69 protein-coding genes and 1 pseudogene are annotated in these 45,105 nt (G+C 67.0%); 28 read left to right on the top strand and 42 right to left on the bottom strand.

From position 1 onward, the window contains the following. The 5 genes from ACFWUY_RS33770 to ACFWUY_RS33750 form a co-directional block, all read right to left on the bottom strand. The coding region (locus tag ACFWUY_RS33770) for a recombinase family protein (protein WP_384118858.1) at window positions 1–1,933 on the bottom strand (1,933 nt) is incomplete at its 3' end. A 68-nt stretch (window positions 1,934–2,001) separates the two neighbouring features. Further along, window positions 2,002–2,187: a hypothetical protein gene (locus ACFWUY_RS33765; RefSeq protein ID WP_384118855.1), complete on the bottom strand. Its 186-nt coding sequence runs from the start codon at window positions 2,185–2,187 to the stop codon at window positions 2,002–2,004. A 31-nt stretch (window positions 2,188–2,218) separates the two neighbouring features. Next, a complete protein-coding gene (locus ACFWUY_RS33760; protein ID WP_384118852.1) occupies window positions 2,219–2,779 on the bottom strand; it encodes a hypothetical protein in 561 nt (186 codons plus the stop codon). Next, window positions 2,724–2,963 carry a helix-turn-helix domain-containing protein gene (locus ACFWUY_RS33755; protein WP_384118850.1) on the bottom strand — a complete coding sequence of 80 codons (240 nt, stop codon included), beginning with the start codon at window positions 2,961–2,963 and terminating at the stop codon, window positions 2,724–2,726. Before ACFWUY_RS33755 ends, ACFWUY_RS33760 begins: the two co-directional genes overlap by 56 nt. A gap of 857 nt (window positions 2,964–3,820) precedes the next feature. Next, window positions 3,821–4,546, bottom strand: a complete 726-nt coding sequence (locus ACFWUY_RS33750) for an XRE family transcriptional regulator (RefSeq protein WP_384118848.1) — start codon at window positions 4,544–4,546, stop codon at window positions 3,821–3,823. Window positions 4,547–5,221: 675 nt separating this feature from the next. Between ACFWUY_RS33750 and ACFWUY_RS33745 the strand changes: the two genes are divergently transcribed. Continuing rightward, complete coding sequence (locus tag ACFWUY_RS33745; protein WP_384118846.1) at window positions 5,222–5,401, top strand: hypothetical protein; 180 nt, start codon at window positions 5,222–5,224, stop codon at window positions 5,399–5,401. 249 nt (window positions 5,402–5,650) lie between these two features. Here ACFWUY_RS33745 and ACFWUY_RS33740 read toward each other — a convergent pair whose 3' ends face one another. Genes ACFWUY_RS33740 through ACFWUY_RS33730 form a run of 3 tightly spaced genes read right to left on the bottom strand, consistent with a single transcriptional unit; the run spans window position 5,651 to window position 6,294 of the window. Next, window positions 5,651–5,812: a hypothetical protein gene (locus tag ACFWUY_RS33740; RefSeq protein ID WP_384118842.1), complete on the bottom strand. Its 162-nt coding sequence runs from the start codon at window positions 5,810–5,812 to the stop codon at window positions 5,651–5,653. Further along, complete coding sequence (locus ACFWUY_RS33735; RefSeq protein ID WP_384118838.1) at window positions 5,809–6,024, bottom strand: hypothetical protein; 216 nt, start codon at window positions 6,022–6,024, stop codon at window positions 5,809–5,811. The genes ACFWUY_RS33740 and ACFWUY_RS33735 overlap by 4 nt, the downstream gene beginning before the upstream one ends. Window positions 6,025–6,033: 9 nt before the next feature. Further along, entirely contained in the window at window positions 6,034–6,294 is a 261-nt protein-coding gene (locus tag ACFWUY_RS33730; RefSeq protein ID WP_384118836.1) for a hypothetical protein, read from the bottom strand. Window positions 6,295–8,196: 1,902 nt separating this feature from the next. On the opposite strand from ACFWUY_RS33730, the gene ACFWUY_RS33725 reads away from it, so the two are divergent. From ACFWUY_RS33725 to ACFWUY_RS33595, 27 genes are all read left to right on the top strand, one after another. After that, the gene (locus ACFWUY_RS33725) at window positions 8,197–8,496 is read left to right on the top strand and encodes a hypothetical protein (protein ID WP_384118834.1); all 300 of its coding nucleotides are present in this window, start codon (window positions 8,197–8,199) and stop codon (window positions 8,494–8,496) included. Then, on the top strand, window positions 8,496–10,439 hold the full coding sequence (locus ACFWUY_RS33720; RefSeq protein WP_384118832.1) for a hypothetical protein: 1,944 nt from the start codon (window positions 8,496–8,498) through the stop codon (window positions 10,437–10,439). The genes ACFWUY_RS33725 and ACFWUY_RS33720 overlap by 1 nt, the downstream gene beginning before the upstream one ends. Before the next feature lie 10 nt (window positions 10,440–10,449). Continuing rightward, window positions 10,450–10,659, top strand: a complete 210-nt coding sequence (locus ACFWUY_RS33715) for a hypothetical protein (RefSeq protein WP_384118831.1) — start codon at window positions 10,450–10,452, stop codon at window positions 10,657–10,659. Between the two features lie 26 nt (window positions 10,660–10,685). Beyond that, window positions 10,686–11,450 carry an N-acetylmuramoyl-L-alanine amidase gene (locus tag ACFWUY_RS33710; protein WP_384118829.1) on the top strand — a complete coding sequence of 255 codons (765 nt, stop codon included), beginning with the start codon at window positions 10,686–10,688 and terminating at the stop codon, window positions 11,448–11,450. 52 nt (window positions 11,451–11,502) lie between these two features. Beyond that, window positions 11,503–13,317, top strand: coding sequence for a hypothetical protein (locus tag ACFWUY_RS33705; protein ID WP_384118827.1), 1,815 nt, complete (start codon window positions 11,503–11,505; stop codon window positions 13,315–13,317). Then, window positions 13,314–13,586: a hypothetical protein gene (locus tag ACFWUY_RS33700; protein WP_384118825.1), complete on the top strand. Its 273-nt coding sequence runs from the start codon at window positions 13,314–13,316 to the stop codon at window positions 13,584–13,586. Before ACFWUY_RS33705 ends, ACFWUY_RS33700 begins: the two co-directional genes overlap by 4 nt. Further along, window positions 13,586–13,798, top strand: a complete 213-nt coding sequence (locus ACFWUY_RS33695) for a hypothetical protein (RefSeq protein ID WP_384118823.1) — start codon at window positions 13,586–13,588, stop codon at window positions 13,796–13,798. The genes ACFWUY_RS33700 and ACFWUY_RS33695 overlap by 1 nt, the downstream gene beginning before the upstream one ends. A 46-nt stretch (window positions 13,799–13,844) precedes the next feature. Next, window positions 13,845–14,288, top strand: a complete 444-nt coding sequence (locus ACFWUY_RS33690; RefSeq protein WP_384118821.1) for a hypothetical protein — start codon at window positions 13,845–13,847, stop codon at window positions 14,286–14,288. Beyond that, window positions 14,288–14,476, top strand: a complete 189-nt coding sequence (locus ACFWUY_RS33685) for a hypothetical protein (RefSeq protein WP_384118819.1) — start codon at window positions 14,288–14,290, stop codon at window positions 14,474–14,476. Before ACFWUY_RS33690 ends, ACFWUY_RS33685 begins: the two co-directional genes overlap by 1 nt. Window positions 14,477–14,503: 27 nt before the next feature. Next, the gene (locus tag ACFWUY_RS33680; RefSeq protein WP_384118816.1) at window positions 14,504–19,447 is read left to right on the top strand and encodes a hypothetical protein; all 4,944 of its coding nucleotides are present in this window, start codon (window positions 14,504–14,506) and stop codon (window positions 19,445–19,447) included. Window positions 19,448–19,450: 3 nt separating this feature from the next. Then, window positions 19,451–20,335 (top strand): hypothetical protein, encoded by an 885-nt coding sequence (locus tag ACFWUY_RS33675; protein ID WP_384118813.1) that lies wholly within the window; start codon window positions 19,451–19,453, stop codon window positions 20,333–20,335. 2 nt (window positions 20,336–20,337) lie between these two features. Next, window positions 20,338–21,630 carry a C40 family peptidase gene (locus ACFWUY_RS33670; protein ID WP_384118809.1) on the top strand — a complete coding sequence of 431 codons (1,293 nt, stop codon included), beginning with the start codon at window positions 20,338–20,340 and terminating at the stop codon, window positions 21,628–21,630. 1 nt (window position 21,631) lies between these two features. Beyond that, complete coding sequence (locus tag ACFWUY_RS33665; RefSeq protein WP_384118806.1) at window positions 21,632–22,945, top strand: hypothetical protein; 1,314 nt, start codon at window positions 21,632–21,634, stop codon at window positions 22,943–22,945. Beyond that, a complete protein-coding gene (locus ACFWUY_RS33660) occupies window positions 22,945–23,877 on the top strand; it encodes a hypothetical protein (RefSeq protein ID WP_384118802.1) in 933 nt (310 codons plus the stop codon). Before ACFWUY_RS33665 ends, ACFWUY_RS33660 begins: the two co-directional genes overlap by 1 nt. Before the next feature lie 353 nt (window positions 23,878–24,230). Then, complete coding sequence (locus ACFWUY_RS33655) at window positions 24,231–24,755, top strand: hypothetical protein (protein ID WP_384118800.1); 525 nt, start codon at window positions 24,231–24,233, stop codon at window positions 24,753–24,755. Between the two features lie 47 nt (window positions 24,756–24,802). Further along, window positions 24,803–25,777, top strand: coding sequence for a N4-gp56 family major capsid protein (locus tag ACFWUY_RS33650; protein WP_384118798.1), 975 nt, complete (start codon window positions 24,803–24,805; stop codon window positions 25,775–25,777). A gap of 1 nt (window position 25,778) precedes the next feature. Then, window positions 25,779–26,048, top strand: coding sequence for a hypothetical protein (locus ACFWUY_RS33645; RefSeq protein WP_384118795.1), 270 nt, complete (start codon window positions 25,779–25,781; stop codon window positions 26,046–26,048). An 8-nt stretch (window positions 26,049–26,056) separates the two neighbouring features. Next, complete coding sequence (locus ACFWUY_RS33640; protein ID WP_384118791.1) at window positions 26,057–26,191, top strand: hypothetical protein; 135 nt, start codon at window positions 26,057–26,059, stop codon at window positions 26,189–26,191. 116 nt (window positions 26,192–26,307) lie between these two features. Continuing rightward, window positions 26,308–26,598: a hypothetical protein gene (locus ACFWUY_RS33635; RefSeq protein ID WP_384118788.1), complete on the top strand. Its 291-nt coding sequence runs from the start codon at window positions 26,308–26,310 to the stop codon at window positions 26,596–26,598. 1 nt (window position 26,599) lies between these two features. Then, window positions 26,600–26,977: a hypothetical protein gene (locus ACFWUY_RS33630; RefSeq protein ID WP_384118785.1), complete on the top strand. Its 378-nt coding sequence runs from the start codon at window positions 26,600–26,602 to the stop codon at window positions 26,975–26,977. A gap of 1 nt (window position 26,978) precedes the next feature. Beyond that, window positions 26,979–27,887 (top strand): hypothetical protein, encoded by a 909-nt coding sequence (locus ACFWUY_RS33625; RefSeq protein WP_384118781.1) that lies wholly within the window; start codon window positions 26,979–26,981, stop codon window positions 27,885–27,887. Window positions 27,888–27,890: 3 nt separating this feature from the next. Further along, the gene (locus ACFWUY_RS33620; protein ID WP_384118776.1) at window positions 27,891–29,042 is read left to right on the top strand and encodes a hypothetical protein; all 1,152 of its coding nucleotides are present in this window, start codon (window positions 27,891–27,893) and stop codon (window positions 29,040–29,042) included. A 12-nt stretch (window positions 29,043–29,054) separates the two neighbouring features. Beyond that, window positions 29,055–30,971 carry a hypothetical protein gene (locus ACFWUY_RS33615; RefSeq protein ID WP_384118772.1) on the top strand — a complete coding sequence of 639 codons (1,917 nt, stop codon included), beginning with the start codon at window positions 29,055–29,057 and terminating at the stop codon, window positions 30,969–30,971. 9 nt (window positions 30,972–30,980) lie between these two features. Then, window positions 30,981–31,274 carry a hypothetical protein gene (locus ACFWUY_RS33610; protein ID WP_384118768.1) on the top strand — a complete coding sequence of 98 codons (294 nt, stop codon included), beginning with the start codon at window positions 30,981–30,983 and terminating at the stop codon, window positions 31,272–31,274. Next, window positions 31,274–31,504: a peptidoglycan-binding protein gene (locus ACFWUY_RS33605; RefSeq protein WP_384118763.1), complete on the top strand. Its 231-nt coding sequence runs from the start codon at window positions 31,274–31,276 to the stop codon at window positions 31,502–31,504. Before ACFWUY_RS33610 ends, ACFWUY_RS33605 begins: the two co-directional genes overlap by 1 nt. A 2-nt stretch (window positions 31,505–31,506) precedes the next feature. Beyond that, window positions 31,507–31,683 carry a hypothetical protein gene (locus tag ACFWUY_RS33600; RefSeq protein WP_384118760.1) on the top strand — a complete coding sequence of 59 codons (177 nt, stop codon included), beginning with the start codon at window positions 31,507–31,509 and terminating at the stop codon, window positions 31,681–31,683. Then, entirely contained in the window at window positions 31,680–31,931 is a 252-nt protein-coding gene (locus ACFWUY_RS33595) for a hypothetical protein (RefSeq protein WP_384118756.1), read from the top strand. Before ACFWUY_RS33600 ends, ACFWUY_RS33595 begins: the two co-directional genes overlap by 4 nt. Window positions 31,932–32,069: 138 nt before the next feature. Here ACFWUY_RS33595 and ACFWUY_RS33590 read toward each other — a convergent pair whose 3' ends face one another. The 34 genes and pseudogenes from ACFWUY_RS33590 to ACFWUY_RS33425 form a co-directional block, all read right to left on the bottom strand. Beyond that, window positions 32,070–32,267 carry a hypothetical protein gene (locus tag ACFWUY_RS33590; protein ID WP_384118752.1) on the bottom strand — a complete coding sequence of 66 codons (198 nt, stop codon included), beginning with the start codon at window positions 32,265–32,267 and terminating at the stop codon, window positions 32,070–32,072. Further along, window positions 32,260–32,424 (bottom strand): hypothetical protein, encoded by a 165-nt coding sequence (locus ACFWUY_RS33585; protein ID WP_384118748.1) that lies wholly within the window; start codon window positions 32,422–32,424, stop codon window positions 32,260–32,262. The genes ACFWUY_RS33590 and ACFWUY_RS33585 overlap by 8 nt, the downstream gene beginning before the upstream one ends. A 71-nt stretch (window positions 32,425–32,495) precedes the next feature. Further along, window positions 32,496–32,819: a hypothetical protein gene (locus tag ACFWUY_RS33580; protein WP_384118745.1), complete on the bottom strand. Its 324-nt coding sequence runs from the start codon at window positions 32,817–32,819 to the stop codon at window positions 32,496–32,498. Next, a complete protein-coding gene (locus ACFWUY_RS33575) occupies window positions 32,816–33,109 on the bottom strand; it encodes a hypothetical protein (protein ID WP_384118742.1) in 294 nt (97 codons plus the stop codon). Before ACFWUY_RS33575 ends, ACFWUY_RS33580 begins: the two co-directional genes overlap by 4 nt. Then, on the bottom strand, window positions 33,106–33,300 hold the full coding sequence (locus ACFWUY_RS33570; RefSeq protein ID WP_384118740.1) for a hypothetical protein: 195 nt from the start codon (window positions 33,298–33,300) through the stop codon (window positions 33,106–33,108). The genes ACFWUY_RS33575 and ACFWUY_RS33570 overlap by 4 nt, the downstream gene beginning before the upstream one ends. After that, on the bottom strand, window positions 33,301–33,456 hold the full coding sequence (locus ACFWUY_RS33565) for a hypothetical protein (protein WP_384118737.1): 156 nt from the start codon (window positions 33,454–33,456) through the stop codon (window positions 33,301–33,303). Then, window positions 33,456–33,626 carry a hypothetical protein gene (locus ACFWUY_RS33560; protein ID WP_384118733.1) on the bottom strand — a complete coding sequence of 57 codons (171 nt, stop codon included), beginning with the start codon at window positions 33,624–33,626 and terminating at the stop codon, window positions 33,456–33,458. Before ACFWUY_RS33560 ends, ACFWUY_RS33565 begins: the two co-directional genes overlap by 1 nt. Next, window positions 33,623–34,555 carry a hypothetical protein gene (locus ACFWUY_RS33555; protein ID WP_384118730.1) on the bottom strand — a complete coding sequence of 311 codons (933 nt, stop codon included), beginning with the start codon at window positions 34,553–34,555 and terminating at the stop codon, window positions 33,623–33,625. The genes ACFWUY_RS33560 and ACFWUY_RS33555 overlap by 4 nt, the downstream gene beginning before the upstream one ends. After that, the gene (locus tag ACFWUY_RS33550; protein WP_384118860.1) at window positions 34,527–35,171 is read right to left on the bottom strand and encodes a hypothetical protein; all 645 of its coding nucleotides are present in this window, start codon (window positions 35,169–35,171) and stop codon (window positions 34,527–34,529) included. Before ACFWUY_RS33550 ends, ACFWUY_RS33555 begins: the two co-directional genes overlap by 29 nt. A 34-nt stretch (window positions 35,172–35,205) precedes the next feature. Next, window positions 35,206–35,268, bottom strand: a pseudogene (locus tag ACFWUY_RS33545) (hypothetical protein); the annotation flags it as partial. 104 nt (window positions 35,269–35,372) lie between these two features. After that, complete coding sequence (locus tag ACFWUY_RS33540; RefSeq protein WP_384118726.1) at window positions 35,373–35,780, bottom strand: hypothetical protein; 408 nt, start codon at window positions 35,778–35,780, stop codon at window positions 35,373–35,375. After that, window positions 35,777–36,637: a hypothetical protein gene (locus ACFWUY_RS33535; RefSeq protein WP_384118723.1), complete on the bottom strand. Its 861-nt coding sequence runs from the start codon at window positions 36,635–36,637 to the stop codon at window positions 35,777–35,779. The genes ACFWUY_RS33540 and ACFWUY_RS33535 overlap by 4 nt, the downstream gene beginning before the upstream one ends. Next, window positions 36,634–37,158 carry a VUT family protein gene (locus ACFWUY_RS33530; protein ID WP_384118719.1) on the bottom strand — a complete coding sequence of 175 codons (525 nt, stop codon included), beginning with the start codon at window positions 37,156–37,158 and terminating at the stop codon, window positions 36,634–36,636. The genes ACFWUY_RS33535 and ACFWUY_RS33530 overlap by 4 nt, the downstream gene beginning before the upstream one ends. Further along, window positions 37,155–37,478: a hypothetical protein gene (locus ACFWUY_RS33525; RefSeq protein WP_384118715.1), complete on the bottom strand. Its 324-nt coding sequence runs from the start codon at window positions 37,476–37,478 to the stop codon at window positions 37,155–37,157. Before ACFWUY_RS33525 ends, ACFWUY_RS33530 begins: the two co-directional genes overlap by 4 nt. Next, window positions 37,475–37,801: a hypothetical protein gene (locus ACFWUY_RS33520; RefSeq protein ID WP_384118712.1), complete on the bottom strand. Its 327-nt coding sequence runs from the start codon at window positions 37,799–37,801 to the stop codon at window positions 37,475–37,477. The genes ACFWUY_RS33525 and ACFWUY_RS33520 overlap by 4 nt, the downstream gene beginning before the upstream one ends. Continuing rightward, window positions 37,798–38,001: a hypothetical protein gene (locus ACFWUY_RS33515; RefSeq protein WP_384118709.1), complete on the bottom strand. Its 204-nt coding sequence runs from the start codon at window positions 37,999–38,001 to the stop codon at window positions 37,798–37,800. The genes ACFWUY_RS33520 and ACFWUY_RS33515 overlap by 4 nt, the downstream gene beginning before the upstream one ends. Beyond that, the gene (locus ACFWUY_RS33510; protein ID WP_384118705.1) at window positions 37,994–38,425 is read right to left on the bottom strand and encodes a hypothetical protein; all 432 of its coding nucleotides are present in this window, start codon (window positions 38,423–38,425) and stop codon (window positions 37,994–37,996) included. The genes ACFWUY_RS33515 and ACFWUY_RS33510 overlap by 8 nt, the downstream gene beginning before the upstream one ends. Then, window positions 38,418–38,783, bottom strand: a complete 366-nt coding sequence (locus ACFWUY_RS33505; RefSeq protein ID WP_384118702.1) for an SLOG family protein — start codon at window positions 38,781–38,783, stop codon at window positions 38,418–38,420. Before ACFWUY_RS33505 ends, ACFWUY_RS33510 begins: the two co-directional genes overlap by 8 nt. Continuing rightward, entirely contained in the window at window positions 38,774–38,929 is a 156-nt protein-coding gene (locus ACFWUY_RS33500; RefSeq protein WP_384118700.1) for a hypothetical protein, read from the bottom strand. Before ACFWUY_RS33500 ends, ACFWUY_RS33505 begins: the two co-directional genes overlap by 10 nt. Further along, entirely contained in the window at window positions 38,926–39,225 is a 300-nt protein-coding gene (locus tag ACFWUY_RS33495) for a hypothetical protein (protein ID WP_384118698.1), read from the bottom strand. The genes ACFWUY_RS33500 and ACFWUY_RS33495 overlap by 4 nt, the downstream gene beginning before the upstream one ends. Further along, on the bottom strand, window positions 39,222–39,434 hold the full coding sequence (locus ACFWUY_RS33490) for a hypothetical protein (protein ID WP_384118697.1): 213 nt from the start codon (window positions 39,432–39,434) through the stop codon (window positions 39,222–39,224). Before ACFWUY_RS33490 ends, ACFWUY_RS33495 begins: the two co-directional genes overlap by 4 nt. Further along, window positions 39,431–39,628: a hypothetical protein gene (locus ACFWUY_RS33485; RefSeq protein ID WP_384118695.1), complete on the bottom strand. Its 198-nt coding sequence runs from the start codon at window positions 39,626–39,628 to the stop codon at window positions 39,431–39,433. The genes ACFWUY_RS33490 and ACFWUY_RS33485 overlap by 4 nt, the downstream gene beginning before the upstream one ends. Then, on the bottom strand, window positions 39,625–39,993 hold the full coding sequence (locus ACFWUY_RS33480; RefSeq protein ID WP_384118693.1) for a VVA0879 family protein: 369 nt from the start codon (window positions 39,991–39,993) through the stop codon (window positions 39,625–39,627). Before ACFWUY_RS33480 ends, ACFWUY_RS33485 begins: the two co-directional genes overlap by 4 nt. After that, on the bottom strand, window positions 39,993–40,667 hold the full coding sequence (locus tag ACFWUY_RS33475) for a hypothetical protein (protein ID WP_384118691.1): 675 nt from the start codon (window positions 40,665–40,667) through the stop codon (window positions 39,993–39,995). Before ACFWUY_RS33475 ends, ACFWUY_RS33480 begins: the two co-directional genes overlap by 1 nt. A gap of 153 nt (window positions 40,668–40,820) precedes the next feature. Then, entirely contained in the window at window positions 40,821–41,078 is a 258-nt protein-coding gene (locus ACFWUY_RS33470) for a hypothetical protein (RefSeq protein WP_384118689.1), read from the bottom strand. Between the two features lie 69 nt (window positions 41,079–41,147). Continuing rightward, on the bottom strand, window positions 41,148–41,810 hold the full coding sequence (locus tag ACFWUY_RS33465; protein WP_384118687.1) for a hypothetical protein: 663 nt from the start codon (window positions 41,808–41,810) through the stop codon (window positions 41,148–41,150). 88 nt (window positions 41,811–41,898) lie between these two features. Further along, window positions 41,899–42,084, bottom strand: a complete 186-nt coding sequence (locus ACFWUY_RS33460) for a hypothetical protein (protein ID WP_384118683.1) — start codon at window positions 42,082–42,084, stop codon at window positions 41,899–41,901. Continuing rightward, window positions 42,081–42,335 (bottom strand): HNH endonuclease, encoded by a 255-nt coding sequence (locus ACFWUY_RS33455; protein ID WP_384118680.1) that lies wholly within the window; start codon window positions 42,333–42,335, stop codon window positions 42,081–42,083. Before ACFWUY_RS33455 ends, ACFWUY_RS33460 begins: the two co-directional genes overlap by 4 nt. A gap of 133 nt (window positions 42,336–42,468) precedes the next feature. Further along, on the bottom strand, window positions 42,469–43,308 hold the full coding sequence (locus ACFWUY_RS33450; protein WP_384118678.1) for a RecB family exonuclease: 840 nt from the start codon (window positions 43,306–43,308) through the stop codon (window positions 42,469–42,471). Then, a complete protein-coding gene (locus ACFWUY_RS33445) occupies window positions 43,305–43,556 on the bottom strand; it encodes a hypothetical protein (RefSeq protein ID WP_384118676.1) in 252 nt (83 codons plus the stop codon). Before ACFWUY_RS33445 ends, ACFWUY_RS33450 begins: the two co-directional genes overlap by 4 nt. Further along, window positions 43,546–44,295 (bottom strand): WhiB family transcriptional regulator, encoded by a 750-nt coding sequence (locus ACFWUY_RS33440; RefSeq protein ID WP_384118674.1) that lies wholly within the window; start codon window positions 44,293–44,295, stop codon window positions 43,546–43,548. The genes ACFWUY_RS33445 and ACFWUY_RS33440 overlap by 11 nt, the downstream gene beginning before the upstream one ends. An 8-nt stretch (window positions 44,296–44,303) precedes the next feature. Beyond that, on the bottom strand, window positions 44,304–44,468 hold the full coding sequence (locus ACFWUY_RS33435) for a hypothetical protein (RefSeq protein WP_384118672.1): 165 nt from the start codon (window positions 44,466–44,468) through the stop codon (window positions 44,304–44,306). Next, window positions 44,465–44,722 carry a hypothetical protein gene (locus ACFWUY_RS33430; protein ID WP_384118670.1) on the bottom strand — a complete coding sequence of 86 codons (258 nt, stop codon included), beginning with the start codon at window positions 44,720–44,722 and terminating at the stop codon, window positions 44,465–44,467. Before ACFWUY_RS33430 ends, ACFWUY_RS33435 begins: the two co-directional genes overlap by 4 nt. A 55-nt stretch (window positions 44,723–44,777) precedes the next feature. Further along, window positions 44,778–44,984 (bottom strand): hypothetical protein, encoded by a 207-nt coding sequence (locus ACFWUY_RS33425; protein ID WP_384118668.1) that lies wholly within the window; start codon window positions 44,982–44,984, stop codon window positions 44,778–44,780. Window positions 44,985–45,105 lie beyond the last annotated feature (121 nt).

The following is a 45,105-nucleotide window of genomic DNA, read 5'->3' as shown; positions in this document are numbered from 1 at the left end:
GCGGTTCGACGGGGACACTGTCCCCGGGTGCCGCCATGTGACCAATGAGCGCCCTGGGGTCAAGCCGACCCCGCATCTCGATCGGAGGCAGAAGCGGAGGCACGTCCCCCGGAGCGTCCTTCAGGGGCGCCATGATCTGCGCCCATGCTCCGGACTTGGACCAGCGGTTCCACCGCTGGCGGATGCTGGCGGGCTTGCCGTATCGCTCGGGCAGGTCCTCCCACCGCATTCCGGTGCGGGCCTTCAGGAGGATGGCCTCCAGAACATCCCGCTTCGGGAGCTGCTTCGGGCCACGGCCCGAATCGAGTGCCATCAGTACGGGCTCGACAGCCGCCCATTCCATGTCGGTGAGGGCGGGAATCCGTACCCGGTTCTCCAGGAACCAGGCTCCGGGGGAGCCTGTCGGCGGGGCCTTGGGTGTAGGGCCCGTCACCTCCAGCTCCGCGCCGAGGAGCGCCAGGACCTCCGCCTGATGGGTCGGGGACAGCTCGGCCAGGTGCAGCCTTGCGACCGAGGCGAGACGCTGGAGGTCCATGAGCTGCTGCTCGCTGGCGTCCGCCTCCGCCTGCCATTCGGCCACCTGTGACAGCTCCTTTCGGAGCCGCTCCAGCTCGGCTTCGAGCGGCTTTACCGCCCGCTCCGCGGCGGCCTTGGCCTCCGCTTTGGAGAGACCTTGGCGCAGGGCCCGGCTGACCTTCATCGACGCGGTGACGTCGATCAGGTCGTCCTGCTCCGCAATCTGTTCCTTCAGCTCCTTGATCCGGTCGCCGAAGTTGACCCGGTTCCGGGCCGCAAGCTGACTCCAGTCCTTCGCCATCGCGTTGAGCTGCTGGGGGTCACCCAGCAGAGCGCACACCCGACGCCATACGGCTTTCTCGATCAGGTCGGCGTCGATCTGCGAGCAGTCGCAGCCGCGACCGTTACAGCGGTACATCCGGTAGTCGTTCCGGCTCTTGCGGCGGTAGCCGGTGTAGCTGCCCCCGCAGAGGCTCTTGAGCCGTCCGGAGACCGGGTACACAGCCGATTCCCGCTGTACCGACTGGGAGCCGGCGAGGAACTTCTGTGCTGACTCCAGCTCCTCGATCTCCTCGGGGGAGAACAGCTCGGGGAGCTGGATGACGACGCTCGTTCCGTGTAGGGGATTGCCGTCCTCGTCCAGCTTGGCGGTCCGCTGCTTACGGGTAACCACAGTATTGGTGAGCAGGGCGGCGGAGGTGAGGATCCAGCGAACATTCCGCTCGTCCCATGTACCCCCGTCGCGCCTCACCCGGTGTTCGGCGTTGAGTACGGCAGCGATCTGGCTGTAGCTCTTGCGCCTGACACGCAGTTCCCGCATGCGCCGGGCGGTGTCGGCCTCAGCCTCCAGGACCGCAGCCCTGGACTCGCCCTTGCGGCCCTGGCTCTCGATGTACCAGCCGTACGGCGGCACGCCGCCGGGCCAGCCGCCGGCCTGAGCCTTCTTCTGGATACCCCGCTGGGTCCGAGTGCGAATGCGCGTGTACTCCTTGAAGGCGTAGTTCGCCTCTTCGCGCATGGACGCCTTGCCGTCTTCGGTGGTGTTGTCGATGCCCTTGTCGGCCACCGCAACGAAGACGCCGAGGTCTTCCATCTCCCACACCCAGCGCCAGAAGACGCGCTCCTCGCGGCCGATGGCCCGGGTCTCCGGGACGACGACCACATCGAAGGGGCGTGGACTCTGGCGGGCCATCGACATCAGCCGGGGGAGTACATCCCGCTCCTGCCAGGGCAGGGCGCCTGGGACACCTTCGTCCTTGAAGGTGTCAACGTGCTCCCAGCCCTCGTCTTCGATGTAGTCAAGGGCCACCTCTTCGCCGGCTGCGATGCCGTACCCCTTGAGCTGCTCCTCGGTGGAGACGCGTACGTACGCGACAGCGCGCAGCGTCCGTGTGGCTGCTGTGAGAGTCTTGCTCATGTCAGTCCCTTCGCGACTGGCCGGACCCCGGAACGTGGCTGCGTTGCCGGGGTCACCCATGCGGCGGATTATGCCGCGAGATCGCCCGGCCTGGGCGTGAAGAGGATTTCCAACAGCCGTTCGTAGGCGCCCCGGTCGGGCGCCGCGGAGGCGTCCCAGGCGAAGCTGATACTGATCTCCGGCGCCGGGTCATCGGCGAAGTGCTCCCTGAGCCAGGCGCTCGCCTCTTCGCCGCCTATGGATCCGTCCTGCATGGTTCCTCCGTTCCGCGCCCCGCCGGCGCGGTCAGGCCGCTCTTTTGCAGCGGTGGATCTCCGCCTCCGGCTCATGCAGGGGGCAGTGATGCTCGTACGCCCTGCTGCAGAAGCGGCAGGCCGGGATGTGCTTGAGTCCGCACAGGCACGCTGGAGTGATGCTCCGGGGCAGCGCCGCTACGGCGGCCACAACCTCTTCGGCCACGGTGTCGCCGCGGTAGAAGTCCCAGGCATCGCGAGCCTTGCTGAACATGGGCGCCAGCATGAAGCGGCCCTGACCGACCTTCCTGGTCGGGTCCCATGCGAGCCCCCGGCCCTGCTCCCGGGTGTCCGTGCAGGGCTTCTCGAGGACGGCCCGGAGCTTGTCCGGGGTATCCAGGAGTAGGGGGGACGAGAAAGGCCCCAGGATGACCGTGTGGGTCTCCTCCTGGGGCCCGTACCGGATCTGGCCAACTACGGCCAAGCGGTGCGTCCGTGACCGGATGTCATCCAGCGCCTGTATGCACAGGGCGGCCACTTCCTCGGCCGTCCGGCCTTCATTCTCCGGGTCGGCCAGCACCGCTTCCAAGACGGCGATTTCTCGCTTCTTCACCCTGTTGCCTCCACTTGCTCACCACCGACTGGGAGACGCCCAGCCGGGTGGCGATCTCGGATGTAGTGAGGCCCTGGTCGACGGCAAGCGCGATGCGGATCTTCTCTCGCTCCTCGGCGTCGATGGCCTCGCGGTGGACGAGCAGCAGGTCGTCCAGGACTGCGCTTCTCACGTGGTCGGGCAAGTCAACTCTCCTGCGCGGTGGCACGGGCATCCCCTCAGTAGGCATGGTCGGTGGCAGCATGGACAGTGTGGTGCAGGCGCTGTGGTGCGTCGGCGTTCAGGGGCTGTCTTGCCGAAAACTTAACCGAACGTGTCCGAGAGACGGAACCGTGGATCAGTACTGGTCACCGCAGGTCACCGCGCCTGTACCCCGTATCACGGGATGGTCTTTCGGCGGTGCCTGCCACGCGGACGCTGGGTGACCAGCGCCCTTGGCATCGTGCACATGCTCCCTCGCTGACGGCCACCGCTGTTTGCGGTGACCACGAGTCGTACGGTGTGGGGGGTGGGGGTCTTAACGACCCTGGCGTAGGTCGGGCTACTCCAGCCCTTGCGGGCCGGCAGTAACACGAGCGCGCCGCGCTTCGGTCTCACGGCCGATGTCGCTCCTTATCCACTGTGCTCCCTCTCCTGGATATGGGAGCGGCCCCCCTGGGTAGGCGGGGGCCGCGTGGCCACTTGGTTTGGGTTCAGGCTGACCAAGCCCTTACGGCTGCTCCTGAGGTGCGGTTGCAGCGAAACTCACCAGCCCCTGTTTCCGTCTCCGAGTAGTACGCGTGTGACCGCGACGAATCTCGGCTGGACGTCCCTCATGAAGGCTGTGGACGAGAGGGGGTTCGAACCCCGGCGGAGGCCCGTCGCCGAAGGGTTGCGCCCCTTCAGGTCCAGACACCCCCGTCCTTCCTCCTGTCTCGCCCTGGCGGCATCGTTTCGCGTCACCGGCGATGCCAGACCGGTTGCTCGTCCCCTGCGGCAACAGGGCGACGCAAGAAAGCCCCTACCGCCGGGAACCCGGTAGGGGCTGTGATCCGTGCTGGGCTATATGGCCGGGCGGCCACGCTCCCAGAGCTCTTCGGCGTGCTCCGCGAAGCGGTCGAACATGCCGTGATCGGCACGCTTGCGCAGGTGCATCATCGGCGAATCGTGCCCCACTCCTGTTGCCAGGTGAGGCGTCACCAGAGCATCGCCGTCCATGCGGAAGACGGACAAGCCGACATGATTCATGGCGTCCGAGGGGGCGCTGAAACGCGCCTCCAGGCCCGGCACATCGCCCAGGCGGGCGAGGTTCTCCAGCGTGATGTGGATGCGCGCGGAGAGCTTGAACGTCGTGTCCTCGATCTCCTCGCGCTGACGCGTGACGTCGCCCTCCGGGTCGCCCAGGAGAAAGCGGACCTTCACGCCGGAGGCGGTGAGGGTCTTCAGGGTCCGATCGAAGCCGGGCTGCTGGGTCCAGAAGAAGTAGTTGGTGTAGCCGGCAAGGATGACGTCCCTTTTCGCCTGAGTGACCAGCTGGCCCCACACGTTGGTGGGGCACGCCGACCTGTACGGGTACACCGCAAGGACCTCTCGGTCCGGGCCGGTCTTGATGACGCTTGCGGAACTGGGCCACAGCATGTCTTCGGGCACCCCCAGATGATTCGCGACCTTCTCTCGCGTCCGAGCATGCGGCACGCGGGAGGCGTCGGCCAGCCATCTCTCCACCGTCGGGTGCGAGACGTTCACGACATTCGCAAGGTGGGCAGCCTTCAGCCCCTTGGTCGCCATAGCATCTCGTAACGCCCTGTTCAAGTGCTCCCCCTAAGACGTTTTAAACGTTTGGAACGTAGCGCGGAAGTGTGCGAGGTGTCTCGCAAACGTGGGTTGTTGCAGGTCGGAGTCAGTCCGATGCTCTCCGTATGACACACATCACGGAGAGGGAGTGTGCCGAATGTCTGAGACTGAAGCGGGAAGCCGCGAAAGCGGTGGAGGAGTACGACCGGAGTCGAGAAGTCGATGCTCGTGTGCTTCTCCGGAGGCACATGCGCCAGGCGCACGGTCAGGACCTGCCGCTCAGGTGGTGAGCGAGGAGCCCGACTACTCGGCCATGCGAGTGCCTAAGCCCTACGGGCTCGCCGGCATGACCCCCTGATCGCCCGTCCCGGTCGGGTCACCCCTCAACAAGGTGGCAGCAGCCCGATCGGGGCGGGTCCCCGTCCCCCGTTCGAGTGGGACGAGCAAGTTCGCACCACGCACCACGGCCACCAGTGCCATGTTGAGCGTGATCCCAAGGAGAAGACATGGTGCTCAGGCCTCCGTCATGCCCTCAGTGCTCCGACAAGCCGATGCTCTGGAAAGACACCACGCGCATGACTCCGGCCAGGCCGGACTCGTGGAACTGGTACTGCACCGGCTGTTCCGGAACCTGGCGGCCCACCACACAGCATGTGGAGGAGTACCCCTATGGGACACCAGCAGGATCACCGCATACCGTGCGGCCGGCAGATGCCGGCGCCGCTCCCCGGTAACCCGAACAACACCCAGACGTGCTCGGGCACGAAAAGCGTCATCTACGTCTACGACGACAACGGCAACTGCGTCTCGCAGACCGCATGGCCGTGCAACAGCTGCGGTAACGGCTGACCGCTGACCAGAGAAGCCCCCGGTGTGAACCGGGGGCTTCTTGCTGTCTGCCCCAGCCCACCGGCCCGGATAGTGCCGCGGACCGGCAGGGGGGAGCGTTGGTGGCCATGCCACCGCAGGCCCGTACGTCCAGGGGAGAGGTCCCAGACGTACGGACTTGTGGCTGCACGGACAGAGTGGAGAGAGGCCCCCCGTGGGGGTTCGAGGGGCCTCTCAGACCCGGCCGTCCCCACGGCCGGGGGTCTTGGATCAGGCGCTCTTCGCGGGAAGGATCGCCACGATCGCGTCGGGGAACTCCTCGCGGAGTTCATGCGCGAACAGTTCGGCGCCTCGCGGGTCGAGCCCGACGCCGATGGTGGCGACCTCGCACAGCGTGCGACCGTCCTGGAATGCCTTGACGACGTACCTCACGCGCTCTCCTCCATCTCTTCCGCCGCCACATGCAGCAGCCACTTCATGTGCGCGATGGCGCTGCGCACGCCGTAGACGACGTGGTCGTCGCTGAAGTGGTACGCGCCGGGGCCGCTGTCCGTCTGGTCGACATAGAGGAACGCGTTGTGTCCCGTGATCTGCTCGTACTGCATGTCCAGTTCGATCAGGTCGAGCCTCAGCCTGTCTTGCATCACGACTCCTCACCGCCCCATGACCGCGTCGAAATCCACCGGGAGTTCGCCGTGGCGACTGAGCGCCTTGTCTCGGACGACGCCGAACACGAGACGAGCGCTGAACTCGTCCTCGTACTCGACCAGCTGCGGCATGGCGCTGAACGGCCGCGCATAGGAGTGGAAGACGGCCGCGCGGCCGTCCGGGGACACCAGGAGCGACGTGCGGTCACCTCCCGGCATGTCGATGTGCGCGGCAACGCGCCACTCGACACCGAGCTTCATGTTCATGATCAGTTCCTCTCCGTTGACTGATCGGCTGCTCACCAGGCCGGCAGGGCCTCTCTGGGGATCAATCCGGTTACCTCCCTGCCGACTTGACGAGTGACAGCCACGCCTTCCCGGCGCTGGGTGGTCAGTTCGGTCCTGACCGGGATACCGCGGGCCCCTTGTGCCCGTCCCGCGTTATCGCCCAGCAGAGGGGGCTGGGCGTCCCTTTGTGCGCCATAAGGCGCGGCTGTCGTCGCCATGCATTGCTTCTGTGTGGCCCGTACGGCCACGTGCGCAGCATCTCGGTTGCTGCGGTACCGCTCACCCTTATTCCAGGTCAGGGGAGTCCACCTATGCGGCCCTGAGGGCCCTTGAAAGGCCCTCGCGGGGCGTAGCCCTCGCGTCCGCATCACTCGCTATCGGCACGATCGCCTGAGGCTCGAAACGAGCCTTGGAGTGGATCAACTGTTCAGTTTTCAAGCTACGGGCGCTCTCTTCGTACTGACCCTTGCGGGGGTTCCTCCACGGCGCTGTGAGGACTGTGAACTACCCGTGAAATTGGGCGCGTTCGAGTCGCTCGAACGTCGCCGGTTCTTCCCGTTTGGGCTTCCCCGGTGGCGATGAGCAAACTCTCCTCCTCAACCACGACCGTGGTCAAGCCGTTCGGTGGAACTTTCTTCAAGATTTTCTGTTCACCTAGTCTGACCTGCACTGATGAGGGTTGCCTCACCCGGACGGACTTTCTGTTGAACCCTGGATAGCACTACGAACGTGGTACCGGAATGGTGGACCACCGCGTGTGAGGGATGTGTGTACCCGCTTTGATGTGCGGCCGAAACGTACGGGCGTACGGGGGCGCACACGGGGTGTGAACCAGGGAGTGCGCTGGTCAGGCATGGCGCGCACGGCATATGCCATCGACGTGCACACGTCACGAATGGATAACGCGCGTGCCTGATGGTGCGCTTGAACGTGGACGTGCGTTCGGCGCGTCGCCCGGAAGTGGAATGCCGACGGGGCGTCAGCGCATCGCTAAGGCGCAATACAGCTGGTCAGGCACGGTGCGCCCAGCACGTGCGGCGCCAGCTCGAGCGCATAGGCGGTGTCGCACCGTCGACACCGCACCGTCCACCGGACGGCCTGAGACAGGCTCACACGGCCGCCTGAAGGCGGCCTGTGAGATAGCGGCGAGGCAGGAGCGTGCGTTCTCGCACGCGTACACACATAGGTGCTGCCGCACCGCCGGCAGCACACACGGGTGCACCGCACCCGTGCACGTGGCCATCGGCCGCGTGTGTGGTCACCGACCACCACTGGTCCACACCGAAGGGTGTGGACACATGGGCCCTTGCATATAAGGGGTGTCGCCGACACCCCTATGTGATGGGGGACATGGAGCCTGAGGCGTAGCTCGGGCGGAGTGTCCGCCTCCGTAGCTCGCGCTCGGCCCCCTTGTGGGGCCTCGTAGCGCCCTGTGTGCCTCCACCGGAGGCACTATGTGTCACTTGACCCCCCGGTGTTAAACCGGGGGCCGAGCGCGAGCGATGGTGTACACCCATCGCTTCGCGGAAAACCCCCTAGTGGGCCGTCCGGAGGGCCGGCCCCTATATATGGGGCCTAGCTATGCAGAAGGCCCGACCGTGTAGGCCGGGCCTCAAGTATGGCCGCTACCAGCGGCGTTGTGCGGCCGGTGGCCGCATGCTACGAGACCGGAGGTGCTTTTCCTTCGGTCGAGCTTCGCTGGGTCGAGCTTAGCTGACGGAACCCCAGAAAAGTCAAGAGGGTGCCCTTTTTGTCGGGTAAAGACTTGGCAAAGAAAGGTAAAGGGAGGGTCAAGTCCCGCTGGCAGCGGAATTTCATTGCCGGATGTACCTTTCGCCCCTGGTCGGGCCCCTGACGGGCCCCCAGGACTGGGGAGCTGGGATGGAGCACGAGGACGAGGGGAGCGGCTCTTACGAGCCGGTCATGGCCATCGTGCTGGCGAAGTCCAACGGTGGCCCCTTCGAGGATGCCGCCGTGGTGGCCGGCATGACCTGCGGGGCCCTGGACCAGGAGTTGGCCGTTCTCGCCGCCCTGCACACGCTTCCGCGGGAGCGGTACATCGACGGGCCTCTCCTGCCGCAGGCGGACCTGCTCGCCATGAAGCACGGCTACATCCTGATTCAAGGCGAGTTGGACGAGCCCTCGGGCTACCGCAAGGTCGCCTTCGACTGGACCGCCTGATGGTCAAACTCATCGCCGACCCTGCCAAGCTGCCGCCCCTGAAGCCCAGGGACCGCCGCAACTCCACGCTCAGCTCCGCCGAGAAGAAGCAGACCATCATCGCGACCGTCCGCATGGGCGGCACGATCGAGGAGGGCTGCCGCCAGGCCGGCTGCTCGCGCAAAACCCACGAATACTACAGAAAAAGCGATCCGGACTACCGGGACCTGATCGACCGGGCCTTGCAGGCCAAGGCCGAGGGGGCGGAGGCCGCCCGCAAGGACGTGCCGGACTTCCCGGAGTTCTGCGCGAAGTACCTGGACACGCAGCTGGCCGCGCACCACCTCCAGTGGTACGACCTCCTCGAAGGCCGCGAGCCGCGGGATCTGCACCCCGCGCAGCGGTACATCAAGGGCGACCCAGACACGATCCTGGTCAACACTCCCCCGGAGCACGCCAAGTCGACGGTCATCACCACGAACTACGTGTGCTGGAGAATCTGCCAGGATCCCTCGATCCGCATTCTGATCATCTCCAAGACGCAGGCCCTGGCCGCGAAGTTCCTCTTCGCCATCAAGCAGCGCCTCGCCGAGTCGAAGGCGTACGCCGACCTCCAGCGGGACTTCGGGCCGCCCGGCGGCTGGGCCGAGGGCGCCAGCACCTGGACGAACACGCAGATCCGTGTGGCCGGGGTGGACTCCGGCGAGAAGGACTACACCGTGGAGGCTGTGGGCCTCGGGGGCCAGATCTACGGCACCCGTACCGACCTGGTCATCATGGACGACTGCGTCGACAACACGAACCACCAGCAGTTCGAGGCGCAGATCGACTGGATCCAGAACATCGTGGGATCCCGCGTTGCCGACATGGGCGGCCGGATGCTGCTCGTCGGCACCCGCATGGCGACGGTGGACCTGTACTCCGAGATCCTCCAGCCGAAGTACTACTCCGACGGCGCCTCGCCGTGGACGTACCTGACCCAGCCGGCCGTACTGTCCTTCGCCGATGACCCGAAGGACTGGGTCACGCTGTGGCCACGGACGAACCGTCCGCCCGTTTCCAAGGCGGCCCGGAACCAGGCCATCGCCGAAGGCTGGCCGATCGACGGCATGTGGCCGGCATGGCCTGGCCCCGCGCTCGCGCGCAAGCGCAGCCGTATGGCGCCGCGGAACTGGTCCATGGTCTACATGCAGGATCAGGTGGCCGATGACGCGGTCTTTCGGCAGGAGGACGTGCAGGGCTGCGTGGACCGCGCCCGGTACCCGGGCAGGATGTTCGACGGCCAGTCGGACCACCGCAAGTACGGCATGGACGGGCTGCTCGTCATAGCCGGGCTCGACCCGGCCGCCGCCGGCTGCACGGCCATGGTGGTGATGGGCCTTGACCGCCGCACGGGCCAGCGCTGGGTGCTGGACGTCGTCAACGAACGCGGCATGCCGCCGCACGTCATGCGGCAGAAGATCAAGGATCTGACCGAGCGCTACGGCATCTCCGAGTGGCGGATCGAGAAGAACGCCTACCAGGCGTCCATCACGCAGGACGCCGAGATCCGTACGTACCTGAACGCCCGCGGCTGCCTGTTGACGCCGCACCACACGAACTCTAACAAGTGGGACTCGGACTTCGGCGTGGCCTCCATGGCGACGCTCTTCACCGGCTGGCGCGAGGGGCAGAACATGATCCGCCTCCCCAGCCAGACCCAGTCCGAGGGCGTACGCGCCCTGATTGAGCAGCTCTGCTCCTGGTTCCCGGAGACGAAGGGCTTGACCGACACGGTCATGGCCCTCTGGTTCGCCGAGATCCGCTGCCGGGAGCTGATGGTCTCCGACTATTCGGGCTGGCACGTGAACAACGGCGAGTTCACCTCGGAGCGCGATCGCTCCGGGCAGCTCGTCGTGGATGTGGACTTTGCCCTGCAACAGCAGGGCGCCGGAGCCTGGGACGGCTCCATGACTGGATGGTGAGGGACCCAAGATGAAGGGCAGTTGCGGCATTGAGAACGTGCCTGTGGGCGCGGTCACCCTCATGACCGACGGAGGGGATCTGGTGGTGACCGTCGAGCATGACGGCACGCACTACGAAGCAATTCGCACCGTCTGGCCCTCCGGACCCGACGACGGGAGCATCTATCACTCCATGACGGCGAACGGCCTGGACGCCATCTTCTCGGGCAAGGCCGCCTGATGGCCTGGTATCCCGGCGCAGTCCGGATGGAGCTACAGCCGGAGAGCGACCAGCAGCCGGCCATCCGGCCGACGCAGTTCATCATGCACAGCATCGCCGCACCCTGGACGGCGCGCCGCATGTACGAGTACTGGCGCGACTCGACCAACCTGGACAGCACGTTCGGTCTCGGCTACGCCGGGGACCTCGGTCAGTACATCGGTACCGAGACCAGGGCCGACGCCAACTACAAGGCCAACCGTCGGGCCGACGGCACAGGCGCGGTCTCTATCGAGACCGCCTCGAACTTGCAGCACACGGACCCGTGGACCGACGCGCAGATGGAGGAGCTGGCCAAGCTCGGCGTCTGGCTCCACGAGGAGCACGCTCTTCCGCTGAGGATCTGCCGTGCATGGGATGACCCCGGATACGGCTACCACTCCCTGCACCCCGAGTGGGCCGTCTCGGGCACTGCATGTCCGGGCGCGGCCCGGATCCAGCAGTTTCGCGCCGAGCTGTTCCCCGAGATCGTCAAGCGCGCCAACGAAGTGGAGACACCCGACATGACCCCCGAGCAGGCGAAGCAGCTCGCCGACACCGTCGCCGCCGTCAAGCGCATCGAGGCCTCCATGGCCGTCAAGCCCTGGACCTACAAGCAGCCCGGCATCGCGGACCCGCGCGATATGAACCAGATCCTCCGCGACACGGAGCGGGCCGTGAAGAGCCTGAGCGCCACCGGGCTGACCGACGCGCAGTCGACCGTGCTTGCAAAGAAGGTCGCCGATCTCCTCGCCGCACGCCTCCAGGCGTAGCTAGCGGCGCTAGTTTCGTACAGAACGTACACTTCGCCGCCGGGAGGTGGTCATGAGGGATATCAGGCAGATCGCGCAGCGCGTGGAAGCTCTGCGCCGCGACGCCTTCGAGCGCGACACGCGTCACCAGACGGTCTACGACGCCCGCGCCCAGAAGATCAACAACATCATGCCCGGCTCCCTCCCGGAGGCCTGGCCCCGGCCGGTGGTGGCGAACGCCATCGACACCGCGGCCCGGCAGCTCGCTGAGAACCTGGCACCGCTCCCGTCGATCAACTGCGCCACGGGCGTCATGACTTCGGAGCGGTCGAAGAAGTTCGTCGCCAAGAAGACAAAGATCGCGTACTCGTACGTGGCGGACTCGAAGCTCCGTAAGTCCATGCCGACGGGGTGCGACTGGTACCTGATGTACGGCGGCCTGGTCTTCGTGGTCGAGCCGGACTTCAAGGACGGCAAGCCGCGCATTCGGCTGGAGAGCCCGATGAAGTCGTACATCGAGTACGACCTCGCGGGTCATGTCCGCTCATACACGAAGGTGTGGCGCGAGCCCGCGCGCCAGCTGGCGACGAAGTTCCCGGAGTACGCGTCTCAGATCCTCGGTAAGACGCAGTACGGCGAGGCCGGCAGCGGCGACGCGGAGCTTGAGGTGATCAAGTTCTGCGACAAGGACTCGTACATCCTCTACATGCCGGAGCGGTCGAACCTCAAGCTCATGGAGGCGGACAACACCTTCGGCAAGGTGCCCGTCGCCGTCGCCGAGAAGCCCAAGTGGGATGAGACGATGCGCGGCCAGTTCGACGACGTCGTCTGGCCGATGCTCGCCCGCAACAGGATGGCCATGCTGGGCCTCCAGGCCACACAGCAGACCGTCCGGGCGCCGCTGGCGATCCCGACGGACGTACAGCGCATCCCGATGGGTGACGACGCCGTCATCCGTACGAACAGCCCGGAGAAGATCCGCCGGGTCGGCACGGACATGCCGCAGGCCGCCTGGCAGCAGGAGGCCATGCTGGAGCGCGAGGTGGCACGGGGTACCCGTACGCCGGCCAGCGCGACCGGCGACGTGGACGCCTCGATCATCACCGGCCGCGGTGTCGACGCCCTCAACGGGGGCTATGACATCCAGATCGCCACCGGCCAGGCGATGATCGGTGACGCGCTGGAGCGCGCGATCGAGCTGTGCTTCGAGATGGACGAGAAGTACTGGCCCGACGCCAAGAAGACCATCTCCGGCACGGTGAACGGCACGCCGTTCGAGGAGAGCTACACCCCCTCGAAGGACATCAAGGGCAACTACACCGTCTCGGTGTCGTACGGCTTCGCCTCCGGGATGAACCCGAACCAGGCCCTGGTCTTCCTTCTCCAGCTCCGCGGCGACCAGCTCGTCAGCCGCGACTTCGTCCAGCGGCAGCTGCCCTTCGAGATCGACGTAACCGCCCTTCAGGCGGAGGTCGACAAGGAGCAGGTGACCGACGCTCTCAAGCAGGGCATCTTCGCCATGCTCAGCAGTGCCGGGATCATGGCCCAGCAAGGCATGGACCCCACCATGGTTCTCGCCCAGGCGGCTTCCATTATCGAGATGCGCGAGAAGGGCGTCCCGATGCACGAGGCCGTACTGAAGGCGTTCCAGCCGGAGCCGGCGCCCCCCACGCCTATGGCTCCGCCCGGGGCCCCCGGCGCCGAAGAGGGCGGCGCCGGGGTGCCCTTCGGGATGAACCCGACCACGGGCATGCCGGGCGGTATCGCCCCGGGCCAGGCCCAGATGGGCGCCGGCGGCAAGCCGGACCTCATGTCCATGCTCGCCGGCCTTACCGCGGGCGGGAAGCCCTCCCTGTCCACCTCCGTCAAGAGGAGCGTCCCGGCATGAGCTGCCAGACCTGCGGCCATGAGGCCGAGGGCGACATCCAACCGCACAACTTCGGCTGCGCCGAGTCGTTCGCGGCCCGCCAGCGACGCGAAGCCGCCGTGCTCGCGAAGGTCGTGGAGGCTGACGCGAAGAAGCGCCCCGAGGACATCGAGGAGTACTACAGCCTCGAAGAGTGCGCCAAGGATGGCTGCGCGGAGCCCCGTGCAGTGAGCAGGGGCCCCCGGCCCGCGAAGTACTGCGACGAGCACAAGAGCGTGAGGAGCAAGTGATGCATGACGACGACTTCCACTCGGGCAGCAAGCCCCAGGACAGCCTCAAGGGCGGCATGGAAATGCCGCACACCCAGATGCCGATGACCTCGGAGGCGCAGACCAACCCGCGTTCCGCGGGTGCCGACAACGTCGGCCAGTCCTGGGACTCGACCTCCCTGAAGCCGGGCCACACCACCCTGAACCCGGCGAACAGCATCAAGAACCACTGACCAGCCTGCAAGCCCTCCCCTAAAGGGAGACTCAAAGGAGGAGCCCATGGCGAGCGGTGGATACCGTCAGCCGAGTTCCCCCGCCCCGGTCTCCGGGCCGGGGGCTCTGAGCAAGCGAACGGACGGCGGTCCGGGCCAGCCCGTACGCGCGCCTTCGGGTGGCGCGTACGGCGAGCGCCAGAATCTGGAGCAGCTCCAGCAGGCGGCGCCGCTCTCGGCGTCCCCCGGCGGGGAGGCCGAGAGCGCGCAGGACGTGACGGCCGACCTGGTCGGCTTCGGCGCCCCTACGCAGATGCCCGATGAGCCGGTTACTGCTGGCGCGGCGCTGGGGGCCGGTCCCGGCCTCGAAGCTCTCGGGCTGCCGAACCAGCCAGGCGAGGACATGCGCAACCTGATCATGTATCTCCCGGTGCTGGAGCACATGGCGAACCAACCGGGCGCCTCCAAGGCGGCCCGGAATCTCGTGCGTCAGCTGAAGGGCATGGCCTGATGGACTGGTTCAACGCCCTGGGCAACATGGCCGCGCTCTTCCCCGCTGCCCCAGCCCTGGCCTTCGACATGGCGCTGAACGGCGCCCACCCCGACATGGCCGGCTACGGCCTGGCGTACGGCCTCCAGGCGACGCCTACCCCCATCGACGTGTACCCCCCGCAGGACCCTTTCGCGATGGAGGCCTGAATGGGAGTCGGAGACTGGCTCCAGGGCATGCTGGACGGCGCCGCGAATGCCGCCAGTACGGTGGACAGCTACATCAACCCCTTCCATGTGGACGCAGAGTGGGAGGACGGCAAGAACGTCGGCGATCCATCCAAGGACGCGCCGCTGGCGAAGGTCGTCATGCCGCCGGTCAACGACTCGCTCGTCTCGGCGATGCAGGCGCTCAGCTGGGTGTACGACAACGGCATCAGCCAGCCCATCTCCACGTTCCTGCTGGTCACCGGTAACAACGAGACCGGATTCGGGGCCAAGTTCTCGCCCAGCGAGTACTCGCGCGCATGGCATGCGGCGGAGCACATCAGCCCCGGGCAGGCCTTCTTCATATCCGGCCCGGACCCCGGCGCCCTCTACGGCACGGAGGACAAGGGGCAGGTCGAGCGGGCGATCAACGCCCCGGCGGTGTACGCGAAGCCGGCCGCCTCGGACCTGCCGCCGGGCTTCGCCGATCTCCCCGAAGAGGAGCAGCAGCGCCTCTTGCAGGAGGCCGGGATGCCGGCGATCGGCAACCGGTACGTCGAATCCCTCCGCCGGGACTCGACCTTCTACAAGTACGCCTCGGGCACGGGCGACTTCGCTGTCCGCTGGTGGCTGGATCCGCTGGTACTGGGAGGCAAGGCCGCCTCATTGACTCGCGCTGAGGCTGTGGTCAAGACCCGCCCCGGGCGCACCATCGAGGGCAAGGCCGGGCGCCCATGGGTCGGTACTGCCGGCTGGTCCACGGACGACATCAACAGCATCATGGCCGCGTCGACCATGGGCAAGGCCCAGGACTTCCTGTGGACGAACCGCGACAATCCAGCCCTGATCAACAACCTGAGCATGTTCAAGAAGAGCGCTCTGGGCCCCCGCGCCGGCGGCATCATCTCCACCCTGCGTACGCCGGAGGAAGTCAATCTCTTCCTCCGGACCACGCTTGGCGACGTTGACGCCCGAGCGCTTCTTCAGCAGCGCAACGCGCTTGCTACCCAGCGGCTGGAGCAGGACACTGCCCGCCTCGCCGCGCTGGATCTCGCCCTGCCGCGCGTGATCGCGCAGAACAACCCCCGGGCTCAGGCTCTTGTGCAGCAGCGCATCGACGACCTGACCATCCAGGTCAACGCCGACGAGGCACTGACCTCACGTTACGGGGCCATGCTCGACCATTACGGCGAGCTGGACGCGGTGAACCTCACGCGCTGGAGCTTCGATCGCGCGCAGCGGCGGACCTCCGGTCAGGCCGCGTACCGCACCGGCCCCGCCCTGGGCACGGCGGGCACACCCCGCGGGGCGCTTGGTACAGCGAGGATCTACGCCAAGGACTTCTTCGGGCCGAACGTGACCGTGGTGCGCAGCTTCGGAGAAGCGCACCCCAACGGCCTGGTGGCTGTGGACGACATTCACGCGGAGTCCGTGGCCGAGATCCGCGGGCATATCGCCCGCATCCCCGGCATCGGCTCGGACATCCGTCACCAGTGGCTGAACAACTACCTGAAGACGACGACCGAAGGCGAGCGTCTGGCGTACCTGGACAAGCTCCAGGGGCTCGGCGTCGTGAAGGTCGCCGAAAGGCATGGTCTCAACGCCGATGAGGCGATGGTGCTGTACCGGGAGTACCAGGCCAACATCGCAGGTGGCCAGGACCGACTGCGTCGCTACTCCACAGACGCGACCGTGAACGGCAAGCGTGTCCACCTGGACGAGTTCACGAACGAGTCCGGCATCCTCACGGTTCATCCGAACATGGTCTCCCGCCTAGCGAACGACCACATCCTGATCGACCTCAAGGCGCTCGACACCACACTTGCCCGTCACTCCAGCGCCCTGAAGGCGCTCCGCACGCACGCCGCGGGCAACACGGATTGGATGGTCAGCTCGCTCGACTACTTCAACCACCTGTGGAAGTTCGGGACCCTCTTCCGTCTGGGCTACATCCCCCGCGTGCTCGGCGACGACCTCGCCGGACAGGTCGCCCGCCTCGGCGCGGCGAGCATGGCCCTGCGCGCCGGGTACGGCGTCAAGAACTTGGCGACGAACCTCGCTCTCTGGAAGCCGGCGCGGCACTATGAGGCGCAGGAGGCCGCGGCCCGCGAAGGCCTCAAGTACATCGATGACGAAGTCAAGCTCCTCCAGCCGCAGGCCAGTCTGCTGCGCGTCAAGGTGCAGACGCGCGAGATGATCCACAAGGACTCGCTCCGCCGGGCCCGCGACCGGCACCGCCGGGCGACGAACAGGCTCAACGCTCTGCCCCCGGCCGCCACGCCCACGCAGATCGCTGCTCACCAGAAGCTGGTACAGAAGCACGCGGGCGAGGTCGCCCGAGCCGAGCACCGCCTGAAGACCCGCCTGATTGGTCCCCGCGCGAAGCTCGCTGACATGGACGACCAGCTCGCCGACCTGGCGTCGCAGCGCTCCGCCGCGCTCGCGGAGGCGGAGGGCTTCAAGACGGCCGCCGGCCGCGGGATCCGGCAGTCCTCCCAGCTGTACCGCGAGGCGGAAGTTGCCCCGGGCGTGGTGCTGCCTCCGGCCTTCGCCGGTGCCCGCGGCGAGTACTACATGAAGTCGACCTCCTCGGACGACTCGCTGCGTACTCTGCTCGCGAAGAACAAGCAGGTCGTGCACTCGAACCTTCAGAAGGCGTACGGCAAGCAGGGCGTGGCCATCAGCTACGCGCAGGACCCGCAGAAGTTCGTCTCCTCCTGGGAGCAGGCGATCAACCTCCAGATCATGCAGGACCCGTTCGCCCAGCTCGCGGTGAAGGGGGCCTCGATCCAGGACATGACGCACTGGTTGACCCGGACCCCGGCGGGCCGGGCGTACCACAAGCGGCTCGGAATCAAATATTCGACACCGGACCGCATCGCGGCTTCGGTGTGGCACGAGGTGGACGAGTACCTTCCCACCCCAGCCCTGCGTGACGCCGCGCTGCGAGGTGAGGTCGATAACGACCTGCTCGGCCTTGCCGCGGCCAACGGTCAACACCCGTTCAACGTGCACACTACGCAGCTCGGCGAGAACCTCGCCGGCTCCAACCACCTCTCCCGCGGCATCGACCGTGTCATCGACTGGTGGTACAAGGTCGCCGCCTCCATACCGGCTGACCGCATGTCCCGGCACCCGCTCTTCAACCAGCTCTACGAAGGCCACGCAAAGACGCTGGCCTCTCAGGAGATCAAGCAGGGCGGGAAGATCAGCCAGAAGGACGCGGACCGTATCGCCGAGACAGCCCGGCGTCTGGCGCTGAACGACACCCGCAAGCTCGTGTTCGACATCGCCCACCGCTCCGACGCCGGGCACATGCTGCGCTTCATCAGCCCGTTCTTCGCGGCCACTACCGAGGCGTGGCAGAGATGGGCGAGGATCATCGCCGACCGCCCCCAGGTGGTCGGGTACGCGGGCATGTTCTTCAATGCCCCGGTCAGTGCGGGGTGGATGCAGGACCAGGACGGTAACGAGATCCTGCGCGACGGTACGGCGCTCGTCTACAACGAGAAGACGGGCAAGACCGAGAAGAAGCTCATTCCCAAGGGGCAGCGCCGCATCATGGTGCGGATGCCGTCCTTCGTAGCGAACGGCCCGCTCGGCAAGGCGTTCGGTATGGATTCCAGCGGGAATTGGTCCATCAGCCAGGACTCGATGAACATGATCACGCAGGGCGACCCCTGGTTCAACCCGGGCACAGGTCCGATCGTCGCGATCCCCGTGAACGAGTTCGTCAAGGACAAGCCGTCCCAGGGAGAGCTGGTCCGCAAGCTGGGCATCCTGCCGCATGGCCCTACGGCCGGCTCGCCCCTCTTCGGCAACACGCCCCTCGGGCGAGCGGCCGACTTGTCGATGCCGCAGACGGTGAAGAACTTCCTGACCAGCTTCGACACAAGCGACGAGCGCTATCAGCGCGTGAAGTTGCAGATCATGCAGAAGGCGGCCTACGAGCACGCCAACAGGGGCAAGCCAATGCCAAGCGCCCGCGAGATCGCGGACATGACCAGGGAGTACTGGCTGTGGAGCGCGGTCAGCGCCTTCACGCAGCCCTTCGCCACCCAGAAGCCGGATCCGTACCAGATGTACCGCGACCAGTACAACAACCTGCGCCGCAAGGACCCGCGCACGGCCGACGAGGAGTTCCTGGCGCGCTTCGACGAGTCGTTCTTCATCTTTGCCCAGGCCACCAGCAAGAACAAGGTCGGGGCCGAGGCGACCCGCAGCGCGGTGGAGCTGTCCAAGAAGTACGAGAGCCTCCTCGCGGCCAACCCCGAACTGGGGGCCCTGATCATCGGCCCTGAGGGCAGCGGCCCGTTCTCGCCGGAGGCATACACGTATCAGCTCACTCACCCGCTCGTCCCGGGTGGATCCGAGATGCAGCGCACGAAGCTCTCCGCCGAAGAGGCGATGAAGGAGAACGAGCGCCGCTCGGGTTGGGCCAAGTTCACCAGGCTCCAGAACCAGGTTACCGCCCAGCTTCACGCGGCAGGCTTCCAGTCCTTCGCCGACCCCGGCGCCGAGCAGTTCAAGCGGATGCGCGGCGCCATCGCCACCCTGCTCGGGAACCCGTTGCTGCCCGACGGCAGCGAGAACCCGTACTACAACGAACAGTGGAGCCAGGACTTCAACACCTTCGACCCCGGCAAGTACGACCGGATGATCCCCGGGCTGACCGAGGTCGCCAACTCGGACATGGCCGAGGAGACCAACCGCTCCGACCTGCGCCAGCTGCGCCTGTACCTGAAGGCGCGGACCCTGGTCGGCCAGGAGCTGGCCGCCCGCAAGGCGGCCGGCGGCGCCGGGACGCTCAAGGCCCAGGCGAACCAGGACCTCGCAGACCGCTGGATTCGCTTCGTGGACACCCTCCGCGAGGAGGACACCCGCTTCGGGGACCTGCACTCCAGGTACCTGAGCCGGGATCTCGGCATTGACGTGGAAGAGCAGGCGACCCTGCTCGACCAGGAGGGGGTGTAACAGATGGCTGTTGTCGCCAGCACGCCGCTGGATCCCGAGGAAGAAGCGCTGCTGAAGAGATTGGGCATCTCGGGCGCCCCGGGCGGCGCGACCGCCGCAGGCGCGGGCGCCAAGAGCGTCTATATGGGCCGCACCCTGAAGCCGACGGCCCGGGACGAGAAGTACGGCCTGATGTCCAAGGAGCAGGCCAGCTGGATGTCCGAGCAGGAGGCGATGAACAGCTTCTACGACTGGGACACCAAGAAGCGCAGCGACTTCACGGCGCAGCTCGTGCTGGCCGGGCTCGTCCCGGCCGGATCAGGCGCGCTTGAGGCCGAGGACGCCTGGCAGAAGCTCGTCCAGGCCGCAGGCCGCTACGGCGCCGCGGGCAAGGAGGTCACGCCCTACGACCTTCTGACGGGCTACGTGAAGAGCGCCGGCGGCGCGCAGAAGGAGGCCTGGCGCAACGTCGGGGCCTTCGAGGTCAACACGGTCACGGGCCAGAAGCGCTACGCCGGCCCCGGCATGTATATCGGCAACGGCCGGGCCGTCCAGCTGGACAGTCGCACCGACCTGACCGACCCCGATACCGCCAAGGGCATCGCGACCAAGCTTTTCCAGGACCTCATGGGCCGCGACCCGCAGGCCGGGGAGCTGTCCGCCTTCGCGGCGGCCCTGAACGCCGCCGAGGCGTCGAACCCGGTCACCCAGACCACGACGACTACGTACAACATGGACACCGGTCAGCCGCTCAGCCAGCAGACCGCCTCCGCCGGAGGCGTCACGGCCGAGGGCCGGGCGTACATCGGTGAGCAGCAGATCAAGAAGAAGAAGGAGTACGGCGTCAACCAGGCCGCGACGACCTACATGGGCGTCATGGAGAGCCTCATGGGTGGGGGTCAGGGATAGCCATGGCGCGAGGCGAAGACCTGGTCGAGCTGGCTCGCAAGAGCCTGGGCGTGCAATACGTGTGGGGCGGCAACGACCTCAAGAATGGCGTGGACTGTTCAGGCCTGATCCAGGAGGTCTATCGCGCGTACGGCATCGAGCTGCCGCGCGTGACGTACGACCAGATCAACGTCGGCTTCTCCGTGCCCCAGAACAAGCTGCGCCCTGGTGACTTGGTTTTTTTCGACACCGACAGGAAGAAGACCGGTCCCGACCACGTCGGCATCTACATGGGCGGTGGAAAATTCATCCACGCCCCACGCCCTGGAACCCCGGTGAAGATCTCCTCCCTCGCGGAGGGCTACTACATGGACCGCTGGATGGGCGGTCGCCGGGTCCCCGGCGTGGACGCTGCGGCAGCCGCCGGAGGCGGTGAGGCTGAAGAGGTCGCCCCGAAGCTCGACGCCACAGAGCTGGCGGAGACGTACGGCATGTCCTACGCCTTCTTCAAGTCACAGCCGGAGCTGTGGAAGATGCTCAACTCCGCAGTCGAGGAGACCTGGGCACCGGAGAAGTTCCAGGCCGAGGTCAAGAACACTAAGTGGTGGAAGGAGAACTCCGCCACGTCGCGTCAGGCGCAGGTGCTGGCGAAGACCGACCCCGCCACGTACAAGGCGACCATGGAGGGCGCCCGCCTGGCGGCGCAGCAGATGGCCGTGAAGGCGGGGGCGATTCTGTCGCCCACGAACGTGGAGTTGCTCGCCCGGAACATGGTCCACCTCGACTGGCAGGAAGAGCAGATAGCCAACTTCCTGGGTCAGTACATCAAGTTCGGCGCCGACAAGACGTTCGGCGGCATGGCCGGTCAGGCGGCCTCCGCCATCCGCAAGGAGGCATACAGCCTCGGCGTGGCTGTAACGGATCAGTCCATCCTGAACAACGCGCAGTACCTCGTGAGGGGCCTCACGACCATGGAGAAGATCCAGGCCGGGCTGCGGGAGCACGCCGCGAGCCTGTATCCCGCCTGGGGTGAGCAGATCATGGCGGGAGCCAGCATGCAGGATCTTGCGCAGCCGTACCGGCAGGTGCTGGCCCAGGAGCTCCAGCTCCCCGAAGGGGATGTGGACGCCTTCTCCCCGAAGATCAAGGCGGCCTTGAACCGGTCCGGCCCCGACGGGAAGCCGGCGCCCATGGATCTGACCGAGTTCACACAGATGATCCGCAGTGGCCCCGAGTGGGGCCGCACCACGGCAGCCATAGACAAGACAGTCGGCATCGGTCGTGACGTGCTGGCGCAGATGGGGCTGGTGAGCTGAGGTGGCCGATCCGACCTTCGAGGCGTTCCTGTGGAGCTTGACCCAGCAGGAGTCCGGCGGGAACTACGGCGCCGTCGGCGTCTGGGTGAATGGCGACCGGGCCTACGGTCGCTACCAGGTCATGGGCGCCAACATCCCCTCCTGGACGGCGCAGTACTACGGCAGGCGGCTCACGCCGCAGCAGTACCTGGCCAGCAAGGAAGCCCAGGACGCGGTGGTCCGGGGCCGTCTCGGCGAGTACGTCAAGAAGTACGGGTACCGCGGCGCCGCCAGCGCCTGGTACAGCGGCCAGGCGAACCTGCACATGTCCACCAGGCCTCAGCCTGGGGGCCCCTCCATCAAGGGGTACGTCGACTCCGTTATGAACCGCGCCGCCACCTATCAGGGCGGCTCCGGGATGTCGAGCACGACCACGGCAACGCCGTCCGGCTCCGGCGGTACGCAGGCCGTGACGCCCAAGCTCGACCGCAACGAGCTGGCCGAGCAGTACGGCCTGTCGGCCGGGCTCATCAACTCCTCCAAGGAGTTGAGCAGACTCTTTGAGCAGGCCGTCTCCGGCGGCTGGTCGCCGCAGCTCTTCGCGGCGAAGCTGAAGAACTCCCAGTGGTGGAAGACGCAGCCGGACTCGCTGCGGAAGTACATCACGACGAAGCACACCGACCCCGCCACCTGGCGGCAGCAGAGCGAAGCCGCGGCGGCGCGTATCAACCGCCTCGCGGTGGAGGTCGGACTGGGCAACCAGATGGTCGGAGGTAAGCCGACCAGGACCCTCCAGCAGGCCGTGTACAACGCTGTGGCCATGGACTGGACCGACCAGCGCATCAAGGACTGGCTGGGTACGCAGGTGGGCCTGCACGGTGACATCATGTGGGGCGAAGCCGGCGAGGTCTTCGACCAGCTCCACGGCGTGGCGTACGCCAACGGGCTGCGGTACAGCTCCAGCTGGTACCGCGACCAGGCCAAGGCCGTGGTCTCCGGAAGGTCGACCGCGTCGACGGTCGAGGACCAGATTCGCCGGCAGGCGGCTGCCCGGTACGGCGCGTACCGTGAGCAGATCATGGCCGGGCAGAACGTCATGGACCTGGCGTCGCCGTACCTGAAGACGGTGGCGACGCTCCTGGAGCTGCCGGAGACCGACGTCGATCTCTTCAACAAGCACGTCTCGAAGGCGATGACCTCCCAGGGCACGAAGCCCCTATGGGAGTTCGAGGTCGACGTACGCTCTGACCCGCTCTGGAAGAAGACCAACAACGCCAGAGAGAGCATGTTCAGCGTGGCTCACCAGGTGCTCAACAACTTCGGAGTGACGTACTGATGGCTATGCCCACCGCCAAGGCGCCACAGGCGCCCCGCCTCCCTGTGGCCAAGGTCAAGACTCCCGCCCTGGGCGACTGGGCTAGCTACCTCAAGGGTCCCGAGAGGGACGCCTTCGTGGCCCTGAGCGCCGAGTTCGGGCGTTTCGGCCTCCAGTCCCTGGCCGGGAAGATCTACGAGTACGTCAAGCAGGGGTACGGCGCCGACGTGATCGCCCTGCTGCTCCAGGACACTCCCGAGTACAAGCAGCGCTTCGCCGGCAACGAGGTCCGCCGCAAGGCGGGCCTGGCCGTACTGAACCCGGGCGAGTACCTCGCCGCCGAGTCCTCGTACCGCCAGATCCTGGAGAACGCAGGCATGCCGAAGGGCTTCTACGACAAACCCTCGGACTTCTCCGCCTGGATCGGCGGGGATGTCTCCCCGACAGAGATCAAGACGCGGGTAGACCTCGCGATGGACGCGGTGAACAGGACCGACCCGAACTACCGCGGCGCGCTCTTCCAGATGTACGGCGTCGGCGAGTCTGAACTCGCCGCGTACTTCCTGGACCGCAAAACGGCGGAGCCGCTCATCAAGAAGCAGGCGGCAGCCGCATCCATCGGAGCGGCCGCCCTCAGGCGCGGCTTCGCCGCCAACGTCCTGGACCTGGAGTCCTATGCAGAGCTGGGCGTCTCCGCCCAGGAGGCCGAGTCCGCGTACAGCCGGATCTCCGACTCCTTCGAGTCGATGATGGGTCTGGCGGGCCGGTACGGCACGACCTGGACACAGCGCGAGGCGGAGCAGGAGGCCTTTACTCCCGGCGCGGCGAAGAGCGTGGGCGCGGAGAACGCCTTCGAGAAGGCGAAGCGGTTGAAGAGCCAGGAACGGGCCCAGTTCGCTGGCGGTCGCGCCAGCTCCTCGCAAGGTCTGAATGCCGGGTATCGTCGTACATAGCGCACCTAAACGGCATCCTGGAGCCAGGGCGCGCTACGCCCCAACTAGGCCGGGGTCACGCCCGGCTGACGATGGAAGGGTGACGCGGTAGCTCAATTGGCAGAGCCGCCCGTCCACGATCGGGCACGGATGCGGGTTCGAATCCCGCTCGCGAAGCCTCAGCCCCTGATTTCGGTCGGGGGCTTTGCGCTGTCCGTACGCCATAAAACTAGCGCTGCTAGCTAAAACGACGTAGTCGACGTACCCTCTGCCGCCGACGGACCCACCGGCCCCGTCATCCATGAAGCCCGGTAGCGGAGCGCGATCCCTTCCCCCGGAGGAGTAGCAGGCCGCGAAGCGAGACGGGAGCGGCAATGAGCGAGTACGAGTTCGGCTACGACCCCACCGACGGCACGTCGGACCTGGGCGAGACAGGCGCCAGCCCGCAGGGCCCCAAGTGGTTCCGCGAAGGACTGGACAAGCTCTCCAGCCAGGTACAGGAGCTGAAGGCGGAGAACGACCGCCTGAAGGCTCAGCAGGTCAGGGCCGACGTCGAGAACACGCTCAAGGCCAAGGGCTATGCCCCGGCAGCGGCATCGCTGTACACGGGCACGCCCGACAAGCTGGACGACTGGCTGACCGCCAACGGCGGCGCGCTGGCGAAGCTCCCCGAGGGGGAGCAGGAGCAGGGCGCGGTGACCCCGCAGGGGCCCCCGGCATCCACGGTTCCGGCGAACGATCAGGCTCAGATGCAGCGCATGCAGGAGGCGGGCACGCAGGGCGTGCTGCCCCCGCAGGGCAGCGAAGCCGAACTGGTGCAGGCCATCAAGAACGCCAAGTCCCCGGCGGATCTCGAACAGATCATGCGCGCCAACGGCAGCCCGCACACCTGGACCTGATCTCTCCCCGACACTTCGACGTCCCGCATTGCGGGAGGTGAGAGGCCATGGCTAACGCTTACACGGACACAACCGCCATGTCGAATGCCGTTCAGACGGCGTACGACAAGCAGTTTGAGTTTGCCCTTCGCTCGTACCCGCTCTTCCGCGCCCTCGCGGACAAGCGGCCTGCCGACCAGGCCCAGCCCGGCTCCAGCGTCGTGCTGGAGATCTTCGCCGACCTGGCGGAGGCGACCGGCACCCTGACCGAGTCGACTGACCCCGACGCGGTCGCGATGGGCAACCCGACCACGAAGACCATCACGCTCAACGAGTACGGCAACCCTACGTTGAGGACCCGGAAGCTGAACCTGTTCAGCCTCACGGACGTGGACCCGGCCATCGCCAACATCGTGGCGTACAACGCGGCTGCCTCGATCGACACCGTCGTGCAGACGGTCGTCCGCGGCGGTCCGCGCCTGATCCAGCGCAAGGCCGGCACGGTCTCCTACGTCACCAACGCCACGGTTTCGACCGTCGCCACGACCATGGCGACCACGGACACGTTCAACTCGTCCATGGCGCGCCTGGCCCCGGTCAAGCTCCGCGCTGGCCTGGCCGTCCCGAAGCGGGACAGCCTGTACGCCGCCTACATCCACCCCGAGGTCGCTGTCGACCTCCGGACGGAAACCGGCGCCGCCGCCTGGCGTGACCCGCACAACTACAGCGCGGTCGGCAACATCTGGACGGCTGAGCTCGGCACCTACGAGGGCGCCTTCTACGTCGAGTCCCCTCGCTGCTACAACGCCGTGGACGCCGGCACTGGCGACAACACCGTGCGCCGCTTCCGTACGTACTACGCGGGCCAGCAGGCCATCGCGGAAGCCGTGGCCGAGGAATTTCATATGGTCGCCGGACCCGTGGTCGACAAGCTTGCGCGGTTCCGTCCGCTCGGCTGGTACGGCGTGGCCGGATGGGCCCGCTACCGCGACGAGGCCCTGATCCGGGTCGAGTCGACCTCCAGCGTCAATAGCGGTACCTGACATGCCCTGGACGTTCCGGCCCCCCACCATCGACGAGGGGCCGGCGTCCTGGGACAACCGGCTGTTCGTGCGAGTGAAGATCACTCGCGGCATCACGGTTCTGGACAACGGCGGTGTGTACACCACCCGTCGGTACCCCACCCAGGACGAGATCGCAGCCGCGACCGTCGCCTATCAGGGCGGCCACGAATACGAGGTGGACGACGCCACCAAGGCCGCGCTGATCGCGGCCGACATCGGCGTCTCCGAAGCCAACTTCACGCCCCTGTAGGAGCAGTCATGGACAACTGCGAGCCCACCACCTCCGGTGGTAACAGCACGATCACGAACGGCAATGAGCAGGACACCCTGGACCGCTGCGTGACCGAGGTCCCCCGCCGCGCCGAAGGCGCCCAGGACGCGGACTTCCACTGATGACCGCCCGCCGACACGAGCCCATAGCCGTCAGGGTGCCCGACTTGAGCGAGGGCCACGATGCGATCGTCCGTACTGTCGCCCCCGAGCCCATGCGAAGCCATGGTGGCACCGTCGTGACTGGCAAGTGCCGCTCCGGCTGCCCCACGCAGGACCACGCCACATGGGGCGCTTGTGCCCGCGCGGCCAACATGCGCGTGGCGTACTGCGGTGTGGGTGGCGGTGACGCCACCGCTCAGAAGCAGTGGGACAACGAGCTGTCCCTGTACCGCCAGGCCCGCGCCGAGGGCATCCAGCCCGAGGGCACCACACGCAACAAGATCCTGGACGCCATGCGCCAGTCCGACGCGGCAGGCGCCGCCTACGGCCGGGACTTCGCCAAGGCCGTTCCCGTAGAGGACCACTGACATGGCCGAGATGAAGATCTCCATCGACTCCACCACGGTGGACGCCGACGGTGCGCAGCTCTTCACGAGCGGCTCCCGCTCGGCGACAGCGACGCTCACCGCAGCGGCAGGCAACACGACTGGCTCGACCATGAGTCTGGGCACCGCTCACACGACCGCTACGGTCGTGGCTGTGGGCACGGGCACCCTGACGGGGACGCTCACCATTGAGGGCTCCCTGGACGGGGCCACGTGGGTCTCCACGGGCACGACCGTGCCTCTCACGGCCGCTGGTACGGTCACCGCCTCCTCCACGGGCAGGGCGTTCCGGTTCTACCGGACTTCGCTGTCCGGCGCCGCCGGCACGGGCACGGTCACCGCCACGATGATGGCGGCCTGACATGCCGACTTTCGATCAGCTCGTCACCAGGGTGCGCAGGGAACTGCGCGGCTTCACCCTGGATCAGGCGTCCATGACGACGCTGGCCGCGGACATGCTGGCCGCGGACGACACCTTCACCGTCGACCAGACCGACATCACCGAGGTCTCCCGCGGTCTCGTCGAGATCGACGACGAGCTGATCCTGGTCAAGGGGTACGACGCCACCACGGGCGTCGTCACCGTCATGGGCGGGGTCAACGGCCGCGGGGCCGAGGACACCACGGCGGCCACGCACACCTCGGGGGCCCTGGTCACGGCATCGCCGACCTTCCCCCGACAGGTCATCAAGGACGCGATCAACGATTCCATCGCGGCCCTGTATCCATCGCTGGTCGTCTTCGAGACGACCGACTTCGCGTACAACGCGGTACAGGTCGAATACCCGATGCCGGCGGACGTTAAGGACGTCTGGAGCGTAGTGGGCCAGTGGGTGGGACCCACGAAGGTCTCCGGCGCCATGCCCGACTGGCGCTTCAACCCCACCGCGTACACCACCGACTTCCCCACCGGGAAGTCCATCCAGCTGTGGACCGGCCTCACGCCGGGCCAGAACGTCAGGGTCGTGTACACGAAGGGCCCGGCGGCCCTGACTGCCAGCGGCGATGACTTCGAGGCGGTCACCGGCTACCCCGAGCGGGTAGCGGACCTCGTCATCTGGGATGCCGCTAAGCGGCTGCTCCCGAGCGTCATGAGCGCACGCCTCCAGCAGACGTCGGTGGAGTCCACCGAGCGGGCCCAGCTCGTCTCGACGCGGGACATCGCCTCCGCGGTGCAGACCTACGCGGCGTTGTACGCCGAAGGACTCCAGCGCGAACGCGACCGCATGTACCAGGAGAACCCCATCTACCAGACGTTCCAGGGGAGCTGAGTCGTGGCGAACGCCTACAACTACTCGAACGTGGCCAATCCGACCACGCTCGCGGGCAACATCAGCGCTGGCGCCACCACGGTCTCGGTCGTCAACACGACCGGTTTCCCGACGGTGCCATACGTCATCGCCATCGACTACGGGGCCAGCACGGAAGAGCTGGTGAAGGTGACCGGCGTTGCCGGCCTGGCGCTCACGGTGGAGCGAGGTTTCGGCAGCACCTCCGCCCAGACCCACAGCCTGGGCGCTGTGGTGCGCCCTGTGTACAACGCGGTCGACGCGACCGACTTCCGTACGCACGAAGACTCCACAGCCGCACACGGCGCCACGGGTGCCATCGTCGGCACGACGAACACGCAGACGCTGACGAACAAGACGCTGACGTCACCGACGATCAACAACGGCACCATCGCGGGACCGACGATCACCGGGGCTACGGTCACGACCAGCGGCCTGCTGGACGTGAACGCCGGAGCGGACATCGCCAACATCGCAAGCGCGGTACCCCTGGTCATCCGCGGGGCGGCTTCCCAGGCCGAAGACTTGGTTCAGATCAAGGACAGCGGCGGTACGGACCTGGTCACGGTCCAGGACAGCGGCTTCCTGGACATCCGCCGCGGCGCGCACATCGAGGGTGGAGCCACCCTCGCCTCCAGCGCGGTCATTATCAAGGAGGGATCCTTCGGGGCCGGCGTGGCTCTGGAGGCCAGGAGTAGCGCCGACGCCACGCTGCTCCAGGTAGGTACCGCGTCGGTTACCACCAACGTGCCCCTGCTGCCCTCCTCCACGAACATCACATCCGCCAGCCTCCTGACGGCAGCCGCAGGCTGGAGCATCAACGCCGCGTCGGTCGCCGTCCAGAAGGCCGGGTTCGTCACGGCGAACATGAGCTTCACGCGCTCCGGGGCGAATATCACCACGGACGCCGCGGGCGCCCTGTCGACCGGCATTGTCTCGATGGGCACCATCGCCGCCTCGTACCTGCCGAAGAGCCACCTGGGCCTCTTCTACACCCATGCGGGCAACTCGATCGCCACGGGCAGTGCCCGCATCACGGCAAGTACTGGCGTGGTGCAGCTCGTTCGCTGGCAGGCCAGCCAGACCATCACCACGGGTGACACCATCTCCGTGACGGTCACCTACCCGATTGCGTAACGGGGAGCTGTCATGACTGGCATCGTCAGCCGCCTGCCGTTCCCGTTGTCGGGCCGCACCTCCTCGGCCGCGGCCACGTACACGCTCAGCGGCGTCCAGTACGACGTGGCCATCGCGGGGATGCCCTGGCTCATCAAGGCCGATGACCAGAACGTCATGACCAGGGCCGGGGCCCCTATCAAGAAGGACCAGTTCGACAACCAGCAGGAACCGGGCGAGCAGAGCTTGAGCGGCTGGTGGTACCGGGCGCAGTCGTCCTTCATCGGCGGAGCCGGCCTCCTTTACCAGGACCCGTCCTCGGACAACCAGTACGCGATCCGCTACGCCGACTCGGTCGGTGTGAATCCGTGGGTGAACGGCAAGCTCACGCTTCTGCGTGAGACCTCCCAGCGCATCGCGGACGCCTCCGCGGACCGGCATCACCTGGTCGGCTGGAACGACGGAACGGACCGCTACTGGTCCGCCGTGGGCACGGCCCTGAAGTCCGACACGGGATCGGCCACGACCACCATCACGTGGGGCGGGGCCGGGACGATCAGGAGCCTGACGTCCGACGGCACGAACTACTACGCCGCGGACTCCACGGGCATCTACCGGGGCGCCGGAAACGGCGCCGGGTCCCTGATCTGGAACACGGGCTCAGCGAGCACAGTGGTCCGCTGGATCAAGGGCCGCCTCATGGCGGGCATCGGCCCGGCCATCTACGAGCTGACCACGGGCGGCCCGGCGCTGCCGGTCGCCAAGTTCACGCACCTCAACAGCTCATGGATCTGGACGGACATAGCCGAGGGCACGAACGCCATCTACGCGTCCGGGTACGCCGGCTCCCAGGGAGCCATCTACAAGTTCGTGCTCGACACGAGCGGCAACGTGCCCACGCTGGCCTCTGGCGGCATCCTGGCCGCCCAGCTGCCGCGGGGCGAGGTCGTCTACGCCATGACGACCTATCTCGGGTCGTTCATCGGCATCGGTACCAACCGGGGCTTCCGCGTCGGCGAGATCAACGACAACGGGGACATCCAGTACGGTCCGCTGTTGATTGAGAACGCCTCCGGCGTGAAGGCTGTGGCCGGCTATGACCGGTTCTTCTTCGTCGCGGCCACGAACGCCATCGAGTCCAAGAGCGGGCTCTACCGGGTCGACCTCGGTCAGCCCGTCCAGGACAACGGCATCAGCGCAGGAGCGCGGTACGCCTACGCGACCGACCTCCAGGCCAAGGTGACCGGCGAGGTCTCCGCGGTCACGGTCTTCGGTAACTCCGACCGCATGGCCTTCGCCGTGATCGGCTCGGGCAGCTACCTGGAGTCCGCCTCCACGCTGGAGGCGAGCGGCTACCTGACCACGGGCCGGGTCCGGTACAACACGCTCGAACCGAAGCTCTTCAAGTTCGCCACCGTGCGTACGCCCACGAGCATCTACGGCACCGTGAACCTGGCCATCATCGATCCCGGCGGCGCCGAGACCTCCATCATCACCATGGCCGAGGGATCCTCGGTGGCCATCGAGGACGTGTCCCTGGTGACACCGGCCCAGCCGGTGGAGTGGGTCGCCCTGAAGATCTCGCTCGGGCGCTCCGCGACCGACACCACCGAGGGTGGCGAGGTCAATGGCTGGCAGCTCAAGGCCATGCCGGGAGTCGTACGGCAGCGCATCTTCACGCTGCCGCTCCTGTGCGCGGACCGGGAGAAGGACCGCGCAGGACAGACGACTGGGGCAGTCGGCCGGACCCTGGATCGCCTGGAGGAGTTCGAGCAGATCGCCGCCCGCGGCGACAGCGTCGCCTTCCAGGACCTCCGGTCCGGGCTGAGCTACCTCGTCCTCATCGAGAACTACCGCTTCGAGCAGAAGACCTCGCCCAACAACAACGGCTCCCGCTGGGGCGGAATCCTCTGGGTCGAGCTCCGCACCATCGCTGACGTCACCACCTAGGAGCAGGGCATGGACTACGAAGTACTGGAGGCCGACGCCACCGACGCGGCGTCGTTCCTGTCGTACGCCAGGACGCGACGGTCGGACAAGGCCGACCGGGACGCCGATGTCGGCGAAGCCGTGCACTTCTGGGACATGGTCGACGCCCGCTGCCGGGCGGCTGTCGTCACGCAGGACGACCTGGACACGGTGCAGCTGACGTACCTCATGCCGGGCGAGGCCACGCTGTACCCCGAACGCGAGGTCCCCCACGACGAGACCAAGGGCGGGCCGTCCTGGCACTGGCCCTGCGGAGGCCAGTGATGTGGCCCCCTGAGCGCGTCATCATCGCGCCGGCGAACGCCGCTGAACGCGAGGCCGTCAAGACGGCCCAGAGGGCGCTGAGGCTCCCCGACACGGGCGACATGGACGAGCCCACCCGCAGCGCCCTGAGGGGCGTGCAGCAGCTCTTCAAGATTCCGGTCAGCGGAGTGCTGGACCGGCCCACCTGTGAGGCCCTGGACCGTCTCCGGCCTCCGTCACTGAGGGAGTAACCATGGACGTCAAGGATCTGATCGAGCGGTCCGGCTTCACCGGCCTGGAGGCGGGGGTGGCTGTCGCCATCACGCAGCTGGGTGAGGTGAGCGTGTGGTGGGCTGCGCCTCTGGCACTCGTCCTCACGGCACTCAAGGTCTGGGTCTCCGGGCGGATACGCCCCAAGGAGGCTGCGTGAACGAGGAAGACAGCACAGGCTCCATCGCGGTCGCCTTGGCGAGCCTCAAGGGCTCCGTGGACACCGGCTTCGCCAAGCTGGATGGACGCCTGGACGTCACCCTGGAACGCCAGATCGGCGCAGAGCGTGCCATCGAGGAGCTGAAGCGGAAGTTCGTCCTGCTCGAAGCGAAGATGTGGAAGCTCTCCATGGCCGCGGCCGTGATCGGTGGCGGTGGCGCCACAGGCGCCTGGCAGCTCATGGGCTGAATAGCCCCACAACGCAAAAAAGAGCCCCTCCCGAAGGAGGGGCTCTTCTGCATGCGGTCGATCCGGGTGATCTAAGTCCGGAGTCCGGCACGCTGCCGGCCCTTGGTCCTTGGAGAGGGAGCCGACGGGGACATCATGTCACGCGTCGAGCCCGCTGACATCCTCAGCCTGGACAGTCACCTTGCGCGAGTACCGGCGTACCACGGTGCGCGTCCACCGGTAGACCTCCACCGGCTTGTCAGTGTGTGACGCGTTCGCCTCCGCGTGTTCGAAGGCGCCCTCCCGGTTCGGGAACTCGACGCTCCCGACGCTGAACCACTCCTTGTTCTCAGCCACGGTCGCTCTCCTTCGTGGGGTCGATGAGGTCGGCCTGTTCCCTGAGTCGCCGGAGCGTGAACTCGTCCACGTGAATGTCGCGGTCGTACTCGCGCTGGGCCCAGTCGCGCTGCCGCTCCGCCAGCTCGTGGGCGAAGGCGTCAAGCGCCTGCTCCACCTCCTCCAGGGACCAAACGGTCCGAGAGCCCGGATCGGTTCCAACCATGATCCGAAGGCGTTCCCGCGCGCTCACGCGTCCTCCCCGGGCTGCACCAGCTCGATCTCGCCCTTGAGGTGCTCCGGGATCTCCGGCGCCGCGTAGGCGGCCCAGCCATTGGTGAGCGGCACGTCTCCGCCGGAGACCTCGGGGCCCTGCACGGGGAGCGACCAGTCCTTGATGGGGTGCGTGACGGGCTTCATGCCCCCGCCCTCCACGAAGGCGATGACGTCCTTGAAGGTCTGGACGATCGTCTCCTCGGAGTCGTTCTTGTGGACGTCCCACACCGTGGTACGGGCGCCCTCCTTGTGGCAGATCTTGAACGAGTCTCTGCCGATGGTCAGCGAGATGGTCACTGCTCCCCTTCCGGTTCCGAGTACTGATCCACCCGGCCGGAGATGACCGGGTACAGATCGCTCTGCGTCATGCAGGCGTAGACCACGCCCCGGAAGACGGGGGTGTCCTTGGGGTGGGGTTCACCCTTCAGGTGCATGGTGCCCTGCACATAGCCCATGACGGCGGCCTCGCGCATGAGGGACCACTCCCGGCGCGTGAACTGCGACAGGCGCTCGTCGATGTCCTCGTTGCGCTGACGCTCGCGCGTCGCGAAGTAGTCGAGCATCTGCGGCGGTATCCCCTCGCTCACGTCGACACCTCCGGGTCGATGAGGTCAGCGGCGGCCCGGAAGGCCTCCGCCCTCATGCGCATGTCCTCAGAGCGGAACACCCCGAAGACGCCCGCTCGGTCGCGAAGCTGCTCGGCCAGCTCGCTGGCATGGGCGTTCTCGACCTGCTTCCAGCGGTCGCACTTCGATCGCTCGCAGTCGCAGTCACACATCTACGCCGCCTCCTCGAAGGAGCGGTCCAGCTCCGCGTCCAGGAAGGCCGCGATGTCCTCGCGGCTGTGCGTGTGCTTGCGGTCCTCGATCAGCTCCGCAATGGCTATGCGCACGTGCGTGGTCGCGTTACGCTCGTTCTCGGTCTCGTGGGCCATCAGATCTCCTCCCCGTCTTCGATGTCCTCGGTCTCGATGGAGCCCTTGGTGTAAAGGGAGAAGTCCTGGTGCTTCTCGCCATAGGTCAGCGCGCAGCGCACGGCGCGCTCCTCATCCCAGGAGGTGGGAAAGTCCCCCTCCAGGACACAGGTGAAGGTGTATCGCTTCACGGGCCCTCCATGGGCGCTACGCGCATGATCGCCAAGACCTGCGCTTCGGGGTGCTTGATGATGAGGACGCCGTCCTCAGCGGTGACGGACGCGTCACCGGGGATGCTGACCTCGTAGGCGTGGCCACCGGCCACGCTGTACGCGACGCTGAGCGGCGGGCGCCGCTCGGGCTGGGGCGGGAGCGTTGGGTACATCGCTTCGCAGGCGCAGTCATCTGCACAGCCGTAGATGCTGTGCTCGAACTGCGGGTGTCCGCAGTCGCACATGGCGGCCGGACGGTACTCCTGGCACGGGCAGCCGTCAGCCCAGCATTCGCCCTCACCCGCGTCAGGGGCGTGCTCCGGCTCGATGTGCCCGCAGTCCACACAGGGCGCGTACTCGGGCCCCTCGGGGGGCGGGAGGGCCGCGACGCTCTTGATGAGGTAGGTCCCCATGCAACGGTCGCAGTGCTCCCGCGACACGAAGGCGTGTGCGGAGCACCCACAGCCCTCGCCCCCGTGGTGACCGCAGCCGTTACAACGGCGCTCCGGCTCCGCCGGAGCCTCGTCCGGGCACGGAACCACGTTGCCCTTGCCGTCCGTGTGGAGCACGGCGCAGCCGGGCCGGATGTCCACCGGCTCGATCACCTCAGGCAGCTCCACGGTTTCGACCGTGACCGGGACATACGCCTCGCAGTCGCAGTCCGGCTTCGAGCAGGCGCCGTCGACCTCGCCGAAGCAGTGCCGGAAGCGGTCATGGCCGCACTTACAGCGATTGTTGATGATGGGCTCGGGCTCCGCCTTGGGGGTGATAGCTCTTGCGACCTCCTTGGCAAGAGCCTGGGTCACTCCGTCAGACTCCCCCCAGAGCGCGGTGCGCTCGCGGAACTCATACACGGCGTCCTCGACCTGCCGCCGCAGCTCATCCTGCGATGAGGGCTCGGACTGCATCCGGTCCTCCTTCCTGGAAAATCTGGTTCACGTCGCTGCCCTGAGGCAGCCTGATGGGCCGGGCCTTGACCTCGCGGCCCAGGAAGCTGGCGAAGGACCCGCCCGCCTTGTCGCCGTCGGCGAAGCTGTAGATGGTGTCGAAGTCGGCCAGGCAGCGGCCGAACCACGGTTCCCATGCCTTCACGCCCGCCACGCCCACGGCGGGGATGCCGCAGATGGAGAGCGTGATGGTGTCCAGCTCGCCTTCGGCGACGGCGATGAAGTCCGACTCCCTCTTCAGGTCGAGCACGTTGAAGAGGTTCGACGAGGAGCCTTCGGGCTTCAGATACTTGCGGTGGCCCTCGACGGTCTTGCAGTCGTGGTCACGGGCGCAGCGGAAGTTCATGTTCACCACGCCGGAGGGCGTGAGGTACGGAATCGCGAGCCTTCCGCGGTACTGCTCGTGGCCCAGCAGGGGCCTAGCTGCGGCGCCCAGGCGGAATGTAGCGGCGTCCTGCGGGCTGAAGCCCCGCTTCGCCAGATACTCCTGGACGGCTGTATCGGCCGCGAGATCGGCCTGGTACGTCGAGACCGCTGTCTCGAAGAATGTTCTCTGCTCGCTCGATAGCGTCTGCACGATCGCAGGACTCCATGGCTTGGATCAGTTGGATAGCGGAGCCGCCGGCGCCGCAGGCATGGCAGTGGAAGACGCCCTTCTCGACGTTCACGCGCATGCTGGGGCGCCGGTCCCCGTGGATGGGGCAGCAGACTGTCTCCTCGCCCCAGCGGCCTGTGTTCAGCTCGATGCCGTAGTTCAGGAGGACGGGGGCGATGGGGATTAGTGGCCCAGCTCCTCGGAGAGGATCAGAGCGGCCATTCGCAGGTCCATACGAGCCCACAGCTCCGTCTCCTTCTCCCCCTCGTGGTCCCCGTCGTCCCACGGGAGCAGCACGTAGGGGATGTACGCGTCCCAGCGCGAGACGTTCCGGTGCGGACGCTTGACCACCAGCACACAGCTGGTGGCCTCCGCGTTCTCCATCTCGATCCAGGTCTCGCGGGTCCAGGCCGCGAGCTGCTGCGTCACGGCCGCCTTGACCTCCACGACCACGCCGGGGATCCCGGCGACGTCGCCCTTGTCCTTGTTGCCGGACAGCGCCCGGCGCTCCGCCGCGGGCCACCACTGCTGGAGGTAGCGCACCACCTCACGCTCCGCCGTGGTGCCCTTTGCCTTGCTCTTGGTGCTCATGCCGTTACAGCCTCCGGGTACTTGTTGACAATGCGCTGATGCCAGCGGATCGCCCAGCCGGCGCAGTTGGCGCAGTTCTTGTGACTGTGACCAGGCAGCGGCTCGGATCGACGGGCGTCCTCCGACCAAGCTAGGGAGTCGGCGCTGACGAGCTTGGGGCCGTACCGGCCTAGCCCCAGCGTCTTCACGCCGAAGCCGTGCAGGCGGTAGCCCTTAGCGTGGAAGTGATCCACAATCTCTTCGATCTCGCTCTCCGCCTGCCGGCGGCAGACTGAGCCCAGCCCAACTACGGGGGCTTCTGCCAAGTTCACTCCCGCTTCGCGGTATAGCTGGTCGCAGTAGTCGTAATCCTCCAGCGTCTGGCCCTGGAGGACTGGTATGAGCCTGATCTCTGGAGCCAACTCCCTCAGTTCTAGGTAGTTGTCCCGCGTCAAGCGCTGATGGATACGGACCGCCGTCTGGCGGTCCTGTTCGGGCTCGCCTGGCCATAGGCCGCGAAGCTCCCGCGTGCCTTTGAAGACGAGCCCCCTGGGGGCGATGCCCCCCTCGATGACAATGCGCTCGCACATGTAGTCCTGCGGCGCCACCCACTCGCACAGCTCAGGCCCCAGCTCGCCGACGATGCGGCGGACTAGGGCCACGTACTCCTTGGTGGACTTCGTCCACCGCCCATGCTTCTGGAGTTCGGAGAAGCCGCCGCTGTCTATGCAGTACGGATGCAGCGCCGGGGGGAATGCGCTCTTCCGCCGCAGAAGACGGGGCATGGCGACGAAAAGCGTGTAGCCCTTGAGTAGGGCCTCATATCGCTGGTCGTACAGCCAGTGTGTCTCGTGGGTGTTGAAGTAGAGACGCGTCACCGCGCTGCGCAGCGCCTGCGCGCTACGATCGCCAGTGCTGCAAGCAGCGTCATCCAGGCCTTGCCGAAAAGCTGACCGGGCAGGTACTCCAGCGAGTCGAAGGCGAGCCACAGGAACAGCAGGCTGTCGACGGCGAGGCCGACGGCGTTCGAGGCGAGCATCGCGGAGAGAAAGCCTCGCTTGCGGAGCGGTTCGTAGACGGCGAAGTCCAGAAGCTCCGACACCCCGAAGGCCACGGCGGATGCCGCGGCAAGCTCAGGGCTCGCAAGCAGGTAGGACAGGGCGACGCCCACAACGACAGCTGCGAGCACGGCGCCCCTCCCGGCGACCTCGCGTGCGAAGTCCCGCAGCACCAGCGCGAGGCCGACCATGTAGACCCCCGCTGGGGCTACCTGACCGAAGCCGGTCGGGACCAGCCCAATCTGCTCCACGGCAAGATTGGCAGCGGGAATGGTGGCGACGTATGCCCCCAAAGCCAGAAGGGCCCCGGCCGGGGCCCTTCTGGTGCTCTTGGTGCTCACTTGCCCTCCCGCTTGAGCAGAAGGCTCTGCTTGAGCGTCTCCGTAATGGCCTTCTCGTACGCCGCCTGAATGGCGGCGGAGACGCTACTGGGGCGCGCCTTACGGCGCTCCAAGGCGAGCGCCATGGCGCGCTCGCGCTGCTTCTCCATGACCTCCTCGATCTCCTCCTGCATGGACTCATAGGCCGCCTTCGCGGCCTCCCAGCGCTCCAGTTGGGAACGGGGAACCTCGTAGTCCAGGTGCACGGGGTCCGACGAGACGTAGGGCCCGACGTAGTAGTCGTCCCCGAGGTCGACTCGGACCGTCTCTTCGCTGCTCACCAGCTCACCACCCGAGGCGCCTTGTCGCTGTCGTTCTCGTGGTGCGACCACACCGTGATGTTGGTGAAGCCCTGCTCCAGCAGGTGCGTCTCCAGCCCCGCCACGTCGGCGTAGTTGTAGCCGAACCAGATGGCGGCGCTGCCCGCCACCTTGCCGCCGCCCTGGAGGGTGGCCCAGTCGTCTCGCATCAGCGAGATGATGGGGAGCTTCCAGTCGTACCCGACGAAGTCCTTGATGGCTCTCACGACCTGAGGGGCGAGGCTCTCGGCGTTGCTGGTGTCGGTGTCCCCGATGATGACGAAGACGTCAGTCACGCTGCTCACAGGCACTCCTTCGCGTGCTCGTAGGCGTACCTGTACGCCATGCGCCAGGTCATGTAGCTGTGGCCGTCCTTGTGGTGCGTGGCATCGCACTGGTGCGTCCAGTTCCAGCCCCACTGGCCCCGATACAACTGAACCCGCCACTTGGGCGGGTCGTTGGGCAGGTACCTCGGCAGGTCATGGGGGACTGGAGGGTCAGTCATCGGCCACCGGCCAGTAGTCGGTGTAGTACAGCTCCCGGGAGTCGCACCGCAGGCAGTCGCAGTCCACGACATGCCCGTTTGCTTCCTGGAGGATGCGCCAGCCTTCGGCCCGACTCTTCCCTTCCCCCTTGAAGGCGGCCACCACTTCGGCCGTAACCTTACGGAGGTTGTCTTCCGCGATCTTGATTCGCAGCTCCTTCTGGGTGAGAGGACGCTTCGGCCAGAGCGTGTCGAACTGGATAGCGCCTGCGCGCCGGATCTCGGCCCTGACGGATTCGCCTTCCTCCGTCGGGTCGTCGGTGCGGAGGAAGATGCGCCGCGCCGTCTCGCGAGAGCAGTAGCTCCGGAGTATCCGGATCAAGTTCTCCGAGGCCTCCAGATACCGAAGACCTATCGCGACGCTCTTGTCCTCGTGTTCACTCATGCTTGAACTCCTTCACAGGGATGCCCGCCTCCTCGGCGAGCTTGATCGTGTGCTGCGTGCCCGAACCCTCGGGCAGCGGGAAGGCCAAGACCAGGTCCGCGCCGGCGGACACCATGCGCACGTTGCGCGCCGGACCGGCGCTCTTGCCCATGTTCCAGTTGGCCGGGTACTTCATCTCCGTGCAGCCCATCTGCTGACCCGCGACGCGGTACCAGTAGCTGGCGAGATCGTCGGCGCCCGTCGAGCAGGCGCCATGGATGAGCTGGAAGGGGCCGTGCTGGTGGAAGACCTCCCAGAGGGCGTTGAACACGGCTGCGGAGTCGCTCCACTTCCTGGAGCCGGTGACGATCACACGCACGACAGCACCTCTTCCCGCTCGTCGATGATGAAGCAGCGGCGGCAGTCGCGCCGCCACACGGCGACGGTGACCAGCTCACCGTCCGGGCACTCCTGGAGTTCCTCACGCCACGGCGACCACGCGTGGCGGATGCGGCAGAGGATCACAGGCTGTATACCGCCTTGGCCCAGTAGCTCCGACTAGCGGAGTCGGGCGGACCCGGCGGCATCGCCGTGGCGGCGGCGAGCGCGAGGGTGGCGTGGGCCTGGCCGAGAGCGGCGAACACGGCCGTCTCCCGCAGCATCAGCTCGTGAGCCTCAGCGCTCTCACACAGCGCCTCGCACCACTCCTCCTCGGTGGCGTAGTCCTCCCGGGGACCGGCGTTGTCACTGATGTCGAGGTAGGCGCCCTTGGCGTGTGTAAGCCACCGTTCGGCTTCGAGGTAGTGCTCAGGGCCGGTCACTCGCCTTCCTCCAGACGCTTGCGTAGCTTCTCCATGTGGGCCATCAGGTCCGCCGGATCCTCCGGCAGGACCCCGGCCGCGATGAGCTTGTTCAGCCCCTCGCGGTCAACCGCGATGTCTGGGCGCCCGAAGGCGTCCGTCTTGCTGTACGTCTGCACTCCGAGCGCGGCGCACAGCGCCTTGAAGCCCGCGAAGTCGGTCTCGCTCACCGCATCTCCTCCGCCTTCTCGATGAGCAGGGCGTAGCTGTCCGCCTGCGTCTGGATCTCCCTGGTCTGCTTGGCGATGGCGGCAGCAGCCGGGCTCGTGGGGACCATGCCGCGCTGCCTGGTGCGCAGCTTCTCCGCCTGGTAGTCCAGGCGCGCCCGCTCGAAGCGCAGCTGCTTGAGGACGAGGTCAGTCATGACGCCTCCGCCAGGGGGAAGGCGTGCATCGTGGCGCCGTTCGGCAGGGCGATCTCCCATGGTCCGCCGAACAGGCCGTAGGCGACCCAGTCGCAGCCCCGGCCGGTCCACTTGTCCTTCGGCCCCTGAAGGGCGCCCAGCGTGCGGCCGATGCACTCTTGACCCACGATGTCCGAGGCGATGACCTCCGCGCCCGAGCGTGTGTGATTGCGGGGGCGCTCCTTCAGCGCTTCGGAGAAGTCCTGGCCGGTGGCCACGTCCTCACAGGAGGGGCACTTGAAGGCCCACTTGAACGGGTCCTTCCCGAAGCGTTCGGTCGCTTCGGCGACCAGCTCTTCCTGGGTCAGCTTCCTGTAGTTACTCATTACCAGCCGTCCTCTCCGTTCCAGCCGCCTGCGTAGGCGTGCGGCTGGCTTACGTAGTCGCCGACGTAGGACGTCGCGGCGTCCAGCGTCATGGGGAAGTGATCTGACGCATCCGCGTCGGCCTTGGCATGCCTGTTCTTCACGCACGCCACGTGCAGGTCACCGTTCCCGGTGAGGCCGCACGTGATGATGACCTCGGGCAGGGCGCTGACCTTGCCTTGCATGTCGCTCTTGCGTGGACAGGGGCGCTTGGTGCGCTCGCTGTCAGTGGCATGGTGTAGGAGCAGGACATGCGCTTCGGTCTCGCGGGCCAAGACCTTGGCCTGGCGCATCAGGTCGCGGAGCGACGACCACTCGTCGCCCGTGTCGTGACCGATGTCCGAGGCGATGTCGATCGCGATCTGTTCGGGCCAGCGGCCCTCAACTTCGTGGTACGCGTACGTGCTCAGCCAGACGTCGTCGAGCGACGGCGACGGCATGAACTCCCAGCGCAGGAAGTCGTACTTCTGGAGGACCGCCGCGCACTTCTCGGGCTCCGTCCGGAGCCACTGCTCCGTGACGTCCGTCGAGACGCGCTGGTCGATGGCCAGCAGCCGGCTGGCCACGGTGTCCTGGTCGGAGTCGGTGCTGAAACCGAGAGTCGGGACCCGCATATTCAGCAGGGCGTTGAGCATGATCCGGGTCTTGTGGGACCCGGACTGCCCGAAGAGCATCGAGACGGAGGCCCGACGGAAGCGAATCCCCCGGGCCTCCCATGACACAAACGGAGGCGCCAAGGGCTCTTTGCCCAAGGCGCCTCGCGTGACAGAGCGGGACAGTGTCTGCATCTATATGAACCTCAACAAGCTGACCACGGCCACGAAGCCGATGATCAGGCCTGCCCATACGTGCGCCTGCGGGAACCGCTCGCGCTCGCCTGCTCCGGCGTACCACGCCTCCGACCGGACCGTCTCCGACGGTGTCGGGGGTGCCAGCTCGCGCGCCAGCTGCTCGGCTCGCGCCGCCTGCTCGGGGGTGACGACGGGGCGGAAACGCCCCGTCGGATCGGCTCCGGGACGCGTGTACGCCCTGGACCTTGATGCCATGTGCTCACCCCCTCCCCATCGCCCCACAGTGTGGGGGACAGGGAGGGCTTCAGGGAAGCGAAGCACGTACTACGCGGCGACCGGGTTGTATGGAGCGAAGGACTGGACAATGTCGCCGTGGACCCAGTAGCCACCGCCGCCGGCCCAGGCGACCTTCCCCCGGAAGGCGTCCTTGTACTGCTCGCGGTACTGCTTGAAGGCCTCCTTCTGCTGGAAGGGGACCTCGATGCGGAAGACCTGCGGCCAGTCCGTGGGCCGCGGCTTCGGGCCGCGGCTGTTCTGGGCACCGCCCTGGGCCTGTCCGCCCCACTGCCCCGCGGCCGGGGCCTGGGGCGCCATCGGTGCCGGGGGGGCAGCGTAGCCGGGGGCCTGCGGGACGGAGACGTTCGGGCCGAACGGAGGCGGGGTGGGCGCGCCCTGCGGCGCCGGGGGGCCGGCCGGCTGCGGGATCTGGGTGGTCGGGCCGAGACCCGCGCCGATGCTGGCCTGGGCGCCCATGGAGGCGTGCGCCACGCCGATGGCGCCGTACACGCCGCCGTCCTCCAGTTCGTTCAGCGCCGCGGTCAGCTCTGCCGCCGTGTGCGCCCGCACCGTCAGCTGCGGCGGCTTGCCCGGGGTGAAGTTGAGGCTGATGCGGGCCTCCGGGAGGGGGCCGTACTCCAGGTAGGACACCTCCACGTCGCGCTCGGGGGCGTCGTAGTCCTCGGTCTGCTCGGGCATGGTGTCGGTCACTGGTCGTCCTCGTTTCGGTTGATCTCGTTACGGATGCACCGCGGCTCGTGAGGGCCGCAGGCGATGCAGCAGAAGTCGCAATCGCAGCTCACAGGCGCCAGTCCCTGGGCTTGCCCCACGCGAGGGGCTTGTCCAGCGGGCGAGCGTTCAGCCAGTGGCTGATGCGGTTCCCGTGGTGACGGGCGTAGCCCGTCATGTCGCCGTTGGGCGGCAGCTCTCGGGCTGCCTGTACGGCCCGCTTGACCTTGCGGTAGCTGCTGTGGCGGTAGCTCACGCCACCTTCCTTTCTTGCCGCCTCGCGGCGGCGCAGGCTCGACACTGTCGGGTGCCGTTGTCGGGGCGGATGTAGGCGTTGGCGCCCTCAAGCGCGTGACCGCGCTTGCAGTGCGTCTTGCGCGCCCGGCGCAGGTTCCCTGCCTGCGTCACCAGCTCCAGGTGGAGCGGCGCTACGCACGCCGGCGTGCGGCAGGTGTGGTCGATAACCAGCCCGTCCGGGATCTCGCCGTTGGCGATCACGTACGACACACGATGCGCGTACCAAGCGCGCTGGCCGATACGGATCTGGCCGTACCCGTGCTCATTCCGGTGTGCGGTCCAAAGCAAATGGCCCTCCGCGTCAGGGAGGGCCACCCGGGACCAGAAGCGCGAGGCGTCGCGCTCAGTAAGGAACGTACTGAGGATGATCGGGGTCGTAGCGGGCACTCAGCGGGCCTCCCTTCGCGTGGCAGGCCGCTGATACATCACACAGATAGCACCCGCGGTTCGCGATCCCGTTCGCCGGGAACTCCCCGGCCTGGATCTGCCTCCAGGTCTCGCCGAAGAGCTTGCCGACCGCCTCTGGCGTGTACTCCGTGAGATCCCAGGGCTTACCCGGGGTGCCCGCCCTGTTCATGAAGGCGAGACCATCGAAGATGTCGACGCCGAACTTCACCTTGACGAGAGCCCGGTAGACACCGAACTGCGCCGCAGACGCCGGCGCCTTCTTGCCCGTCTTCAGGTCGAGGATCCACAGCTTCTTGAAGAGCGGATCCCACATGATCCGGTCCAGGTAGGCCTTGATCTCCACCGGGCAGCCGGGCAGGTGCCCGGAGATGTCCAGCTCGATCGCCGGCTCACCGTCCGGCGTCGTCCAGATCTCCCAGCCGGAGCGCTCGCGCCAGTCGATCCACGCCTGCACGTGGTTCAGGCCCATGGCTCGCCAGGACTCGACGGTGTCGTTGCCGCTCCTGCGCCAGAGGTTCTGGTTCGGCTCCTTGTCGATGGCCTTGGCCAGCTGGTCCTCGAAGCACATTTCCCAGGTACCGGCGAGATCGAAGATCCGCTCGTCGTCCGAGAAGGACAGCAGGTCGTGGAACTCTGTGGCCTCGTGTACGGCGGATCCGCCCACGGACCACACGGCGGGCTGCTGGGGGGCCTTGGCGATGTACTTGAGAAACCACGACTTCGCGCACCTCTCGAAGGTCTCCTTCGAGGAGTGGGAGAGGTGTTGGATGGTCACGACTCGGCCTCGCAGGCCATAAGGGCGGACAGAACCAGCCCTCTGTACTCCAGGGCAGTGCGGTTGAGAACGGGCTCCATCTCCAGGACGTGACGCACGCGCTCAACGGTCGCCATCTGGCGCTCTGCCTCCGTCTCTGCGTCGGCCGCCTCGCGCAGCACCTCCGCGCGGTACGCGTCCAGCAGAGGGGCGACCGGGGTCGCCCTGTCCCACAGGTTCTCGATGCGCTCTCGCGCTTCACGCGGCATGGGCGTCCTCCTGGACGTCGTTGGCGTCCGGGCGGCCCGGGTAGGCCACCGTCCACCGGGTCTGCGGGATGTAGAAGCGGACGTCGACAGGCTTGAACCACTTGAAGACGTTGCCCCGGCCGGACCAGATCTGCATGCAGATCCACTTGCCGTCCTCGGTCTGGCCGGCGTACCAGCCGTCCGTGATGACGCCGTGATTGCGCACCCAGGCGTGCCGCCTGCCGTGCTCCTGGGGCCATGCCTGCCGCTTGCGCGGCGCCTCGACAGGCGCGGGCAGCTCGATGACCTCGGCCACCGGCTCGGGGGCCGGTTCGTGCTCCCGCCATGCGGCGATGAGCCCTTCAACCGCTTTGGGCAGGAGCCCGGTCTGGCGCTGGATCTCGGAGTACATGACTCCGCGACTGCGGAGCTTGGCCAGGTGCTCGCCCCATTCGAGGATCTTCTCCTCGGGCCACTTCTTCCAGCGCTCGTCCGAGGAGAGCCGCTTCCGGATCAGGAAGCGTTGGTGCTGGTCGAGCCCGCCCCAGACGCCGTACTCCTCACCGAGGGTGTCCCGACGGCACTCCGCCAGCACGGGGCAGTAGGAGCAGACCTCCTTGGCCTCGGCCCAGAGGTCCTGCACGGCCTTCTGAGCCGGGCGGCTCGGGTAGCCGCCGCTGGCGAAGAAGAGGTCGTCGGCGTCCAGCTTCCGGCAGGTGCCCTGATGGATCCAACTGCGCTTGGGGTCGTACAGGACCATCGGTCCTCCTATCTGTTCGTCACGACCGTGAAGAGAAGGCCGATCGCGGCGCCGATAAGGCAACCCATCAGCGCCCACACGGCGTCCTCTCGGCGCAGGTCGAGCCGGAGTTTGCGGGTGATACGAGAAAGGCCGCCACGAAGGCGGCCGAACAGTTTGCTGGATCTGGTCATGAGCTGGCCTCCTCGACCATCCGGCGGAGCTTGGCAGCAACGGCGGTGCGGACGGCGCAGGGCTGACAGGGGCTGGCCGTGAGGGGCGGGCAGTGGGCGTTCTCGCGTTCAGCCTCAGCGGCGGCTTCGCGGAGGACGGCGGCCCGGTACTCCTCGATCAGGTGGTGGCGGACTTGCGCGTGGGATACGCCTCGGGTGAGCTCGGCGTACAAGTTGTCGTAGGCGCGGGCCTCGGCGCTGCTGGGCTGGGTCATCGGCCCCCCCGGCACACGCAGTACACCTGCTTGCAGGCGTGGCAGACGGGGATCATCAGTTCTCCTTGCGGGGGTTCGGGATCTTGTAGCCGGCTCGGCTGTGTCCGGCCACGAGGCCACGCTTGTACGCCAGCTCGAAGTGCGGAAGGACGGACATCATCACGGCCGTCATTGCCGTGGTCATGCGGTCCTCCAGGACGTAAGGGGTCAGCGCTTCGCGGATGTCCGCGCGAAGGTCCAGACGCCCCTTGTCTCGGGCCATACGGCCTCCCATGACAAGAGCCCCCGCCGATGGCGAGGGCTCGATATGGATGTTCTTGCAGGTCAGGCAGCCAGTTTCAGTTGAAACTGAATGGCACCCCGCCTCTGCGGTTCGACGGGGA

The sequence above is a fragment of the Streptomyces sp. NPDC058664 genome, assembly GCF_042716635.1.
In the GTDB taxonomy this organism is placed as follows: Bacteria; Actinomycetota; Actinomycetes; order Streptomycetales; family Streptomycetaceae; genus Streptomyces.
This window is presented reverse-complemented; position numbering and strand designations above follow the sequence as displayed.

What these genes read in the sequence shown, in the direction of transcription:
- ACFWUY_RS33765 (WP_384118855.1), bottom strand. Translation starts at nt 2,187, where the DNA reads ATGCAGGACGGATCCATAGGCGGCGAAGAGGCGAGCGCCTGGCTCAGG.
- ACFWUY_RS33750 (WP_384118848.1), bottom strand. Translation starts at nt 4,546, where the DNA reads ATGGCGACCAAGGGGCTGAAGGCTGCCCACCTTGCGAATGTCGTGAAC.
- ACFWUY_RS33745 (WP_384118846.1), top strand. Translation starts at nt 5,222, where the DNA reads ATGGGACACCAGCAGGATCACCGCATACCGTGCGGCCGGCAGATGCCG.
- ACFWUY_RS33735 (WP_384118838.1), bottom strand. Translation starts at nt 6,024, where the DNA reads ATGCAAGACAGGCTGAGGCTCGACCTGATCGAACTGGACATGCAGTAC.
- ACFWUY_RS33730 (WP_384118836.1), bottom strand. Translation starts at nt 6,294, where the DNA reads ATGAACATGAAGCTCGGTGTCGAGTGGCGCGTTGCCGCGCACATCGAC.
- ACFWUY_RS33725 (WP_384118834.1), top strand. Translation starts at nt 8,197, where the DNA reads ATGGAGCACGAGGACGAGGGGAGCGGCTCTTACGAGCCGGTCATGGCC.
- ACFWUY_RS33720 (WP_384118832.1), top strand. Translation starts at nt 8,496, where the DNA reads ATGGTCAAACTCATCGCCGACCCTGCCAAGCTGCCGCCCCTGAAGCCC.
- ACFWUY_RS33715 (WP_384118831.1), top strand. Translation starts at nt 10,450, where the DNA reads ATGAAGGGCAGTTGCGGCATTGAGAACGTGCCTGTGGGCGCGGTCACC.
- ACFWUY_RS33710 (WP_384118829.1), top strand. Translation starts at nt 10,686, where the DNA reads ATGGAGCTACAGCCGGAGAGCGACCAGCAGCCGGCCATCCGGCCGACG.
- ACFWUY_RS33705 (WP_384118827.1), top strand. Translation starts at nt 11,503, where the DNA reads ATGAGGGATATCAGGCAGATCGCGCAGCGCGTGGAAGCTCTGCGCCGC.
- ACFWUY_RS33700 (WP_384118825.1), top strand. Translation starts at nt 13,314, where the DNA reads ATGAGCTGCCAGACCTGCGGCCATGAGGCCGAGGGCGACATCCAACCG.
- ACFWUY_RS33695 (WP_384118823.1), top strand. Translation starts at nt 13,586, where the DNA reads ATGCATGACGACGACTTCCACTCGGGCAGCAAGCCCCAGGACAGCCTC.
- ACFWUY_RS33690 (WP_384118821.1), top strand. Translation starts at nt 13,845, where the DNA reads ATGGCGAGCGGTGGATACCGTCAGCCGAGTTCCCCCGCCCCGGTCTCC.
- ACFWUY_RS33685 (WP_384118819.1), top strand. Translation starts at nt 14,288, where the DNA reads ATGGACTGGTTCAACGCCCTGGGCAACATGGCCGCGCTCTTCCCCGCT.
- ACFWUY_RS33680 (WP_384118816.1), top strand. Translation starts at nt 14,504, where the DNA reads ATGCTGGACGGCGCCGCGAATGCCGCCAGTACGGTGGACAGCTACATC.
- ACFWUY_RS33675 (WP_384118813.1), top strand. Translation starts at nt 19,451, where the DNA reads ATGGCTGTTGTCGCCAGCACGCCGCTGGATCCCGAGGAAGAAGCGCTG.
- ACFWUY_RS33670 (WP_384118809.1), top strand. Translation starts at nt 20,338, where the DNA reads ATGGCGCGAGGCGAAGACCTGGTCGAGCTGGCTCGCAAGAGCCTGGGC.
- ACFWUY_RS33660 (WP_384118802.1), top strand. Translation starts at nt 22,945, where the DNA reads ATGGCTATGCCCACCGCCAAGGCGCCACAGGCGCCCCGCCTCCCTGTG.
- ACFWUY_RS33655 (WP_384118800.1), top strand. Translation starts at nt 24,231, where the DNA reads ATGAGCGAGTACGAGTTCGGCTACGACCCCACCGACGGCACGTCGGAC.
- ACFWUY_RS33650 (WP_384118798.1), top strand. Translation starts at nt 24,803, where the DNA reads ATGGCTAACGCTTACACGGACACAACCGCCATGTCGAATGCCGTTCAG.
- ACFWUY_RS33645 (WP_384118795.1), top strand. Translation starts at nt 25,779, where the DNA reads ATGCCCTGGACGTTCCGGCCCCCCACCATCGACGAGGGGCCGGCGTCC.
- ACFWUY_RS33640 (WP_384118791.1), top strand. Translation starts at nt 26,057, where the DNA reads ATGGACAACTGCGAGCCCACCACCTCCGGTGGTAACAGCACGATCACG.
- ACFWUY_RS33630 (WP_384118785.1), top strand. Translation starts at nt 26,600, where the DNA reads ATGGCCGAGATGAAGATCTCCATCGACTCCACCACGGTGGACGCCGAC.
- ACFWUY_RS33625 (WP_384118781.1), top strand. Translation starts at nt 26,979, where the DNA reads ATGCCGACTTTCGATCAGCTCGTCACCAGGGTGCGCAGGGAACTGCGC.
- ACFWUY_RS33615 (WP_384118772.1), top strand. Translation starts at nt 29,055, where the DNA reads ATGACTGGCATCGTCAGCCGCCTGCCGTTCCCGTTGTCGGGCCGCACC.
- ACFWUY_RS33610 (WP_384118768.1), top strand. Translation starts at nt 30,981, where the DNA reads ATGGACTACGAAGTACTGGAGGCCGACGCCACCGACGCGGCGTCGTTC.
- ACFWUY_RS33605 (WP_384118763.1), top strand. Translation starts at nt 31,274, where the DNA reads ATGTGGCCCCCTGAGCGCGTCATCATCGCGCCGGCGAACGCCGCTGAA.
- ACFWUY_RS33600 (WP_384118760.1), top strand. Translation starts at nt 31,507, where the DNA reads ATGGACGTCAAGGATCTGATCGAGCGGTCCGGCTTCACCGGCCTGGAG.
- ACFWUY_RS33570 (WP_384118740.1), bottom strand. Translation starts at nt 33,300, where the DNA reads ATGTGTGACTGCGACTGCGAGCGATCGAAGTGCGACCGCTGGAAGCAG.
- ACFWUY_RS33565 (WP_384118737.1), bottom strand. Translation starts at nt 33,456, where the DNA reads ATGGCCCACGAGACCGAGAACGAGCGTAACGCGACCACGCACGTGCGC.
- ACFWUY_RS33555 (WP_384118730.1), bottom strand. Translation starts at nt 34,555, where the DNA reads ATGCAGTCCGAGCCCTCATCGCAGGATGAGCTGCGGCGGCAGGTCGAG.
- ACFWUY_RS33540 (WP_384118726.1), bottom strand. Translation starts at nt 35,780, where the DNA reads ATGAGCACCAAGAGCAAGGCAAAGGGCACCACGGCGGAGCGTGAGGTG.
- ACFWUY_RS33515 (WP_384118709.1), bottom strand. Translation starts at nt 38,001, where the DNA reads ATGACTGACCCTCCAGTCCCCCATGACCTGCCGAGGTACCTGCCCAAC.
- ACFWUY_RS33510 (WP_384118705.1), bottom strand. Translation starts at nt 38,425, where the DNA reads ATGAGTGAACACGAGGACAAGAGCGTCGCGATAGGTCTTCGGTATCTG.
- ACFWUY_RS33485 (WP_384118695.1), bottom strand. Translation starts at nt 39,628, where the DNA reads ATGACTGACCTCGTCCTCAAGCAGCTGCGCTTCGAGCGGGCGCGCCTG.
- ACFWUY_RS33480 (WP_384118693.1), bottom strand. Translation starts at nt 39,993, where the DNA reads ATGAGTAACTACAGGAAGCTGACCCAGGAAGAGCTGGTCGCCGAAGCG.
- ACFWUY_RS33475 (WP_384118691.1), bottom strand. Translation starts at nt 40,667, where the DNA reads ATGCTCAACGCCCTGCTGAATATGCGGGTCCCGACTCTCGGTTTCAGC.
- ACFWUY_RS33470 (WP_384118689.1), bottom strand. Translation starts at nt 41,078, where the DNA reads ATGGCATCAAGGTCCAGGGCGTACACGCGTCCCGGAGCCGATCCGACG.
- ACFWUY_RS33445 (WP_384118676.1), bottom strand. Translation starts at nt 43,556, where the DNA reads ATGCCGCGTGAAGCGCGAGAGCGCATCGAGAACCTGTGGGACAGGGCG.
- ACFWUY_RS33440 (WP_384118674.1), bottom strand. Translation starts at nt 44,295, where the DNA reads ATGGTCCTGTACGACCCCAAGCGCAGTTGGATCCATCAGGGCACCTGC.
- ACFWUY_RS33435 (WP_384118672.1), bottom strand. Translation starts at nt 44,468, where the DNA reads ATGACCAGATCCAGCAAACTGTTCGGCCGCCTTCGTGGCGGCCTTTCT.
- ACFWUY_RS33430 (WP_384118670.1), bottom strand. Translation starts at nt 44,722, where the DNA reads ATGACCCAGCCCAGCAGCGCCGAGGCCCGCGCCTACGACAACTTGTAC.
- ACFWUY_RS33425 (WP_384118668.1), bottom strand. Translation starts at nt 44,984, where the DNA reads ATGGCCCGAGACAAGGGGCGTCTGGACCTTCGCGCGGACATCCGCGAA.